This is a genomic window from Cedecea sp. P7760 (assembly GCF_013386425.1).
Classification (GTDB): Bacteria; Pseudomonadota; Gammaproteobacteria; order Enterobacterales; family Enterobacteriaceae; genus Cedecea; species Cedecea selenatireducens.
Genome location: NZ_JACARU010000063.1, coordinates 1 through 57,671, shown reverse-complemented (window position 1 = coordinate 57,671; position 57,671 = coordinate 1). Strand labels below are relative to the sequence as shown.

The 57,671-nt window shown below is 54.8% G+C and carries 47 protein-coding genes (1 of these 47 running past the window's edge); 12 read left to right on the top strand and 35 right to left on the bottom strand.

The genetic code is table 11. The features are described from left to right. The 7 genes in view from rfbG to rfbB are tightly spaced (at most 57 nt apart) and all read right to left on the bottom strand, a layout consistent with a single transcriptional unit that may run on beyond the window. On the bottom strand, positions 1-492 hold the 5' end (the start) of the coding sequence (rfbG, locus tag HX778_RS20090; protein ID WP_176982865.1) for a CDP-glucose 4,6-dehydratase. It extends 588 nt beyond the left edge of the window; the window shows 492 of its 1,080 coding nt (coding positions 1-492); its start codon is at positions 490-492; the stop codon falls past the left edge of the window. Between the two features lie 4 nt (positions 493-496). Continuing rightward, the gene (gene rfbF / locus HX778_RS20085; RefSeq protein ID WP_038481303.1) at positions 497-1,270 is read right to left on the bottom strand and encodes a glucose-1-phosphate cytidylyltransferase; all 774 of its coding nucleotides are present in this window, start codon (positions 1,268-1,270) and stop codon (positions 497-499) included. Between the two features lie 15 nt (positions 1,271-1,285). Further along, positions 1,286-2,260 (bottom strand): CDP-6-deoxy-delta-3,4-glucoseen reductase, encoded by a 975-nt coding sequence (locus HX778_RS20080; RefSeq protein WP_176982864.1) that lies wholly within the window; start codon positions 2,258-2,260, stop codon positions 1,286-1,288. A 5-nt stretch (positions 2,261-2,265) separates the two neighbouring features. Next, positions 2,266-2,814 carry a dTDP-4-dehydrorhamnose 3,5-epimerase gene (gene rfbC, locus HX778_RS20075; protein ID WP_176982863.1) on the bottom strand — a complete coding sequence of 183 codons (549 nt, stop codon included), beginning with the start codon at positions 2,812-2,814 and terminating at the stop codon, positions 2,266-2,268. A gap of 3 nt (positions 2,815-2,817) precedes the next feature. Beyond that, complete coding sequence (rfbA, locus tag HX778_RS20070; protein ID WP_038483367.1) at positions 2,818-3,696, bottom strand: glucose-1-phosphate thymidylyltransferase RfbA; 879 nt, start codon at positions 3,694-3,696, stop codon at positions 2,818-2,820. Positions 3,697-3,753: 57 nt separating this feature from the next. Next, positions 3,754-4,650 carry a dTDP-4-dehydrorhamnose reductase gene (gene rfbD / locus HX778_RS20065; protein WP_176982862.1) on the bottom strand — a complete coding sequence of 299 codons (897 nt, stop codon included), beginning with the start codon at positions 4,648-4,650 and terminating at the stop codon, positions 3,754-3,756. Then, the gene (rfbB, locus tag HX778_RS20060; protein WP_176982861.1) at positions 4,647-5,732 is read right to left on the bottom strand and encodes a dTDP-glucose 4,6-dehydratase; all 1,086 of its coding nucleotides are present in this window, start codon (positions 5,730-5,732) and stop codon (positions 4,647-4,649) included. The genes rfbD and rfbB overlap by 4 nt, the downstream gene beginning before the upstream one ends. A gap of 89 nt (positions 5,733-5,821) precedes the next feature. Here rfbB and HX778_RS20055 point away from each other — a divergent pair, with 89 nt between their 5' ends. Then, the gene (locus HX778_RS20055) at positions 5,822-6,037 is read left to right on the top strand and encodes a hypothetical protein (protein ID WP_144244070.1); all 216 of its coding nucleotides are present in this window, start codon (positions 5,822-5,824) and stop codon (positions 6,035-6,037) included. 99 nt (positions 6,038-6,136) lie between these two features. Here HX778_RS20055 and galF read toward each other — a convergent pair whose 3' ends face one another. From galF to HX778_RS19945, 22 genes are all read right to left on the bottom strand, one after another. Continuing rightward, a complete protein-coding gene (gene galF, locus HX778_RS20050; RefSeq protein ID WP_038481289.1) occupies positions 6,137-7,036 on the bottom strand; it encodes a UTP--glucose-1-phosphate uridylyltransferase GalF in 900 nt (299 codons plus the stop codon). Positions 7,037-7,258: 222 nt separating this feature from the next. Then, positions 7,259-8,254 (bottom strand): NAD-dependent epimerase/dehydratase family protein, encoded by a 996-nt coding sequence (locus tag HX778_RS20045; RefSeq protein ID WP_038481286.1) that lies wholly within the window; start codon positions 8,252-8,254, stop codon positions 7,259-7,261. Positions 8,255-8,509: 255 nt separating this feature from the next. After that, entirely contained in the window at positions 8,510-9,934 is a 1,425-nt protein-coding gene (gene wcaM, locus HX778_RS20040; RefSeq protein WP_038481283.1) for a colanic acid biosynthesis protein WcaM, read from the bottom strand. A gap of 26 nt (positions 9,935-9,960) precedes the next feature. Next, positions 9,961-11,181 (bottom strand): colanic acid biosynthesis glycosyltransferase WcaL, encoded by a 1,221-nt coding sequence (gene wcaL, locus HX778_RS20035; RefSeq protein WP_176982860.1) that lies wholly within the window; start codon positions 11,179-11,181, stop codon positions 9,961-9,963. Further along, positions 11,178-12,458: a colanic acid biosynthesis pyruvyl transferase WcaK gene (wcaK, locus tag HX778_RS20030; RefSeq protein WP_038481277.1), complete on the bottom strand. Its 1,281-nt coding sequence runs from the start codon at positions 12,456-12,458 to the stop codon at positions 11,178-11,180. Before wcaK ends, wcaL begins: the two co-directional genes overlap by 4 nt. A gap of 21 nt (positions 12,459-12,479) precedes the next feature. After that, positions 12,480-13,958, bottom strand: coding sequence for an MOP flippase family protein (locus HX778_RS20025; RefSeq protein WP_038481274.1), 1,479 nt, complete (start codon positions 13,956-13,958; stop codon positions 12,480-12,482). 12 nt (positions 13,959-13,970) lie between these two features. Further along, on the bottom strand, positions 13,971-15,365 hold the full coding sequence (gene wcaJ, locus HX778_RS20020) for an undecaprenyl-phosphate glucose phosphotransferase (protein WP_176982859.1): 1,395 nt from the start codon (positions 15,363-15,365) through the stop codon (positions 13,971-13,973). Positions 15,366-15,611: 246 nt separating this feature from the next. Beyond that, positions 15,612-16,982, bottom strand: coding sequence for a phosphomannomutase CpsG (gene cpsG, locus HX778_RS20015; protein WP_176982858.1), 1,371 nt, complete (start codon positions 16,980-16,982; stop codon positions 15,612-15,614). Between the two features lie 73 nt (positions 16,983-17,055). Continuing rightward, positions 17,056-18,498, bottom strand: a complete 1,443-nt coding sequence (cpsB, locus tag HX778_RS20010; protein WP_176982857.1) for a mannose-1-phosphate guanyltransferase — start codon at positions 18,496-18,498, stop codon at positions 17,056-17,058. A 17-nt stretch (positions 18,499-18,515) separates the two neighbouring features. Beyond that, a complete protein-coding gene (gene wcaI / locus HX778_RS20005) occupies positions 18,516-19,736 on the bottom strand; it encodes a colanic acid biosynthesis fucosyltransferase WcaI (RefSeq protein WP_176982856.1) in 1,221 nt (406 codons plus the stop codon). After that, positions 19,733-20,212 carry a GDP-mannose mannosyl hydrolase gene (locus HX778_RS20000; protein ID WP_176982855.1) on the bottom strand — a complete coding sequence of 160 codons (480 nt, stop codon included), beginning with the start codon at positions 20,210-20,212 and terminating at the stop codon, positions 19,733-19,735. The genes wcaI and HX778_RS20000 overlap by 4 nt, the downstream gene beginning before the upstream one ends. A 2-nt stretch (positions 20,213-20,214) precedes the next feature. Continuing rightward, entirely contained in the window at positions 20,215-21,180 is a 966-nt protein-coding gene (locus tag HX778_RS19995) for a GDP-L-fucose synthase (protein WP_038481257.1), read from the bottom strand. 2 nt (positions 21,181-21,182) lie between these two features. Then, entirely contained in the window at positions 21,183-22,304 is a 1,122-nt protein-coding gene (gene gmd / locus HX778_RS19990; RefSeq protein WP_038481254.1) for a GDP-mannose 4,6-dehydratase, read from the bottom strand. Between the two features lie 55 nt (positions 22,305-22,359). Then, on the bottom strand, positions 22,360-22,899 hold the full coding sequence (wcaF, locus tag HX778_RS19985) for a colanic acid biosynthesis acetyltransferase WcaF (protein WP_038481250.1): 540 nt from the start codon (positions 22,897-22,899) through the stop codon (positions 22,360-22,362). 17 nt (positions 22,900-22,916) lie between these two features. Next, a complete protein-coding gene (gene wcaE / locus HX778_RS19980; protein WP_038481247.1) occupies positions 22,917-23,669 on the bottom strand; it encodes a colanic acid biosynthesis glycosyltransferase WcaE in 753 nt (250 codons plus the stop codon). Continuing rightward, a complete protein-coding gene (gene wcaD, locus HX778_RS19975; RefSeq protein WP_176982854.1) occupies positions 23,669-24,901 on the bottom strand; it encodes a colanic acid polymerase WcaD in 1,233 nt (410 codons plus the stop codon). The genes wcaE and wcaD overlap by 1 nt, the downstream gene beginning before the upstream one ends. Continuing rightward, the gene (locus HX778_RS19970; protein ID WP_176982853.1) at positions 24,876-26,093 is read right to left on the bottom strand and encodes a glycosyltransferase; all 1,218 of its coding nucleotides are present in this window, start codon (positions 26,091-26,093) and stop codon (positions 24,876-24,878) included. The genes wcaD and HX778_RS19970 overlap by 26 nt, the downstream gene beginning before the upstream one ends. Continuing rightward, positions 26,090-26,575 (bottom strand): colanic acid biosynthesis acetyltransferase WcaB, encoded by a 486-nt coding sequence (gene wcaB, locus HX778_RS19965; RefSeq protein WP_038481239.1) that lies wholly within the window; start codon positions 26,573-26,575, stop codon positions 26,090-26,092. The genes HX778_RS19970 and wcaB overlap by 4 nt, the downstream gene beginning before the upstream one ends. A 2-nt stretch (positions 26,576-26,577) precedes the next feature. Then, positions 26,578-27,429, bottom strand: coding sequence for a colanic acid biosynthesis glycosyltransferase WcaA (wcaA, locus tag HX778_RS19960; protein ID WP_038483364.1), 852 nt, complete (start codon positions 27,427-27,429; stop codon positions 26,578-26,580). A 10-nt stretch (positions 27,430-27,439) separates the two neighbouring features. After that, entirely contained in the window at positions 27,440-29,608 is a 2,169-nt protein-coding gene (gene wzc, locus HX778_RS19955; protein ID WP_038481236.1) for a tyrosine-protein kinase Wzc, read from the bottom strand. 2 nt (positions 29,609-29,610) lie between these two features. Continuing rightward, positions 29,611-30,054 (bottom strand): low molecular weight protein-tyrosine-phosphatase Wzb, encoded by a 444-nt coding sequence (gene wzb, locus HX778_RS19950; protein ID WP_038481233.1) that lies wholly within the window; start codon positions 30,052-30,054, stop codon positions 29,611-29,613. 6 nt (positions 30,055-30,060) lie between these two features. Beyond that, on the bottom strand, positions 30,061-31,200 hold the full coding sequence (locus tag HX778_RS19945; protein ID WP_176982852.1) for a polysaccharide export protein: 1,140 nt from the start codon (positions 31,198-31,200) through the stop codon (positions 30,061-30,063). A gap of 730 nt (positions 31,201-31,930) precedes the next feature. On the opposite strand from HX778_RS19945, the gene HX778_RS19940 reads away from it, so the two are divergent. After that, on the top strand, positions 31,931-33,514 hold the full coding sequence (locus HX778_RS19940; RefSeq protein ID WP_038481226.1) for a TerC family protein: 1,584 nt from the start codon (positions 31,931-31,933) through the stop codon (positions 33,512-33,514). Between the two features lie 54 nt (positions 33,515-33,568). Here the strand turns inward: HX778_RS19940 and asmA are convergent, their stop codons facing one another. The 3 genes from asmA to udk all read right to left on the bottom strand — a co-directional run bounded on the left by asmA (position 33,569) and on the right by udk (position 36,816). After that, positions 33,569-35,422, bottom strand: coding sequence for an outer membrane assembly protein AsmA (gene asmA / locus HX778_RS19935; protein ID WP_176982851.1), 1,854 nt, complete (start codon positions 35,420-35,422; stop codon positions 33,569-33,571). 46 nt (positions 35,423-35,468) lie between these two features. After that, the gene (dcd, locus tag HX778_RS19930; RefSeq protein WP_038481220.1) at positions 35,469-36,050 is read right to left on the bottom strand and encodes a dCTP deaminase; all 582 of its coding nucleotides are present in this window, start codon (positions 36,048-36,050) and stop codon (positions 35,469-35,471) included. A gap of 124 nt (positions 36,051-36,174) precedes the next feature. After that, entirely contained in the window at positions 36,175-36,816 is a 642-nt protein-coding gene (gene udk / locus HX778_RS19925; RefSeq protein ID WP_038483361.1) for a uridine kinase, read from the bottom strand. Positions 36,817-37,172: 356 nt separating this feature from the next. On the opposite strand from udk, the gene HX778_RS19920 reads away from it, so the two are divergent. Further along, positions 37,173-40,505 (top strand): diguanylate cyclase, encoded by a 3,333-nt coding sequence (locus tag HX778_RS19920; protein WP_176982850.1) that lies wholly within the window; start codon positions 37,173-37,175, stop codon positions 40,503-40,505. Here the strand turns inward: HX778_RS19920 and alkA are convergent. Beyond that, a complete protein-coding gene (alkA, locus tag HX778_RS19915; RefSeq protein WP_176982849.1) occupies positions 40,498-41,343 on the bottom strand; it encodes a DNA-3-methyladenine glycosylase 2 in 846 nt (281 codons plus the stop codon). The two genes, HX778_RS19920 and alkA, sit on opposite strands and share 8 nt — an antisense overlap. A 161-nt stretch (positions 41,344-41,504) precedes the next feature. Between alkA and yegD the strand changes: the two genes are divergently transcribed. Beyond that, positions 41,505-42,857 carry a molecular chaperone gene (yegD, locus tag HX778_RS19910; RefSeq protein ID WP_176982848.1) on the top strand — a complete coding sequence of 451 codons (1,353 nt, stop codon included), beginning with the start codon at positions 41,505-41,507 and terminating at the stop codon, positions 42,855-42,857. A 51-nt stretch (positions 42,858-42,908) separates the two neighbouring features. On the opposite strand, the gene HX778_RS19905 is transcribed toward yegD, so the two are convergent. Both HX778_RS19905 and HX778_RS19900 read right to left on the bottom strand, forming a co-directional pair. Beyond that, on the bottom strand, positions 42,909-43,205 hold the full coding sequence (locus tag HX778_RS19905; RefSeq protein WP_038483358.1) for a helix-turn-helix domain-containing protein: 297 nt from the start codon (positions 43,203-43,205) through the stop codon (positions 42,909-42,911). Next, positions 43,189-43,554 (bottom strand): type II toxin-antitoxin system RelE/ParE family toxin, encoded by a 366-nt coding sequence (locus tag HX778_RS19900; RefSeq protein ID WP_176982847.1) that lies wholly within the window; start codon positions 43,552-43,554, stop codon positions 43,189-43,191. The genes HX778_RS19905 and HX778_RS19900 overlap by 17 nt, the downstream gene beginning before the upstream one ends. Before the next feature lie 270 nt (positions 43,555-43,824). On the opposite strand from HX778_RS19900, the gene HX778_RS19895 reads away from it, so the two are divergent. The 8 genes from HX778_RS19895 (at position 43,825) to yegS (ending at position 57,487) form a co-directional block, all read left to right on the top strand. After that, positions 43,825-45,078: an MdtA/MuxA family multidrug efflux RND transporter periplasmic adaptor subunit gene (locus tag HX778_RS19895; RefSeq protein WP_176982846.1), complete on the top strand. Its 1,254-nt coding sequence runs from the start codon at positions 43,825-43,827 to the stop codon at positions 45,076-45,078. After that, positions 45,078-48,200, top strand: coding sequence for an MdtB/MuxB family multidrug efflux RND transporter permease subunit (locus tag HX778_RS19890; protein WP_176982845.1), 3,123 nt, complete (start codon positions 45,078-45,080; stop codon positions 48,198-48,200). The genes HX778_RS19895 and HX778_RS19890 overlap by 1 nt, the downstream gene beginning before the upstream one ends. Further along, positions 48,201-51,284: a multidrug efflux RND transporter permease subunit MdtC gene (gene mdtC / locus HX778_RS19885; protein ID WP_038481199.1), complete on the top strand. Its 3,084-nt coding sequence runs from the start codon at positions 48,201-48,203 to the stop codon at positions 51,282-51,284. Continuing rightward, positions 51,281-52,696 (top strand): MFS transporter, encoded by a 1,416-nt coding sequence (locus HX778_RS19880; protein ID WP_176982844.1) that lies wholly within the window; start codon positions 51,281-51,283, stop codon positions 52,694-52,696. The genes mdtC and HX778_RS19880 overlap by 4 nt, the downstream gene beginning before the upstream one ends. Further along, positions 52,693-54,087 carry a two-component system sensor histidine kinase BaeS gene (gene baeS / locus HX778_RS19875; RefSeq protein ID WP_038481194.1) on the top strand — a complete coding sequence of 465 codons (1,395 nt, stop codon included), beginning with the start codon at positions 52,693-52,695 and terminating at the stop codon, positions 54,085-54,087. The genes HX778_RS19880 and baeS overlap by 4 nt, the downstream gene beginning before the upstream one ends. Next, positions 54,084-54,806, top strand: coding sequence for a two-component system response regulator BaeR (baeR, locus tag HX778_RS19870; protein WP_038481191.1), 723 nt, complete (start codon positions 54,084-54,086; stop codon positions 54,804-54,806). The genes baeS and baeR overlap by 4 nt, the downstream gene beginning before the upstream one ends. Positions 54,807-54,974: 168 nt before the next feature. Then, positions 54,975-56,336, top strand: coding sequence for a tRNA 5-hydroxyuridine modification protein YegQ (gene yegQ, locus HX778_RS19865; RefSeq protein ID WP_038481188.1), 1,362 nt, complete (start codon positions 54,975-54,977; stop codon positions 56,334-56,336). Positions 56,337-56,587: 251 nt separating this feature from the next. Further along, a complete protein-coding gene (gene yegS, locus HX778_RS19860; RefSeq protein WP_038481185.1) occupies positions 56,588-57,487 on the top strand; it encodes a lipid kinase YegS in 900 nt (299 codons plus the stop codon). The last annotated feature ends 184 nt before the right edge of the window (positions 57,488-57,671 follow it).

Genomic DNA, 57,671 nt, shown 5'->3' with positions numbered 1-57,671 from the left:
AGCACAACCTTTACTGTTCGAGTAAGGGTCATACCCGCCCATCGCTTCATTTTCACGATAGCCCCATACCCACTCGCGATTCTCATAGCATTTATCGCTCGTGATATTAACCACGGCCTTGACTCCCCCAACCTGTTTAACCGCTTCGAGCAGATGAACGGTGCCCATCACATTGGTCGAATAGGTTTCAATCGGTTGTTCGTAAGAGAGACGGACCAGCGGCTGAGCCGCCATATGGAAAATGATTTCGGGCTTAAACGCCGCAATAGATCCACGTAGCTTTTCAAAATCACGGATGTCGCCAATTTCTGACTCCATGAAGTCATCAAGGTGTGCGATATCAAAAAGACTTGGATCGGTTGGGGCCGCTAATGAGTAACCCTTTACCACGGCCCCCATTTCAGTCAGCCACAGTGAAAGCCAGCTTCCTTTAAAACCTGTATGACCGGTAACGAATACCCGTTTCCCCTGCCAAAAGCTCTGATTAATCATTCAACTATTCCCAGGTTTTCCACGGAGCTTTACCTTTTTCCCACAGGCCTTCCAGGTAAGTCTTATCACGCAGCGTATCCATTGGCTGCCAGAAGCCGGTGTGCTCATAGGCCATCAGTTCACCCTGTTTTGCCAGGGCCATCAAAGGCTCCTGCTCCCAGGTCGTCGCATCGTTGTCGATGAGATCGATGACGGAAGGGTTCAGAACAAAGAAGCCGCCGTTGATCATCGCGCCGTCGCCTTTCGGCTTTTCCTGGAACGAACGAACCTGACCCGCGTTAATATCCAACGCGCCGAAACGGCCCGGTGGGAAGGTCGCCGTTAACGTGGCTTTTTTACCGTGTGACTTATGGAAATCAATGGTCGCTTTGATATCCAGATCGGCGACACCATCTCCGTAGGTGAACAGGAAAGCCTCATCATCTTTTACATACTCAGCGACGCGTTTCAGGCGGCCACCGGTCATTGAAGCGTCGCCGGTATCTACTAAAGTGACGTTCCATGGTTCAACGCGCTTGTGATGAACTTCCATGCGGTTTTCTGCCATATGGAATGTGACATCGGACATATGCAGGAAGTAGTTCGCAAAATACTCTTTAATCACATAGCCTTTATAACCACAGCAGATAATGAAATCTTTAATACCGTGGGCGGAATACATTTTCATAATGTGCCAGAGAATTGGCTTGCCACCGATTTCAACCATCGGTTTTGGCTTTACAATTGTCTCTTCACTTAATCTGGTTCCAAGTCCACCAGCCAGAATCACCGCTTTCATGTCGTGCCCTCAATTTTATTTCGATGCGGTAAAGGCATCAGAATAGAAGTTCTCTACGGAGAGATGTTTAGTCATAAAGTCCTTTTTACTGGCATCGATCATGACAGGCGATCCGCATGCATAAATGTCGAAGGACTCAAGGGAATCAAAATCATCCATTACGGCGTGATGGACAAATCCTTTACGCCCGTTCCAGTTTGCATCTTCGCCTGATACCACCGGAACAAAATGAATGTTGTCGTGCTGTTCACACCATTGCTGTGGCAACGGTGAATAGAAGTCATTTCCCTGCGGCATGCCCCAGTAGATATGAATCTCGCGCGTACTGTTATTCTGCACAAGATGTTCAACCATTGATTTTACCGGTGCAAACCCAGTACCACCGGCCAGGAAAATAAGCGGCCGCTCATTCTCTCTGATGAAGAATGTCCCGCAAGGCCCTTCAATTCGCATCAGCGTATTTTCTTGCAGATCGCTGAAAATAAGCGTGCTCATCTGGCCATTGGGCACATTTCTGATATGAAGCTCAACGCCGTCGGCCTCATTGCTATTAGCAATTGAATAGCTGCGGGTCACGCCTTTATATTGCAAATTAATATACTGCCCTGGCAGGAAGCCCATTTTCGCAGTAGGCGGCATGCGCAGCTTCAGGCTGATAACATCTGCAGAAACCAATTCGGCGCTATTCACTTTGCAAGGAACGATTTTCTTTACTTGCCCAGCCAGTTCCGGGAAGTAGTTCGCCTTAAGCTCCAACGCTGTTTTGGGCTTACAGCAGCAAGTCAGTATTTTTTCCCCGTGGCCGAATACTCTGCCACTGGCATCGATAGCCTCCCCGGCAAGCAGGTCAGATTCGCAAATACCACAATCGCCGTTTTTACAGCTGTGCTCAAGGTGAATACCTGCTGAAAGCGCCGCATCGAGGATGGATTCATCCTCTTTGCCAGGAAATTCAATGTTTGAAGGAAATATTTTTATAATGTGAGACACGTTATTTACTCTGAGAATGAAACCTGATGCAGCAACGGCGCTACAGCATCTTTGGCTGATAGCTCTGGCGCTTGAGAGATGGGCCAATCGATACCAATACTTTCGTCATTCCACAAAATGCTGCCTTCAGAGGAAGGGGCATAGTACTGGGTTGCTTTATATAAAAACTCAGCCGTATCGCTCAGCGTGACGAAGCCATGAGCAAAACCTTCAGGGATCCACAGCTGGCGTTTATTTTCCGCAGACAAATGAACGCCAACCCACTGGCCGAACGTTGCTGAGCCTTGACGAATATCAACCGCAACGTCAAACACTTCACCGGCAGTGCAGCGGACTAATTTACCCTGCGCGTGCTCGCCTCTTTGGAAATGCAAACCTCTCAGTACACCTTGCCTGGACTTCGAATGGTTATCCTGCACAAAAGCCACCGGGCGTCCGACAGCCTCTTCGAAAATACGCTGACTAAAGCTTTCAAAAAAGAAACCGCGTTCGTCGCCGAACACTTTAGGTTCAAAGATCAGAACTTCTGGTATTGCCGTTTTTATTACGTTCATGACTTATAAACCTTTGACCATCTTCAGGAGATATTTACCGTAATCATTTTTGGACAGCGGTTCAGCCAGTTTTCTAACCTGCTGAGCGTCAATAAATCCTTTACGGAACGCAATCTCTTCCGGACAGGCGACTTTGAGCCCCTGACGCACCTCAATGGTCTGGATAAAATTACTGGCCTCAATCAAGCTCTGGTGAGTCCCGGTATCAAGCCAGGCATAGCCCCGTCCCATCATGGCAACCGATAATTCCTCTTGTTCCAGATACAATCGGTTAATATCGGTAATCTCGAGTTCACCGCGTGGGGATGGCTTCAAGCTTTTCGCCATTTCGACAACGTTTTTGTCGTAGAAATATAATCCGGTCACCGCATAGTTACTTTTTGGTTCAAGCGGCTTCTCTTCAAGCGAGACGGCTTTACCACTTTTATCAAACTCCACCACACCGTAACGTTCCGGGTCATGGACATGGTAGGCAAAGACGGTGGCACCGGATGTTTTAACCGTTGCATTTTCCAGCTGTTTTTGCAGGTCGTGACCATAGAAAATATTGTCACCCAGCACTAACGCACAATCGCTATCGCCAATAAACTCTTCGCCGATAATAAAAGCCTGCGCCAGCCCGTCCGGGCTTGGCTGCACTTTGTATTGCAGGTTAAGCCCCCACTGTGTGCCATCACCCAGTAGTTGCTCAAAGCGCGGCGTATCCTGCGGCGTACTGATGATTAAGATGTCACGGATACCGGCCAGCATCAGCGTGCTGAGCGGGTAGTAGATCATCGGTTTATCGTAAATAGGTAACAGTTGCTTGCTGACAGCCATCGTTACTGGATAAAGACGAGTGCCGGAACCCCCGGCCAGAATGATGCCTTTACGTGAAGTCATGTTCATTTCTCTACTCATGTGTTTCACCCATCCCGGGTCAAACATGTTACTGAAAAACTATGCGTTAGCCGTAAACAGCTCAGTAAGCATGCGTTTTACACCGTGTTCCCAGGACGGTAACACCAGACCAAATGTCTGCTGGAACCGGGTATTGTCTAATCGAGAGTTCGACGGTCGGCGGGCGGGTGTTGGGTAAGCAGATGTTGGCAACGGATTTGTTCTCGTCACAGCCAAATCAACACCTGCATTTTTAGCTTCAGCAAACACTAATCGAGCGTAGTCGTACCACGTTGTCGAGCCGGAAGCTACCAGATGGTATAACCCTGCAACATCGGGTTGTTGTCGCGCAATTCGAATGGCGTGGGCCGTGCAATCAGCCAGCAATTCAGCGCCTGTTGGGGCACCTGTTTGATCGTTGATAATAGACAGTTCTTCACGATCTTTTGCCAGACGCAGCATGGTTTTTGCGAAATTGTTGCCTTTTGCGGCATAAACCCAGCTGGTTCTGAAAATCAGATGGTTAGGGCAATGTGTCTGTAACGCTATCTCACCGGCACGCTTCGTTTCACCGTAGACATTCAGCGGTGCAGTCTCATCGGTTTCTTTCCAGGGTGTTTCACCATCCCCTGGGAAAACATAATCGGTAGAGTAATGCACAACCCACGCACCGATTTTTGCGGCCTCTTTAGCGATGGCTTCAACGCTGATGGCGTTTAGAAGCTGCGCCAGCTCAGGTTCGGATTCTGCTTTATCCACCGCCGTATGCGCCGCTGCATTAACGATGACGTCAGGCTTAACGCGGCGTACCGTTTCAGCAATGCCTTCCGGATGGCTGAAATCACCGCAAAATTCTTCTGAACGAACATCCAGAGCAGTAACGTTACCTAATGGTGCCAGCGCGCGCTGTAGTTCCCAACCTACCTGCCCCGTCTTACCGAAGAGTAAGATATTCATTTACGCTCACCGTAATTTTGCTCAATCCAGCTTTTATAGGCACCGCTCTTAATGTTTTCTACCCATTGCTGGTTGTCTAAATACCACTGAACCGTTTTACGAATACCCGACTCAAACGTCTCCTGCGGCTTCCAGCCCAGCTCGCGAGAGATTTTATCTGCATCAATCGCGTAACGACGGTCATGCCCAGGGCGGTCAGTGACATAGGTAATTTGGTCGCGGTACGAGCCCTCTTTAGGCACAATCTCGTCCAACAAATCACAGATAGTATGCACAACCTCGAGGTTCTTCTTCTCGTTGTGACCACCGATGTTGTAGGTCTCACCTACCTGCCCTTGAGTAACAACCGTATAAAGCGCACGCGCGTGGTCTGCAACATACAGCCAGTCACGGATCTGATCGCCCTTACCGTAAATCGGCAGCGGTTTTCCTTCCAGAGCATTCAGAATAACGAGTGGGATCAATTTCTCAGGGAAATGGAACGGCCCGTAGTTATTTGAGCAATTGGTGACGACCGTCGGCAAACCATAGGTGCGGAGCCAGGCGCGAACGAGATGATCGCTGGAAGCTTTCGATGCAGAGTATGGGCTGCTTGGCGCGTACGCCGTCGTTTCTGTAAACAGGGGCAATGCTTCGCCCTGTGCAACTTCATCCGGGTGCGGAAGATCGCCATACACTTCATCAGTAGAGATGTGATGGAAACGGAAGTTCGTCTTCTTCTCCGCGGCTAATCCGGACCAATAGTGACGGGCTGCCTCAAGCAAAACGTAGGTGCCAACAATATTGGTCTCAACAAAAGCTGCCGGGCCGGTGATGGAGCGATCGACATGGCTCTCTGCGGCCAGATGCATGACGGCATCCGGCTGGTGTTGTTCAAAAATCTGCTCGATTGCTGCAGCATCGCAAATATCCGCCTGAACGAAATGATAGCGCTCATTAGCGGAGACATCGGCTAAAGACTCCAGATTACCGGCATAGGTTAACTTATCTACGTTAACCACACTATCCTGAGTATTATCAATGATATGACGAACAACGGCTGAGCCAATAAACCCGGCACCGCCGGTAACAAGGATTTTCACTGTGCAGTCTCTCTATAATCTTGTTATTACATTCAAGGGAGCAGCACCCTGAATATAATATATTTGAGATATCTCTTAAGGATAGATGCATGCTGAACCTGAATTTTAGCCATGCTACCGCCCCTGGCTCAACAGCTACCAGTGCACTGTACAACATAGGCCATAGCGTACCTTCAGGTACCGCATGCAAGAAATCGCCACGATTTTATATTTCATACGGCAATTCTCAAGGAAAAACTTTGGTCTATACACAACGGCCAAAAAATGATAAGCCCATGAAAAACTTAGACTTCACTGTCGATTAATAAAGCAAAACGGCGGCTCATCGTTCAACGCCTGGCTCAGACTGAACGTTATGCCACCGTTTACCGCACCCTCATCCATGAAAGCGACTTAAAGCAGGACTATGCGTCAGCAAGAAGCTTTTGAATACGCTCGCGAAACTTCTGCCCTTCTTTATGGTTGCGTAGCCCGTACTGGACGAACGCCTGCATATAGCCCATTTTCTTACCGCAGTCGTAGCTCTCGCCGGTCATCTGCATCACTTCAACTGGCTGAGTTTCGTTCAGTACCGCTATGGCGTCGGTTAACTGAATACGCCCCCATGCACCTGGTTCCGTTTTTTCCAGCAGCGGCCAGATATCGGCCGAAAGCACATAGCGCCCCACCGCCGCGAGATCGGAGTCCAGCGTTTGCGGCTGATCCGGTTTTTCAACAAACTCAACTACGCGGCTCACCTGCCCTTCATTCAGCAAAGGTTCCTGAGTGGTAATCACCGAGTAGGCAGCCAGATCTTCATTTGGCATATGCTTAGCCAGCACCTGGGTGCGGCCGGTTTCATTGAAGCGAGCCACCATGGCGGCCAGGTTATAGCGCAGCGGATCGGCACTCGCGCCATCAAGCACCACATCTGGCAAAACCACCACAAATGGATTGTTACCAACGATCGGCTGTGCGCAAAGGATAGAGTGCCCCAGCCCAAGCGGCTGAGCCTGGCGAACGTTCATGATGGTGACGCCCGGAGGGCAGATAGACTGGACTTCAGCCAGCAGTTGGCGCTTAACGCGCTGCTCAAGCAGGGCTTCCAGCTCGTAAGAGGTGTCGAAGTGGTTTTCAACGGCATTCTTGGAAGAGTGAGTCACCAGCACGATTTCTTTGATACCCGCGGCAACAATTTCGTCGACGATATACTGGATCATCGGTTTATCAACAATTGGCAGCATCTCTTTAGGGATAGCTTTTGTTGCTGGCAGCATATGCATGCCCAAACCGGCTACCGGGATAACTGCTTTAAAATTAGTCATTTCGCTCCTACCTCATAACAGCTGAGAAAATGCATATTCACGCTTAACTTGAACAGTCTTTGATGACTTAACATCAATTGAACAATCTGAGAGCACTGTTGAGTTAAGATACTCTTTCGCTGCCATAAGCTTTACTCAGAATAATCGGAAAGCAATCGCGAATACTAACTAATTGATATATTTCCGAATTTTCGTAGTTCGCAAGTCATCTTCAGCAATGTGTTACTCAGTCACAAACGTAATATCGTCTTTCTTATCATGCACAAATTCATACTGCAGAGTACGATCCAATCCCTGAGAGAGCGAGTAAGGAGCAAAAAAACCACAGCTATGCACTTTTGACGCATCAAACTGAGTAGTTGCACAGAATTTCTTCACCCGAACAGCGCTAATAGCGTATTTTTTACCGGTAACTTTACTTAAAATATCGAAGCAAAGGCCACCCAACATGCCAAGGCTGTATGGAAGATGTACAGAAGGAATCTTTTTATTGAGACTTTTTTCTACTTCAGAAACCAACTGATTCATATTGAGATCGGGTTTGTCGACGTAGTTGTAAACCTCATAACCGACATGTACGTTAGCTAATTTGTACTTAATAAATTCAACAATATTACCAACATAAGCCATTGACTTATAGTTATTGCCGGCCCCAACCATCGCAAATTTCCCGCTCGCAATCTGCTTGAGCAAGTTGTATACATTGCCTCGGTTACGCTCCCCAAAAATAACGGTAGGACGAATGATAGTCAGTGAACGATCGCCTGGAGAGTTCTGATGCCATTCACGCAATACCTCCTCTGCCTGCCACTTGCTCTTGCCGTAATGATTGAAGGGATCATGGGGATGACTTTCATCAGGGTTTGTTTTATTCAATCCATAGACCGCCACTGAACTTGTGAAAATGATGTTTTTGACACCATTTTTTTCCATTGCAGCCAGTACGTTACGTGTACCTTGAACATTTACGTCGTAGTAAAGCGATGTTGGACTAACATCATCACGGTGTTCAGCAGCTAAAAGAACGATTGTGTTATAACCGTTAAGTGCCTTGTCGAGGGTTTCCTGATCACGCACATCTCCCAGCGTAGTGATTTCAGGATAGAAATGGCTTTGCTGCTTATCCAGGTTATGGATAGCAAAGTCGGGAAGGGTTGTCTCCAGAAGTCTGGTGCCTACGAAGCCAGATGCGCCGATTAACAAAACTTTTTCGTTCATAAATCACTTATTCTGTTTGTATTGAACAAAATTTGAGATAAAGCTGGATGCTTAGCTTGGATTGTAACCACCAACAATCCAGACCCTAACTTTAACTAGCGGATCCTCAGATTATAGTCTTTTCGTGCTTTGATGCCAGCATGAATTCGCTAAACAAATAACGCATGCTAGCGCTCTGGCGCGGCGAGCAAAATAGGCAAACACCTCTAATTAAGCGTCCGTTGACTGAGAATTGTCCCAAAGGGAGTTGCAATATTACTTATTCACTTCCGGCAGCCTGAAATTGAGATTCTCACTATTGACATGTAGCTGGTCTACCCGGTCTATATCAACCGAGCTTTGCCCCTTTTCATTGACAGCATGAATATTTGACAGCGACAGTAAGGTGTCATTTTTAGCCATAAACTTCCCACGTACGTCTTTGCGAAGATCAAAGTTCATCTTCAGCGCAGGTCCGTTAGTTGAAAGCTGCATAACATTGATATTTCTCATAAAAAGATGCTGAGGTTTGTTATGAAACTCTAGCGTCGCGCGCTTCATTGTAACGTTGGTCATCGCCACAAAGGAGGTCGCATTGCCGGATGAAATCTGGATCCCGCGCAGCGGGCTGGTCAGCTCGCTGTTATCGAGTTTTATATCGCTCAGCTTAAAGTTTTGCGGAATAGACAGGTAATTACCTTTGATTACACCGTAACCAATCAGCATTCCCGCACTGTTAACCATATCCACATCATCAATCACAAAGTTATCGCAGCCATATATCGCGACGGTGGCATTATCGATCCCGGCGGTGCGGCTAAAGGTCGGATTAATATTACGCGCTTTTACGTTACGAATAAGGAAATGCTTCCCATTCTCAACATGAACTAACTGGCGACAGTTACTGCCGGTGATATTGGCCACCACGAAGTTTTTTACCGCCTGATCTTCTGGATAATTATTGTTATACGTACTGCCCGCCAGCCCGATGCCTATTCCCCAGTTAATCTTTCCGTTAGTACAGTTAATGTTGTCAATAACATGGTCAGAAATCAGCAGATCGCTATCGTTTATCGCCACGTTCCACTCAATGGCATCCCCTTGCAGATGGCTGAAATGGCCGTTAGTGATGCGAACGTTCTCCATGCGGTTATGAAAGCCCTGGCGCAGTATCGCGTAGTTGGCATCGTGTACGGTGATGTTGTCGATGGTGAAGTTACGCATCGTACGGTTATCTTTCCCGCCAATGTAAATCTGCGCCACATTGACAAACCCGCTCATATCAATGCCTTTGATCGTACAGTCGGAACCCCGCACATCCAGCGTGATGTTGTTAAACCGCCCCTTTCCCTCGCCGACAATCTGGCAGCCATCCTGCAGCACAAAGCGCCCTTTGCCGTTGCCTTTCAGCCCGCCGGCCACCTGTAGCGTTTTACCCTGCGGCATGAAAATAGCGGTATTGATGCTGTCGCAGACTAAATCCACCGGCACCTGAACGACGTCTGCCTCGGCAAACGCCTGCTTAAAGGCGGCTATCCAGTCGTTTTGATAGAAATCTTTGACGTTGACCTCTGTTCCCCGGCCGATAGCTTTTACCGTGCCGGGAATAAGGGATGCAGCCGCTAGTGCAGAACCCGCGGCCAGCAGCTTACGGCGAGATGCGGAGAAAGGAATGCGCTTCAGTGGATTGCTTTTCGACATAAGTCCTCATCATAGGATTCGGTGATTTACAGCGTCTGAAGCTGACGGGCAAGCTGCTGGTTGATAACCTGCTGATTGAACTGGCTGGTAACTTTTTCCCTGGCGCGCGACAGCATCAGCTGCAGGTCACTTTCCGACACGGAAGCCGAGGCCTGCAGCTTATCGGCAAGGGCAAAAGCGTCCTTTTCCGGTACCAGCCAGCCCGACTTATCGGCGTCGATAAGCTCAGGGATGCCGCTATGAACGGTCGACACGACGGGGATCCCAACGGCCATCGCCTCCATCAGCGCGACGGGGATCCCTTCCATGTCGCCATCTTCACCGGTGACAGAAGGCAGCAAGAAGAGGTCGGCCCTGTCGAGCATCGCTTTCACCTCATGACTCGGCTTGAAGCCGGGCATAAAGACCACGTCCTCCAGCTGCAGTTGCTCAATCAGCGTCTTCAGACGGCGCTCCCAGGGGCCAATGCCAAGAATGTTGTAGCGAAATGCCACGCCGCGAGCCTTCAACAGGCGGCAGGCTTCAATGGCAATATGTAAGCCTTTTTTTTCCGTCAGGCGCGCAACGGAGACAATCTCCAGCGGCGTGCCCGGCGTTTTCATAGGCCTCAAAGAAAACTTGTCCATATCCACGCCCATTCTGGATACCGCAATTTTGCTCTCCGGGCAGCCCATCTGCTTCAGGCGATTTGCCCAGAGATTGCTTATCGGCAGCATCAAATCTCCGCGCTCAAACAGCTGCCTGTATTCAGGCGTGTAATGAGCCAGCGCATCCCGGTGCGAAATATCTATGCCGTGGAATACGGTGGCAATTTTGCCTTTTAGCACACCAAGCTCCTTGAGCTTGGCTGCCGTGACGCCTGCCGGGCCAAAATGCGCGATAAAAACGTCGGCCTCCAGCGGCTGCTTCTGCCGCCCGCAAATAGATGACAGGATCAGATTACGGGCCTCATCGCCGTAGCGAGCACGACTCAAGGCTCGCCAGGTTCTGCCCCGCAGGCCGCCACGGAGCGTATTCAACGCACGGCTTTGCAGCTTGCCGACTTTACCCTCTGGTTCATCAAGCAACCAGACGGTTTTCTCCGAAAGCCCGTAGCTTTTAAACGTCGCGTGGGTATTGGTCAGATCCCCTTTTTGCAGGGCAACAATCTCAACCTCATGGCCCATGTCGATAAAAGCGGTGATCTGGTTCAGCACAAAGGTTTCCGACGCCAGCGGAAACTTCAGCAGGAAGAAACCTACCTTCATTTCCCCTCCTTGACTCGCTCAAGCACCGATTCCACCATTTTCATGCCGTTTGCGCGCTCGGCGCTTACCGCCAACGCAAGCCGCTGGTTAATTGACGGCAACTGCCCAAGCACGTCAGCGACTACGCCCTGCAGAGAACCGTCCAGCAGTTGGCGAATATCGATGGCCATTTCAGGCATACCGAGCTGCTGCATAATGCCTGCGGATTTGTGTTCGTAGTTGATCGCCACGGCCGGCGTGCCAAAGTTCATCGAGATAATCGCCGAGTGCAGGCGAGTCCCCACCGTCAGCTCGCAGGCGGCGAAGATTTTGCCCATCTCCAGATCGTTAAGCTCATCCATCACGACGTGATAGTCATCGGGCTGCCTGATGTACTGGCGAATGTTGAGCGCCACCATGCGATCGTCTTTGTTATAGCTGTCGATACCGGTACAGGTGGAAAGCGCCAGAACCTGGTAACCCTGCTCAATGGTGCGGTTCACCACTTCGGCAAAGGCCCGCTCGTAAGCTTCCTGGGTGGTACCCAGCCGCTTATCGAACGGCGCAAGTTCCCGTAGCGTAATCGCCACGGTTTTCTTACCTTCAATTACGCCAAGCCAGTGCTTAACCGCATAGCTCGGTACAAAATCCTCTTCATGCTGTGCCACCAGCCATGCCGTATCGACCCCCTGCTCGACCTTGCTGGTATCTATCTGACTTTTCTTCATCAGATCCAGGCTCACGGTTTCGCGCAGGATAAGTGACTTCGCGTGGCCGAAAACGTAGTTCGCCAGCTGGTTAAACTGCGGATCCTGGAACGGCCCCACGCTATGGCCGACCATATAGACGGGTTTACGCGCCATAAAACTGCACAGCGCATGTTCAAACTGGCTCACGCCATACAGGTCAACAAAGAACGAGCCGCCGACCTGAATAATCGCATCGTACTCCTGCAGCGATTTCACAAAATCGATGAACCCCTGCGGGATAGCAATATTACGCAGTCGCCCGGTGTTGGTCGCCTTCGCCAGCAGCACCTGGTGCTGATATTTACGGCGCAGCACTTTTTTTACCCGGCCTACGAGCCCGGCCGCATTGTTGTACTGCTTCATTTGCTTATACAGCCCATCGCCCAGGACCGGGCGCCCCAGCAGCCAGGCTGAACTCACCGGGTAACGGCTCATAACATCTACATGTATGCCGTCGTCAAGCGTGGTAATGGCATCGATCAACCCGCGCAAAATGGCGCTATCACCGCGATTGCCGCAAGTATGGTTGCCAAGAATAAGTAATTTCATATCGACCTCTTAATAGGGTTCTTAGCCAGCGCGAAGCAGCGCTTTCAGGCGTTCGCTGCGGCAAAACTGTTGCTTCATTTCGACGATCAGCGCATTGCGGGACAAAATAATCATCACCATAAAAGCCGCAGCCCCGGCCGCTACCTGTATACAAAGCAACGCCGCCAGGGGCAGATGCCCGTTAAGCGCCACGCCAAGTCCGGCGCTGACAATCAGCGTCGGTAGCGACAGATAAAAAGGCAGCCAGATGCTGAGGATGTACTCCCGGTAGCTGGAGCCCAGCACCGGTTTGATCATGATGAAATAGCTGAGGACGGTGTTAACCACCTGAACAAGCAGGAAACCGAGCGTGACGCCGAGCGCGCCGCCCAGCTGGCCGCCGACGATAATGGCCGGGATAAACAGGAAGGTTTTAAAAACGTTGAATTTAAAACTGATGTCCACCCGCGCCTTCGCCATCAGCAGCGACCCGATCGGGTTCCCGATGGAGCGCAGCAAGCCGACGACGCACAGCAGCTGCAGGATTGGCGTAATGAACTGCCATTTTTCCCCAAACACCAGCGGAACGAAGTTATTTGAGACCACCATCAGCCCCAGCAGCGCCGGGAAGTTGATGATGCCGACAATCGACAGCAGCTTGTAGAAGTTCACCCGCAGCTTCGCGGTGTCATCCTGAATCTTGGCAAACGCCGGGAACAGCACGCGGGTAATGATCGGGTTGAGCTTCATCGGCGGGACAACCGCGACGTTATAAGCCAGGTTATAACCACCGGCGACGCCGGCGCCGAGAATACGCGCCAGTACCAGCGTGGAAAGGTTGGTATTGACGTAGTTGATCACGCTATCGGCGGTCAGCCACGCGCCAAACTTCAGGTTGGAATTAACCGACTTCAGGGAAAAATGGAAACCTGGGCGGTAAATCTTGCGCCCGAAGAAGCCAAACAGTGAGGTACGAACGACGGTATTCACCAGGTAACCGATGATTGCCGTAATAGCAAACGGGTAGTACATCGCCGCCGTGACGGTCACGCTAAAGCCCACCAGCACGGACACCGTCTCAATGGAACCGATTTTTGAGAACTCGAGTTCCTTTTGCATCAGGGCGCGAAACTGCTGCCCGTGCGGAATGACGATAAAAGCAAAGGACAGCGTTTTAATCAGCGGCGACAGGTCCGGGTTATGCAGCACGCCGGCAATCACATCGCTCAGTAAAAAGACCACGATGCATACCAGCACGCCCAGCCCGACGTTTAGCCAGTACAGCGTGGTCAGCTCCAGCTGGCTTATCTCTTTGCGCTGAATAATGGAGTTGGCAATACCAAAATCAGACAGCGTATCGGCCAGGGCGATAATCACCAGCGACACGGTAAGCAGGCCAAACTGGTGGTTATCAATGGTTCTGGCCAGAATAGTCATCTGCGCCAGCCCCAGGCCAATAATAATGACCGTGGCAATCGCGGACCACTTTGCGCCGCTGATGGTTTTTTCTCTCAGGCTCATGTTGGGTTCCGGTCAGTATGCCGCTTTGTTAACAAAGCCTTTGAAAACGGTAAGGAAAACAATCTTGATGTCGAACCACAGGCTCCATTCGCGAATGTATTCCAGGTCAAATTCGACGCGCTTCTCCATCTTGTCGAGCGTGTCGGTTTCGCCGCGCCAGCCGTTAATTTGCGCCCAGCCGGTAATACCTGGCTTGACCTTATGGCGCAGCATGTAGCCTTCGATTAACGCGCGGTATTCTTCGTTGTGGGCAACGGCATGGGGACGAGGGCCGACAATTGACATGCCCCCAAGCAAGACGTTAATAAACTGCGGCAGCTCGTCCAGCGAAGTGCGGCGCAGAAAGCTCCCGATAGGCGTAATACGCTTGTCGCCTTTCGTGGCCTGCACCACCACCGCGTCGTTCTCCATCACTTTCATGGAGCGGAATTTCCACACTTTGATGGGCTTGCCGTCCATCCCGTAGCGGGTCTGACGGAAGATAACCGGCCCAGGCGAAGTCAGCTTCACCGCGAGGCTGATGCACAGCAGAACGGGGGAAATCAGCAGCAGGATAAAAGAGGACAGCACGATATCTTCCAGCCGCTTAAGCACGCTGTTAAAGCCGCTCAGCGGGGTTTCAAACAGCGGCACGACGGGCACGCCGTTTACCTCTTCAGTGCGGGCATTAAGAATATTGAAGGTAAAAACATCGGGGATCAGCAGCACGGAACAGGTGGTATCCGCCAGTTCGCTCACCAGCTTTTTAATGCGCGACTCGTGGCTCATTTCCATCGCAATGTAGATTTTATCAATCTGGCCGTTGCGGGCGTCGGTCACGAGCGTATTGAAGTTGCCCATATAGTTGATCAGCGCGCCTGCCGGCGGTTCATCGTCGTAAACACCCAGCACGTTAAAGCCCAGCCAGGGCTCATTTTTAAAGCTTTGCGCCAGCACCTGACCGACCGGCAGAGAGCCTGCAATGGCAACACGACGCGTATTAAAGCCTTTGTTACGCAGCCAGCCTGCGGCAAATCGAATCCACGATCGGCAAACAACCAGCCCCACGCCGGTCAATACATACCAGGCCAGATAAACCCAGAACGAGCCGTCAAAGTCGCTATTAAAAGCCAGCAGTCCGGCGCTGAAAATCACGCTCAGCGTCCAGTTCTGCAGCAGCAGGAATAACTCGCTGGAGATTTTTACCCCACGCCACGAACGATAAAAATCCGTCATCCCACCGATCATCTGAAACACAACGAGGGTCAATAAAGCCATCAGCAGATGCATATAGAGAAACGGCAAAGCGTTAGCCTTACAGACCATCCACAGCCCGGCAAACATGATGCTGATGTCGGAAAAACGTTGCACCATAGAGATCAACGATGCGTTGGTTTTTGGCAGCTCGCGCTTTTTTAGATTTGTCATCGTTTTACCTTTGAAAGAAGTCGCATCGGTGTTTTCCCCCTCACCCCAACCCTCTCCCCAAGGGGAGAGGGGGTAATAACTGGAACCAGGAGCATTCCCTCTCCCTTCAGGGGGGAGTAGGAAGTTCTGGCTCCTGACTTTCCCCTCTCCCTTCAGGAGAGAGTAGGAAGTTCTGGTTCATGACTTTCCCCTCTCCCTTCCAGGGAGAGGGCCAGGGTGAGGGTTAAAACACACAGATGCGGCAGATTACTGGTTCAGCAAAGCCATAATTTCCTGCGTTCGCGCCTGCATCAGCGTCTCATCACCGCGAGACTCCACGTTCAGGCGCACCACCGGCTCGGTGTTAGAACTGCGCAGGTTGAACCGCCAGTCGCCAAACGCCATGCTGATCCCGTCCGTGTGGTCGATCTCTTCCGCGTGCGGGCCAAAATGCGCACGCACACGCTCAATCGCCGCGGCAGGGGCTTCCAGCTTGCTGTTGATCTCCCCGCTGGCCGGCCACGCCGCCATGCGGTCCTGCACCAGTTCACCCAGCGTTTTTCCCTTCAGGCAAAGCAGTTCGGTCACCAGCAGCCACGGGATCATCCCGCTGTCGCAGTAGGCAAAGTCGCGGAAGTAATGGTGCGCACTCATCTCGCCGCCGTAAATTGCATCCTCTTCACGCATACGTTCTTTGATAAAAGCGTGCCCGGTTTTCGACATCACCGGTTTGCCCCCCGCGCGCTCGACGATATCTACCGTGTTCCACGCCAGACGCGGGTCGTGAATGATTTTGGACCCCGGCTGTTTTTCGAGGAACGCCGCCGCCAGCAGGCCCACGATGTAGTACCCCTCGATAAACTGCCCTTTCTCGTCGAACAGGAAGCAGCGGTCAAAGTCCCCGTCAAAGGCGATGCCCATATCGGCTCCGTGCTCAATCACCGCATCGCGGGTATCGGCACGGCACTCCGGCAGCAGCGGGTTAGGAATCCCGTTGGGGAAATTGCCGTCCGGCGTGTTGTGCACTTTCACGAAGGTCAGCGGCACGTTGAGTGCCTTAAAGCGGGCTTCAATGGCGTCCACAATCGGGCCCGCCGCACCGTTGCCGGAGTTGATCACCAGCTTCAGCGGTTTGATGTGGCTGACGTTGATGTAGGAGAAAAGATGGTCGAGGTAGGCTTCCACCACCGACACTTTCCGGTAGCTGCCGCGCGCCGCCTCATTCACCGGCGGGAAGTCGTTGGCTTCCGCCAGGCGCTGCACGTCGCGCAGGCCGGTGTCGCCGCTGATCGGTCGGGCGCCCTGGCGCACCAGCTTCATGCCGTTGTAGTCCATCGGGTTATGGCTGGCGGTCACTTCGATCCCGCCGTCCACGTCCAGATGCCAGGTGGCAAAATAGATTTCTTCGGTGCCGGACAGGCCGATATCGAGCACGTCCACGCCCGCGTCCTGCAGGCCACGCGCCAGCGCCTGCTTCAGCGATTCGCTGGTCAGGCGCACGTCGCCGCCCAGCACGATAGTTTTTGGCTGCAGGTACTCACCGTAGGCACGGCCGATGCGCCAGGCGATGTCTTCGTTCAGCTCGTCGCCCAGGCGGCCGCGGATGTCGTAGGCTTTAAAACAGGTCAGTTGCTGCATGATTTCGCTCCTTCGGGCAACAGTTACCCAACCCACGGGTTCGTGGCCCGTGGAGAATGTTTACAATCAGGGATTAAATGCGCCCGTAGCGGTCCTGGAAACGGACGATGTCGTCTTCTTCCAGGTAGGTACCGGAGCGAACCTCAATCAGGTCGAGAGGAATTTTGCCGGGATTTTCCAGGCAGTGGGTCATGCCGAGCGGGATATAAATAGACTCGTTTTCACCCAGCAGTTTGACCTCCTCGCCCAGCGTGACCTTCGCGGTGCCCGCCACCACAATCCAGTGCTCAGCACGATGATGGTGCATTTGCAGCGAAAGCCCCTCGCCCGGCTTGACGGTGATGCGCTTCACCTGGTAACGATCCCCGGAATCAATGGAGTCATATTTTCCCCACGGACGGTAAACTTCCCGGTGATTGTGGTGTTCGTGGCGGCCATCGCCTTTGATTCTCTCCACCACTTTCTTCACGTTCTGGACGTGATCGCGGTCAGCAATCAGCACCGCGTCTTTGGTCTGCACCACCACCAAATCCTTCACGCCAACGGTGGTGACCAGGCCGGACTCGGCATAGATGTAGCTGTTTTCGGTTTCATGGCTGATAACGTCCCCGTGGTGCACATTGCCTTCCGGGGTCTTGGCGCTGATTTCCCATAGCGAAGACCAGGAGCCTACGTCGCTCCAGCCCGCATCCATCGGTACCACAACCGCATCGGCGGTTTTTTCCATCACCGCGTAGTCGATGGACTCATCCGGGCAGGCCAGGAATGCCTGCTCGTCCACGCGAACAAAATCCAGATCCGGATCGACGCTCGCCATCGCTTTTTCACAGGCTGCCAGAATATCCGGGCGGAACTTCGCCAGCTCTTCCAGGTAACGGCCAGCGCGGAACAGGAACATACCGCTGTTCCAGTAGTACTCGCCGCTGGCAACATAGGCCTGCGCGGTAGAAAGATCAGGTTTTTCGACGAACTGCGCCACGCCAAAGGCCAGCGCATCAACGCCGTTTTCCGGGTTAGACACGGCGCCACGGCGAATATAGCCGTAGCCCGTTTCAGGCAAGTCCGGAACAATACCAAAGGTCACCAGCTTACCGGCCTCGGCGTAAGGCATCGCGCTGCGCACTGCGTTACGGAAGGCTTCTTCATTCTGGATGACGTGATCGGCGGCCAGAATCAGCATCAGCGGATCCTGCTGCGGCTGGTTACGCAGCGCCGCAAGCGCCGCCAGCGCGATGGCCGGAGCCGTGTTGCGCCCGGCGGGTTCCAGCACGATATTTTCGGTCAGTTTATTCAGCTGGCGCAGCTGCTCGGCGACGATAAAACGGTGTTCCTCATTGCAAATCACCACCGGGCTTTCGCACTCTACCCCGTTCAGGCGATTGATGGTGGTTTGCAGCATGGTCAGATCCCCTTTCAGGCAGAGGAACTGCTTGGGGTACAGCACGCGGGACAGCGGCCAAAGGCGACTGCCGTTTCCGCCCGCCATGATCACCGGATAGAGTTGTGACTGACTCATAATTTATCCCCGACTTTTTATGAAGAGATGGCCGCAATAAATTGGCTTAACACGTTCTCTTTTTCGAGCGTGCGTTCGGCATATTCACGTGCCACCGTGTTGTTTTGAGGAAGCTGCAGGCACCGTTCTATGCCCGCCGCCAGCGCATCGGCGGACTCGGGCACCACGCAAACCGCTATGCCCGGATAAGCTTCGCAAAGCTGGCCCAGCTCGGTTTCCGGCTCGGCGGTAATCACCGCATTACCGCCTACGGCCAGGATATTGGTCAGTTTTGAAGGCAGTACGGCATCCGCCGCCCCACGACGTTGGATAACCAGATGACAGTCGGCCAGGCCAAGCAGCGCCGGGAGCGCTTCGTAAGACTGTAGCGGGTGGAAAACCACATTATTCAGCCCGTGAACATGCACCAGTTTTTCGAGCCGCTCTTTGCCGCCGCCCTGGCCAACAATCACAAACAGGTACGGGCTCCCGGCGAACCGGCCCGCCACTTCAATCACCGTTTCCAGCCCTTGTTTTTCACCAATATTGCCGGAGTACAGCACGATTTTTTTATCTGCCGGCAGGTTGAGCGCATGGCGAACGGCTTCGATTTGCCCGGGCGCGACATCGCGAAAACGAGCCACTTCCGACCAGTTAGGGAAGAAAATCACCCGCTGCGGATCTACGCCTTTCTCGGTGGCTTTATTCATCATTGAGCGGGAAATAGTGGAGACGTTATCGACGTTGTGCAGGCCGCTCTTTTCAAAGCGCTGCGCAAGGCGAGCAATTTTGCCCGGCGTCTTACCTGCCATACCCAGGCCAAGCATCGCGTCCACTTCATAATCCTGGATATGCAGCAGCGTGCGTGCCCCGCTCAATTTTGCGAGCAGGCGCATCCCCGGCACGCAAAACAGCGTTGGCACCACGCCAATCACGCGATCTGGCTTCCAGCCGCGCTGGGCGAGAAGCGGGAAAAATGAGCTCAGCGCGAAACTGCCTAAATGCAGCAGGCGCTTGAGCGTAGAAGGTTGCTTTGGCACATACAGCGGGCAGCGCCAGACGGTAGCCTTACCCTGCTCTTTTTTGTATTTCCATGCCGAGTAGTCCGGGTGAACTTTCCACACCGGATAGTAAGGAGGCGCGGTGATCACCCGCACCTCATGGCCCTGGCTGGTCATCCACTCCACCATTTCACCGGTGTACTTGCCGATGCCGGTCAGCTCCGGTGAATAGTTAATGCCGTAGACCAGTATTTTCATAAGCCCGGTACCTTCCCTTTGCCCTGCTTAATGAAGTAAGCGCGGCTGTTATCGTGCACGTCCTCACGCTTGAGCAGCGCTTCCGGCGTCAGCCAGCAGTACGCTTTATGCTGCTCGGCCGGCAGATTTAGCTGCTTGTCGTCCACCCGCAGGCGGAAGCCGAGCACCACATAATGCGTCGAGAAATCTTTCCCGGAGAAGTTATCGCCGTAAAAATGCTGCCAGACGCCGTAAAACTCACCCTCTGCAAGGGTGAAGGCCGAGCCCAGCTCCGCCTCCGTCAGGCGCATAAACGCATTAGCCAGGGTTTCATCCTTCTGCACGCGGCCGCCCGGCACAAACCAAAAGCCCTTTGCAGGGCGATTGGTTCGCAAACCCAGCAGGAACTCGCCCGCCAGGTTTTCGACGATAAGATCGATTGAGATAAGCGGAGTCGCGCTCACTACGGTGGCAAAATCTTCAGCGCTAAGAAACATGCCTACCCCCGGAACCGCTGCTGGTTTTCGAGGAACCACTGGTAGGTGCTGGCGAGACCAGCTTCCAGGGTAATCTCGTGATACCAGCCGAGGCGATGCAGGCGGGAAACGTCCAGCAGCTTACGCGGCGTGCCGTCCGGCTTCGTGGCGTCAAACACCACGCGACCACGGTAGCCGGTCACTTTCGCCAGCGTCTGCGCCAGCTCGCGGATCGTGCAGTCCACACCGGTGCCGACGTTAATGTGCGACAGCATCGGGTCGGTGTTCTCCTGCCACACTTCCTGGGCCAGCTCCATCACGTGAATGCTGGCCGCAGCCATGTCATCGACGTGCAAGAACTCGCGCATCGGCGTGCCGCTGCCCCACACCACCACGTCAGGCGCGTTCTCCTGCGTGGCTTCATGGAAGCGGCGCAGCAGGGCCGGAATGACGTGCGAGTTGCTCGGGTGGAAGTTGTCGTTTGGCCCGTACAGGTTGGTCGGCATCACCGAACGGTAATCCCGCCCGTACTGGCGATTGTAGGACTCGCACAGCTTGATACCGGCAATCTTGGCAATGGCATACGGCTCGTTCGTGGCTTCAAGCGTGCCCTGCAACAGCTCGCTTTCGGCCATCGGCTGCTGCGCCATCTTCGGATAAATACAGGATGAGCCGAGGAACAACAGTTTGTTCACGCCGTGCGTGTGCGCGGCATGAATAATGTTGCTTTCGATCATCATGTTCTCGTAGATGAACTCCGCCGGGAACGTGTTATTGGCAACGATGCCGCCCACTTTTGCCGCCGCCAGGTAAACCTGATCGATTTTCTCACTGGCGAAAAAGGCATTCACCTCGCCGCTGTCCAGCAGGTTCAGCTCATCGCGCCCGCGCAGCACCAGCTCAACGTCATCACGCTGCCCGAGCTGGCGGACAATGGCCGAGCCGACCATGCCACGGTGACCGGCAACAAAGATACGTTTCTTATTCATACTCAGGACTCCAGCGCGATGGCAACCTCATAACCATGGGACTTCAGCAGGGAGTGTTTCTTCGCCGCTTCCAGGTCTTTGGCAACCATCTCACCGACCATTTCCTGCAGGGTAATTTCCGGCTTCCAGCCCAGCGTTTCGTGCGCTTTGGTTGGGTCGCCCAGCAGGGTTTCTACTTCGGCAGGACGGAAGTAGCGCGGGTCAACGGAGACGATAACGTCGCCTGGTTTCACGCCCGGCGCGTCGTGGCCCGTGACGGATACCACAATGCCCTTCTCTTCCACGCCCTGGCCTTCAAAGCGCAGCTTGATGCCGAGCTGCGCGGCAGCCATTTCCACGAACTGACGCACGGAGTACTGCACGCCGGTGGCGATGACGAAGTCTTCCGGTTTTTCCTGCTGCAGCATCATCCACTGCATTTTCACGTAGTCTTTGGCATGGCCCCAGTCGCGCAGGGAGTCCATGTTGCCGAGGTACAGGCATTTCTCCAGGCCCTGAGCAATGTTGGCAATCGCGCGGGTAATCTTACGGGTCACGAACGTCTCGCCACGGCGTGGAGATTCGTGGTTGAACAGAATGCCGTTACAGGCGTACATGCCGTAGGATTCACGGTAGTTAACGGTTATCCAGTAGGCGTAAAGCTTGGCTACCGCGTATGGGGAACGAGGGTAGAAAGGCGTGGTCTCTTTCTGTGGAATTTCCTGCACCAGGCCGTACAGTTCTGAAGTGGATGCCTGGTAGAAGCGAGTTTTCTTTTCCAGACCCAGGAAGCGAATGGCTTCCAGCAGGCGTAGGGTGCCCATCGCGTCCACGTCCGCGGTGTATTCCGGGGACTCAAAAGAAACCGCTACGTGGCTCATCGCCCCGAGGTTGTACACTTCATCTGGCTTCACCTCAGACAGAATACGGGTCAGGTTTGAGGTGTCGGTCAGGTCGCCGTAGTGCAGATGGAATTTCGGGTTGCCCGCGTGCGGATCCTGATAAATATGGTCCACGCGCTCGGTGTTGAAAGAAGAGGCGCGACGCTTGATACCGTGAACTTCATAGCCTTTTTCCAGCAGGAATTCCGCCAGGTAAGAGCCGTCTTGTCCGGTGACACCCGTAATGAGAGCTACTTTAGTCATGATATTTCCTATGATTGAAGATAAAAATAAGAGCTTTTCTTTAAATAAAGAGCGCTCACGCGCGTTCGCGTATTTTTACTGCCGGGTTACCCCGGCAAACGGCGTTCGCCGGTAATGATTTATAAACGCTGCTCCTTGCCCCCACGACGCAGCCATCGCCTATCGTGACGCCAGGGGAAACAAACACATCCGTTGCCAGCCAGCATTTTTCGCCGATAACAATCGGTGACTGGGTAATATCAAAATGCTGGCTCATATAATCGTGGCTGCCGGTGCACAAATAACACTTTTGCGACACCACGGAGTTTGCGCCGATGGTAATTTCGCCGAGGGTATAAAGCACCGCGTCATCGCCAACCCAGGCATAATCCCCAAGCGTTAATTTCCACGGGTAGGTAATTTTCACCGAGGGACGAATAACAACTTTTTTGCCTACCTTCGCCCCGAACATGCGTAATAAAAAGGCACGCCATGGATATAAAATCTGTGGTGACCAGGCGAACAGCGTGGCCTGTACCGCCCACCACAATTGCACTTTAATGCCGCTCGCGCCGCGAAACCCCCTCGGTACACTGAAGCCGCTTAAATCCTGCATAATATTTCCCGTGTGCTTTAGGTTTTGTTATAAAGCGCTTTGGCTTTGCCGGTTGTTTTTAACCGCAGTTGAAAAGAGAGTTCTGCAATGAATCCCGGCACGCGTAAAATTTTACGCTGCACGTTTTTTGCATCCCGGCACAGCTCAACGTTATTAGAGGTAGAGACGCCGCCCATTGAGAATTCCGACACCAGGCCTTTGATACGTTTGAAGGCATAGCCGCTTTTATACATTTTTGCCGCCAGCGCATAATCGGATGAGACTTTATATTGCAGATCGTAAGGGTATTTACGCAGGCCGGATAACGGGAAAAAGATAGCCTGATGGCTTGCCGGCAGGCTGTGATAGATATACCAGCCACGTTTAGCGCTGCGGCGAATTTTATTGCCGTCGCCAAAGTCCAGAAGCGCATCGCCGATCACCATCGCATTGTCACGTTCGCCTTCGGCTGCCAGCTGATGAATCACCCCGGCAATTTCAGGGTGAAAGGCATCGCCGGAGTTCAGAAAGAGCGCGTAACGCCCCTGCGCCATGGCGATCCCTTTGTTCATCGCATCGTAAATGCCGTTGTCTTTCTCGCTGACAAAGCGCAGGTTGTACTGGCCCTGCAGGCCAGCAAGAAACTCGGCCGTGCCGTCCGGAGAATTGCCGTCAACGACAATCCATTCAAACTCAATGCCTTTGGCCTGTGCCAGATGCGCCAGTGATTGCCAGGTTTTCACTACCCCGTCATAATTACGCCATGCGACTGTAATAACACTTAATAACATTATTGCGCACCTCCTGGCAGCGAACCCTTAATTGCTTTACGCAAAATAAATGGGCAAACAATTAAAAATGCATATTCCGGACTGAAAATTGAACCGGTAAAAAACAAGGATACAGGCATAAACAACCAAAGCTGAACACGATAATTCTCATTATTGCCAAATGCATTGCGCATCATTTTCATGACTCGCCACATATAGCCAACGGTCATTAATACAGCAAACCATGAGAAATAAATAATCAGCAGATACAGTCCATTGTCCACGGTTTTCCCTACGTCCGCACCGTTGAATATTCCGAATGATGCGACATATTCATAGAGTGAACCAAAACGCACAACGCCATCAACGTTCGCCAGAGAATAACCGACCATGGCTAACGGACCAATTATGCGGTAATACGATGAAGATCCTTCCGTGCCTAAATCACCGATTCGGGTTGCAATATAAGGAAATGCAAACACCAGACCGATCAGAAACACCGCCAAAGAAATAATCGCTAACGGCAACTTCTTTTTAATGGCACTTTTATTAAGGTATTGGAACGCCCACTCCAGCAGGTAAAACAAAATAAACGTCATCACCCCGGAGAAAGATCCTGAAAGGATTATCCCTAAAAGAATCATAACATCAGTTTTCGGCGTTTTGATACCAAACTGTTTGATGCTGAGCCAAATTGAGATTAATGCCAGGGCGAAGAACGCGGGTTCGAAATAGAGCGCCGTGGTGCGTCGCCCGCCGAAGCTAATAAAGTTGAGCACGTAGCTGTTACTGTAAATGAGAAATTTCGAAATTTTCTCAATCAGACTGCTGCCGCCGGTCAGGATAATCTGGGCCATTTCCGCCGCGGCAAGCACCACGATAATCCCCACCACGCCATAGAAAAAGCGCAGTATCTTACGGTGATTTCGCTGTGAAATAGTCTTGAAGCGGCAGCTCCAGGTCATCCCGAGAATCAGCACAATATAGACAAACAGCATCATTGAGGTGACGTATTTGCCGGGGTCCAGCGACTGGCCAAAAATGTAGTTAAACGCCGTGAGTCCGGCCCCTACCCCAAGCGCAATCATCAGCTTTTTAAGGTTGATGCGCTCAATATACAAAAACAAGATAGCCGGCAGGAACGTCACAATGGTTATCGGAAAACTTTCCCCGAGGGAGGCCAGCTTGACGTTCACCACCAGATAGATAAACGGCAGCAGCAGATAGCTACAGACCCTGATAGAACGAGACATACTCCTCCAGCATCTGTTTGCCGCTGTAGGCCTGACGGCTGGCTGCGCGGAAGGTCGCTAAATCGGTGGCGAACACCTGCTCCGCCAGCTGCGCTTTTTTGAGTTGCACCAGCGCCAGAACCTGCTCAGGCGTGAAAGTCTTGCCGCCTACCTTGCGCAGAACTTCGTCTGCCGCTTCGCTGCTCGTCGCTACCACCGGCACGCCGATAGAAAGCGCTTCACAAAGGATTAGCGGGTAGTTATCCACCCGGGAACTGAACACCAGGCTGTCCATGGTATTCAGCTCGCTCATCAGCGCGCGTTTGTCGGTCATGTAGCCGTGGTTCACCACGTTAGCGCCTTCAAACGGCGAGAACTTGCCGAAGGTATGCAGCTCAATGCTGTCCCCCAGCGCCATCATCGCCTGCACCAGCTTCTGGTTGGTTTTGCCGTCATAGCGCAGGTCATGGGCCACAATCGCCACGCGGGGTTTTGCCGTTGCCACGCCGCTTTCAGGCAGCTCGGCCAGAATCGCCTCGGTTGCCACGTCGATACCGTTATTGATGATTTTGCAGCGCCCTGCCCCATAGAGCTGGTTAAAGGCTTCCGCCACGTGCTGGCTGGGAGAAATAAACCTGCAGCCAAGTGCCAGCATTTCGCGGAACAGCTGGCGTTTGCCCTCCACCTGCTGATGGGCCTTATCGACCTTCACCGGCGGATAGTTGTTCAGCGTCGGGCATTTGACGCAGCCCGTTTTCCAGCCTTCGCAGCCGTCGAGGAAAGCGCAGCGGCCGGTAATGCTCCAGTGGTCATGCAGCGTCCAGACGAAGGTCACGTCCGGTTTATGCGCCTTCACCCGCTGGCAAAACGACACCATTTCTTCCAGGTTCAGCCAGTAGCTATGCACCACGTGAAAATGCAGCACCACGGGCTGCTGGCTACGGGTGACGCAGCGGTAAAGCTTGTTCAGGTTGCCAAACGGATCGCGATTCAGGAAACGGAACAGGGCGATATTGGCGACGGACACCAGGCGCGGCGTATGCTTTTCAACGTCCTGGTAGAGATCGTGGCTGGCGCTTTTCTTTCCGCCCTTGCCGTAACCGTAGATAAAACGTGAAGATAATCCGGCCAGGCGAGCACGTTGATGAAGGTCAAGCGCCACGCCTGCCGCGCCGCCTTCAGCAAGGCGCACATTAAACTGCATGATGTTCATTTGATCACCTTCACCCGCGCTTTTTCACCCACCACCAGCGCGTTGTCCGGCACGCTGTCCAGCACCACGCTGCCCGCGCCCACCGCCACGTTATTGCCGATGGTGATGTCGCCCACGATAATCACGTTGGCGCCCAGCTCAACGCCGTTGCCGATCACCGGGCAGGCCAGGCTGTTGCCACGGTTGCCGATGGTGACGCCGTGGCGGATGGTGAAATCATCCCCCGCGACGACAAACTTATTGATAACCACCGCGTAGCCGTGGTGAATAGTGAAGCGGCGACCAATGGTGGCGGCCGCCTGGATTTCATAGCCAAACAGGCATTCGGTAATGAAGCGGTAGGCCAGAAGCACCGGCGCCGCCCAGAGATTGTTGATAACGCTTTTCTTGCGCCACACCGAGCAGAAGTGGGCAACGCGGTAGGCCAGCACCATGCAGCACGGGCGCAGGCTCCAGCTATTCGCTCGTAAATCTTCCAGCACGCTTATTTCCCCCGCAGGCTATCGGCGAGGCGCTTGCCGTTGCGCACCGTCAGCAGGGCTAACAGCGTGCGCAAAGACATGCGCTTGTTGCGGATCTGGTAGAGCGTATACAGCTGGTATTTCTTGCTGCCCCGGTCGAACTTGTCTTTGTGCTTGCGGTAGAAATGGAAATAACCGGCAAATTTCTTCGGCGATTTGGTTATCTGCATTTCACCGTGATTCACGTGCAGAATTTGCGTTGCCTCTTCTACCTTCCACGGCTGGCCGTATTCCACCACCATGCGCAGGAAGATGTCGTAGTCCTGCGCGGCTTTCAGCTCGGTATCAAACAGGCTGCTCTTAAAGCGCCCGGCGTAGGTGAACACCTGGTTGCCGATGATGTTGCGCTTATAGAACAGCTTGAGCGAATACGGCGACTTCGGGTACAGCGGCAGGCTGGTCGGCTGCGAGTAGACCTGCCCTTCGCACAGATAGTCGTTAGCGTATAAAAACGCGTGGGTGACCAGCTGATGCTGATGGGACAGGAACACCGATAGCCGGTTCGGCGTCCATTCATCGTCATCATCAATGCCGGTGATAAATCTTCCCTGCGCCAGCTGAATCGCCTGATTGCGTACCGCGCAGGCGCCGCTGTTCACGTCGTTGTGAATGTAACGCACCCGGGGATCGCCGAGATCCTCAACAAACTGCTGCAGCTGCTGGAAGCTGGCCGAGCAGTCATCGACGATAATCATTTCCCAGTGGTCATAATCCTGACGCAGCACCGAGTTTATGGCCCGAATAGCCAGCTGCTGGCGGTTCCACGTAGGCATATAAATAGAGATAAGCGGGCGAGTTACTGCGCTGCTGTTCATGGCCATCACCTTATTTAGCATCCGACTTATATTCGTATTCGTAGTAGCCGTAATCCTGGTAGCCGGTAGCCCGGCGGAAGATCGAGTTAAGGATAACGCCGCGCACCGCAATGCCGTTTTGCTCGAAGCGGCTCAGGCTGGTCTCCACCTCTTTCAGCGTGTTCACCGCATAACGTGCCACCATCAGCGTGGTGCCAGCATGCCGGCCAACAATCGCCGCGTCCGTGACGGCAAGGATTGGCGGGGTATCAATCAGCACCAGGTCATAATTTTCGCTGGCCCACTTCACCAACTGGGCGAAGCGTTCGTTCATCAGCAGCTCTGACGGGTTGGCCGGAACCTGCCCACGCGGGATAAGGTCAAAATTCGGCACGGAGGTTTTCTGCGCACAACGGGTGATGTCTCCCTGCCCTGAAAGCACGTCGGACAGGCCGTTCACGTTGGTCGTCCCCAGCAGTTCGTGGGTATAACCTTTGCGCATATCGCAGTCCATCAGCAGCACGCGCTTGTTGGTCTGGCTAATCACCGCCGCCAGGTTGGCACATACAAAAGTTTTACCGATTGACGGGCTAACCCCGGTGAGCATCAGGACGTTGTTGGAGGCCTGCATCATGGCGAAGTGCAGGCTGGTGCGCAGGCTGCGGATGGCCTCAATAGCCAGGTCAGTTGGGTTCCCGACCGCCAGCAGCTGACTTTGCTTAAAGCGTTTGGTGCCTTTCGCATTCCGCAGGTTGGCCTGGTCGCGGGTTTTCTGCCACTCGGAAAGAGGAATGCTGGCGTAGACGCTAAGCCCCGCCTCTTCCAGCGCCGCCGGGCTTTCAATCCCGCCCTTAAACAGCGAACGAAGCAGCACGCCAATAATCGAAACGATAAGGCCCAGAATGATGCTGCCCAGTACCACCAGAGCGCGCTGTGGCTTCACCATGCCCGGCTGCGTAATCGCCGGGTCAACGATGCGGACGTCACCCACCGTGCTGGCCTCGGTAATTTTCAGCTCCTGCTGCTTGTTTAACAGCTGCATGTAAACCTGCTGCCCGGATTCCACGTCGCGGGTCAGGCGCACAATTTCCTGCTGGGTTTTTGGCATCGCAGCGATGCTGTTGGTCAGGCGAGCTTTCTGGTCTTCAAGCGTTCTGCGCTGCTCCAGCAGCGTGCGATATGATGGGTGAACTTTGGTATACAGCTTGGAAATTTCCGCTTCTTTGAAGGTCAGCTGATTCAGCTGAGAGTCAATATTCACCACGGAGTCCAGCAGCGATTTCGCCTCGAGGGACAAGTCCACCGAATCCTGGCGCTGGCGATAAGCGTTGAGTTTGTTTTCAGCCGAATCCAGATTGTGGCGAACTTCCGGCAGCTGCTCGGCCAGGAATTTCAGGCTTCTGGAAGCTTCTTCAGATTTACGCTGCACGTTCTGAGCAAGATAGTTACGGGTGATGCTGTCCAGAATCGCGCGGATCTGATCTTTATCTTCCCCGGTATAAGACAGGCTAAGCACGCCGGTATCTTTCCCGTTTTCGGTCACCGTCAGGTTGCCCAGAAGCTGGTTGATCATACCGAGCGTGGAGTACTTCACCACGGTGAAATTATCACCCGGCTGGGCCTTGATGCCGTCAACCTGCATCGTGACGCCGCCTTTGCTCAGCGGCTTGCCCACTTCACCTTTGGCGCTAAAACCATTGTCGCTGGTTAGCTGATACTGTTTGTCGTTCAGGACTTCAACGGTAAAGGTGTCTTTGTTCATTCCCGCCGGGAGGGTGAAAGTGGTGACGTTAACCGTGTCGTTCTGATGCCCCTGCAGCCGGTCCCAGCCGGCCCCGAACAGCCAGAAGGTGTTCTTGCTCACCGAAATATCCAGGTTCAGATCGTCCACGGTTTTACCCAGCACCAGGCGAGACTGAATCAGCTGAATTTCTGCGGCAGACGCCGGGGGCTTATTGCTCAGCGCGGAGCTGATGTCATTCACCAGCGTGTTACCGGCATTTTGTTCGATTTGCACCAGCGCGTCGGCCTTATACACCGGCGTCGCGAACAGCGCATAGACCACGGCCAGCGCCGCGAACAGGCCGGTGATACCGATAACCCACCAGCGAGCCTCCAGCACGGTGCCAAACAAACGGCCGATATCAATTTCGTCATTGCCCTCGGTCGGGGCGCTCGAACGGCGTACTTTCTCTGTCATTGTTATCCCTGATGAGCGTTAAGTGCGTTAGCCCACTTTTGGGCAGAAAGGTCGAGCATGCTGTAGACCGCTTCGAAGGCATCGCGGCTTTTGCGGTAGGGATCGGGAATTTCTCTCTCTGCATCCCAATGGCCAAACAGCATCACTTTGCCGCGCATCTCTGGCGCCATTTCGCAAAGCGTGGTGATGTGGCGTTTTTCCATCGCCAGAATCAGGTCATGCTCCCGGCACAGGCGCCCGGAAACCTGCCGGGCTAAATGCCCTTCCAGAGAAAGGTCGTGCCGCCCGGCGACTTCAACGGCACCGGCATCGGCGCCCTTCCCTACCAACGCACCCAGCCCCGCAGAGCTGACGCTAAGTTCCGGATGGTAGCGTTTGAGCAGACGTTCAGCCGTGGGGGAACGGCAGATGTTCCCCACGCAAACCACAAGTATTTTGTTGAACATAGCGCGTTACCAGGTGTGGATATCTTTGGCGGTATCGGTCATGTAGCGAACGCCGCTGATGGTTGGCAGAAGCTGGTTGATCAGGCGATTCCAGCGGGAAACTGGTGCGGTGGTCACGTACACCACGTCATAAGGCTGCAGCTGGAACTCGGTGCCCATCACCAGCGAAGTCGCGTCGGACATATCAAGCTGATAAATATTGGCAATCTTGCCGTTTTGCTGAGTCTGACCTTTGAGCGGACGAATAACGAAGATGCCGCTGGCGTTCGAAGACGTGAGATCGATACCTTCGGCCTGGCCCAACGCTTCGGTCAGCGTCATGCCGCTGAAGTCCATTTTGAGCGTGGCCTGTTTCTTCACTTCGCCCATGACAAACACTTTCAGATCGTCATTTCGCGGAACAAAGAGGATGTCGCCGGGGTAAAGCAGATGGTTTTGGCTCAGGTCGCCGTTTTGCATCAGCGCCTGCAGGGAAATACGTTTTTCCTGCCCTTTGTGGGTCAGCACGACGTTGCGCCAGTCTGCCGCATCGGTTAAACCGCCCGCCGCGTTGATGGCGTCAAGAATAGTCAGCGGGACGTTGGTGATGGGCTGCTGTCCGGACTTATTGACCTGCCCGGAAACATAGGCCTTTTGCGAACGGAAGGCAGCGATATTCACGTCCACCTGCGGCTGGGCAATGTACTGCGCAAGGCGACTGGTAATATCGCCGCGAATTTCTGCCAGCGTTTTGCCGGTTACGCTGACCTTTCCTACGTAGGGGTAGAACATGGTGCCATCAGGCTGCACCCAGTTACCGGCGTCGCTCGAGCTACGATACTGGCCCGCCGGCGTGGTTAATTCCGGATGGTCCCAGACCGTGACGTTTAAAACATCCCCCGGCCCGACGCGATACTCGTAATTAGCGATATCTTTGTCCAGCCCGGCATTCGGCTGGGCGACGACCGGACGCGGCCGCAGCTGTTCCACCAGACGAGGCGTTAATGGATAGACATTGACCATTCTATCGAGGTCGAAATCGGCATCCTGTTGTTTGATGACGTCCTTTCCCGATGTCGACATATTGCTGCCGGGAAATACCGTGCAGCCGCTCATCAGGGTGACTGACACCAATAAAGGCATCAACTTAAGTTTGTATTTTATCATTGAATATTTATCACTATGGCAGAGTAATTATCCTGAGCGAATAAAACAAGCAAGCAATTAGCCGTGAGGATGAAGTACAGAATTGAACATATTCAGAGAGCGAGATAATTGGCATTATTCCTAAAATAAGCTTATTTCCCGACATTCTGATGACTCCATGACTTGCTGTTGTCTGGCCGCATCCGGGCACGCTACCGCCCCTGGCTCACAGTCACCAACCTACTGAAAATGGTAAACAATACTCATGGTCGGGCGAATTCAAATATCCATTAAGATATTGAAATCAGACCATCAGATTTATGAAAATGCTGGGGCGAACTATTAACCAATGTATAAAAAACACATTCATTGCTAATCATCGATAAGGATTGTTGCAGCTTAAAACTCAGCAGGCAAGGAGACAAAAGGCAGTAACCGGACTTTTAAGAATAATATGAACCACGCAATAATAATATTTTAGGAATTTCTTTATATTGACAGCAAAATTAATCAGACAATCGCCCTAAGAATATGCAGAACTATCTCATAGTGGTTGATTCATTAATAAAATACAAAATCAAAGCACCTCTTTAATTATTAACCACAATAACCAATGGGATATTTCGCTTCATGCTGACAAGAATATAAGCCATTACGGATTAATCTCAGGCAAACGTTGCTTTTTTTTAGACAATTATCCATCATTTCAGTGTGGCATTTGCCCGCAAGTTAAAAAGGCTGTAAACCCCGTATGGAATGGATTGCCGACCCCTCAATCTGGGCCGGGTTAGTTACCCTGGTCGTTCTCGAACTGGTTCTGGGCATTGATAACCTCGTTTTCATTGCTATCCTCGCCGAAAAACTGCCCCCCAAACTTCGCGACCGCGCTCGCGTAACGGGACTGCTGCTGGCGATGATCATGCGCTTGCTGCTGCTGGCCTCGATTTCATGGCTGGTGACCCTCACCCGGCCACTCTTTACTCTCCACGAGTTCAGCTTCAGCGCCAGGGACCTGATTATGCTGTTGGGCGGCCTGTTCCTGCTGTTTAAGGCCACCATGGAGCTGAATGAGCGGCTGGAAGGTAAGGACAGCGAACAACACACGCAAAAGCGAGGCGCCAGATTCTGGCCCGTGGTGGCGCAAATTGTTATCCTGGATGCCGTGTTTTCCCTGGATTCGGTCGTCACCGCCGTCGGCATGGTCGACCATCTTGCGGTCATGATGACCGCGGTCATTATTGCCATCGGGCTGATGGTGCTGGCCAGCAAGTCGCTGACGAAGTTTGTCAACAGCCACCCGACCATCGTCATTTTGTGCCTGAGTTTCCTGCTAATGATTGGTTTTAGCCTGGTGGCCGACGGCTTTGGCTATCAGATTCCAAAGGGTTATCTCTACGCGGCTATCGGTTTCTCGGTAATGATTGAATCGCTGAATCAGCTGGCTATTTTTAACCGTCGACGCTTTCTTTCTGCCAATCAGTCGCTGCGCGAGCGCACCGCCGAGGCCGTACTGCGGCTGCTGAACGGTAAAAAAGAAGAAGCCGAGCTGGACGCCCAAACCGCGTCACTGATAGCCGACAGCGGCATAGACAGCGATATTTTCAACCCGCAGGAGACGCGCATGATCGAACGCGTGCTGCACCTGAATCAGCGCAGCGTCAGCAGCATCATGACTTCCCGTCACGATGTGGAGCACCTGAACATCGCCGCGCCGGAAGAGCAGATTCGGGAGCTGCTGGACAAAAACAAGCACACACGCATTGTGGTGACCGATGACGGGGAAGAGATCCTCGGCGTGGTACACGTCATCGATTTGCTGCAGCAGTCTCTGCACGGTGAAGCCCTGGACATTGCGCCGCTGATTCGCCAGCCGCTGGTCTTCCCCGAAGCCTTGCAGCTGCTGCAGGCGCTGGAACAGTTCCGCAACGCGCGCACCCATTTTGCCTTTGTAGTGGACGAATTTGGCTCGGTAGAAGGGATCGTGACGCTCAGCGACGTGATGGAAACCATTGCCGGCAATCTACCAAATGAAGTGGAAGAGATTGATGCCCGCCATGATATCCAGAAAAATGCGGACGGCAGCTGGACGGCGAACGGCCACATGCCGCTGGACGATCTGGTGCAGTATATCGCCCTGCCCCTGGACGATAAGCGTGAATACCACACCATTGCCGGGCTGCTGATGGAGCATTTACAGCACGTGCCTGCCGAGGGTGAAACCGTTGAGGTGGGCAATTATTTGCTTAAGACGCTCGAGGTGGTAAACCACAGGGTGAATAAAGTACAGATAGTGCCGCGTCTGCAGGAAGAGAGCCTGCTGGATTACGAGGTATAAAACAGAGGTATAAAAAAACCGGCAAATGCCGGTTTTTTTATTGCAGCCTGCTCGTTAGAGTTTATTCATCAGCTGCTTAGCGTCTTTCGCTTTGTCACTGTCTTTATTCTTATCCAGCCAGTCGTTGAGTCGGCGCTTAGCTTCATCCTGCAGCTGCTTACGCAGAGCCTGATCGACCTGCAGCGTGTAATTTAGCTCCTGCCAGGGCCCATAAACGCGCAGCGGAACGGCCGTTGTTTTCAGCGCTTCAATCAGCTTGCTGTTGCTACCCTGCCAGCCGTCTCTGACTTTAATCGCAAAGTGGGTATCACAGATTTCTTTCACCAGATCCATCGTGCCGTTGCCGGTCAGGGACAATACGCTGGACTCACCGACCATATTGTTCAAGGTCAGAAGCCCGTTATCCAGCGATGCCGAGGTCGAGAAATGATCCAGTGGGGTGGAGTTATCGAGGTTTTGCTGCCCGTCGACACCTTCGCTGCTGCGGCTGACCGCCTGTTGGATCAGCTGCTGGAAGTTCATGCCCTGCAGCCGCGAGTGCGCCAGTTCAAGCTGAGCGTCGCCTTGCCAGCCGCTGCGGAAATCTTCCGCATCCAGGCGTTCACCGCTGAAGTTACCGCTCATCGACAGTTTTCCGGTCAGCGCGATCGGGTAATCAAAGGCGGTTAGAATATCGCCTATTTCAATATTTTTTACCTGCGGCTGGAAAGCAAGCTCTGGCGTATCGCCGCTGGCATCCAGAGAGCCCGGCAGCGACAGCGTGCCCTGCCCCAGCTTGCCGCTGAGCTGGTTAATACTGAGCTTGCCGTCCTGGTTCAGCAGCGCTGACTGAACGTCGGTGAAGCCCAGGCCACGCCAGCGGACTTCACCGGCCTTGATATTCACCGCGGCATTAAAATCACGCAGGCTGTGATAGTTTTTCTCACCCTGCTCTTCGGCTATCACCGGGCCAGGGCGGCTTGGCTGCTGGGCCTGCTGTGCCTGTTGATTAATACCGCTATCTGCGGCCGAAGAATTCGCCACCAGCTTGTCGAGGTTCAGCAGGTGAGACTGTAATTCTACCGTCCACTGCGGCTTATTCTGCAGCTTCACGCTGAGATTGCCCTGCAGATCGCTGTCGTTGGCGGTGACCTGTATCTGGCTCAGAGACAGTTGGTTATCGGCATTTCGCCAGCCGAGCTGCAGCGCACCCGTGCCGCTGATGCCGGTCGCGGGGAGACTCGCCCCGTGAAGCTGGTAATCAATCTGGCTCAGCGTGGCGTTTATCTGCTGTGGGTAGTCGCTCAGGTCCACATCGGCGGTTAACGAAAGTGCTAAATCACGCTGATCGCGGTTAACGCGGCTGCTAAATTCAATATGCGCCTGACGCTTATCGTCCTGTTCCATCTGCAGATTAATATTGCGGACGGTGATTTGCTCATCGTTGATATGCTGGAAGACCAGCACGCTATCGACCACTTTGAGCTTCGAAACGTCAAAGGACCAACCGCGGTCGGCGTCGGGTTCGCTCACGGTACCTTTCGGGCCTACCGGAGCATTTTTCGAACGCTGTGCTTCGGCCTCCGGCGTCAGCTGAATTACCGCGCCTTTCAGCATCACCTGGCGAACCTGGAGCTGATGAGACAGCAGTGGGATCAGCGCCACGTCAAGGCGCATATTTTCCGCGCTCACCATCGGCTGGCTGGCGCCCGGCGCGGTCAATGACATACGGCCGGAAAGAATACTCAGCTGCGGCCAGACGTGCCAGCGCAGCGGCCCTTCGAGCTCAAGGCTATAGCCGCTACGGGCCTCAACCTGACGAACCATATAACCACGGAAGTCGTTAGGGTTAACCAACAACACAAGTGAGGTCAGGCCGGCTATCAGCACAACCAGCAGAATCATCAACGTGGTTAAAAGTCGTCTCATAGCATTCTCCATGTCGCTCGCCGCAGGGCGAGCAATGCACAACGATTTAGTCTTTATCGATACGGCTTGCTACCGCACCCTGCTGATCGCGGTACTTTGCGTCCTGCCGACGGTTATATGGCCGCGCGGCTGGCCCGGAAAGCGGCTCAAAGCTTAACGCCCCAATCATCATGCCCGGACGCAGCGCCAGCGGCAGCTTACCTGAATTGTAGAACTCAAGGACGATACAGCCATGCCAGCCCGGATCGATTCGATGGGCGGTCACGTGCACCATCAGGCCAAGACGGGCTAACGACGAACGGCCATCGAGCCAGCCGACCAGATCGTCCGGCAGCGTGACGGACTCCAGCGTCACCGCCAGCGCCAGCTCACCCGGGTGTAAGAAGAAGGCTTCTCCTTCATCCAGCACGATCTCGTCGCTCATGACGCGTTCAAGCGCTTCGGAAACTTCATCCTTAGGGCCGCTGAGATCGATAAAAGCCGCGGTATGGCCGCTAAAGGTGCGGAATTTATTGCCAAGGCGGACGTCTACGGTTGCGCCGTTGATGCGTTCAACCGGAGGGCGAGGGGTAATCGCTAAACGGCCGTCATCCAGCCAGGCTTCGATATCACGATCGCAAAGGCGCATCGCAGATTCTCCTTATCAATCTCAATTTTACACACACTGCCACAGAGCGCCGACGATAGCCAATGAGCAATGGATGAGGGATTCAACGTAAAAGCGAGCGGCTTACGCGCGCTCGCAAAGAGTGTTATTCAAAGAACTGGCTGATTTTGGCTTTCAGGATATCGATGGCAATGCGGTTTTTCCCGCCGCGCGGCACGATAATGTCGGCATACTGCTTGGAAGGTTCAATAAACTGCAGGAACATCGGGCGTACCGTTTTCTGGTACTGTGCCATCACGGAATCCATTGAACGCCCGCGCTCGTTAACGTCGCGCTTCATGCGGCGCATCAGGCAGATGTCCAGCGGCGTATCAACGAAGATAGAAAAGTTCATTTCCTGGCGCAGGCGCGCATCGGTCAGCAGCAGAATGCCTTCCAGAATGATAACTTTCTTCGGCACCAGATGAACCGTCTGGCCGGTACGGGTATGCTCAACGTAGCTGTACACCGGCAGCTCAATAGCGTTCCCTGATTTCAGCGTTTGTAGATGCTGGAAAAGCAGGTTGTGATCCATTGCGCTCGGGTGATCGTAGTTGGTTTTTACACGCTCTTCCATCGACAGATGGCTTTGATCTTTGTAATAACTGTCTTCTGGAATGACACCAATGTGTTCATCGCCGACTTGCTCGCGCAGTTCACGATACAACGTGCTGGCAATGAGGCTTTTCCCTGAAGCCGATGCGCCGGCTATCCCGATGATGACGCATTGATGAGACTGATCGGTCATATTATTTACGGCCTGAATACGAAAAGTGTTGGAAGGACGACGCGGAGGCGTCAAACGCCGCAATTATAGGGACAACCGCCGTTTGATTCCAGCCTCTTACCCGCTGCAATCGCGAAATTGCGCTGCGGGTGCGTGATAAAGTGGCAACGGCATGACCGAGCGTTATCCCCTGAAGCCCCGTTAAAGTGGAATTATTTAATTACGTGATTTGACTACGCAATTTCTGACGCTCTGTAGGTAAATTCTGACAAGCGAGCATAGGAATTGTAAATTGTTTGTACTAGCATAAACCGATTCTTTATTTATATGCATCCGGGCATTGCTCCTGGCGGCAGTGTCTAAGCGGATTTGCGGTAATGATTATAAAAAACAGACAAACAGAAACCGCCTTCCATTCGCTGATACTGCTGGTGGGCTTAGGGTTACTCAGCTTTATTTTTACCCTCTATTCCATGGAGTTGACGCTAAAAGGTACCGATTTGGTGCCTATCTGGTTTACCACCGCGTTAATCATGGCGGCGTTTTTCCGTACTCCCATTCGCCAATGGCCGTTAATTGCCGCAGCCTGTGCGCTGGGCAGCATTGCGGCAAGTTCCGCCCTTTTTCCCTTTAACTGGCTGAACGTCACGCTAACTGCGATAAACCTGGTTGAAGCGCTGCTGGGCGCGGTGCTTTTGCGCCGTTTTTTACCGCGAAAGAACCCCTTACAAAACCTCAATAACTGGGCAAAGCTGGCTATTTGCAGCGCAATCGTCCCGCCACTTGCCGGCGGCCTGCTGGTCACGATGTTGCCGGTACCGGTGGACGCGTCGGCGCTGAAAACCTTCTTAATATGGATGCTCTCGGAGTCCATCGGTGCGCTGGCGCTGATGCCGGCAGGGCTGTTGTTCAAGCCTTATTATTTGCTGCGCCACCGTAAAGCGTCCCTGCTGTTTGAAACCATCGCCACGTTTGCCGTAACCCTGGCGCTGAGCTATTTCTCATTAATTTATCTGCCGTGGCCGTTCACCTTTATCATCGTCATTCTGATGTGGAGCGCTATCAGGCTGCCGCGCCTGGAAGCCTTTATTATCTTCCTGGCCACGCTAATGATGGTGTCCGCGATGATAGCCATCGGTAAGTTCCCGATGGTGACCCCGCACCCGCGCGTGCTGGAATATGCGCCGTGGCTGCCGTTCCTGCTGATTCTGCTGCCGGCCAACGTGATTACGATGGTCATGTACTCCTCTCGTAAAGAGCGCAAGCACATCACCGAGAGCGAAACGCGTTTTCGTAACGCCATGGAATACTCGGCTATCGGGATGGCGCTGGTGTCAACCGAAGGCAACTGGCTGCAGGTGAATAAGTCCCTGTGTAAATTCCTGGGCTATTCCGGCGAAGAGTTGCGCAACCTCACCTTCCAGCAAATCACCTGGCCCGAGGATTTAAACCTTGATCTCCAGCACCTGAGCAAGCTGGCATCAGGCCGCATTAATAGCTATTCGATGGAAAAGCGCTACTACACCAGCGCGGGGAATGTCGTGTGGGCCATGCTCACCGTTTCCGTCGTGCGCCATACGGACGGTAGCCCGCTCTATTACATCGCCCAGATTGAAGACATTAACGACCTGAAACACACCGAGTGGATTAACAAGCGGCTGATGGAACGCATTACGCTTGCCAATGAGGCCGGCGGCATCGGTATCTGGGAGTGGGATCTGACCAACGATGTCATTAGCTGGGATAAGCGAATGTTCGAGCTTTATGACGTTCCGCCGCACACCAAACCCACCTACCAGCTGTGGCTGGACAGCCTGCTGAAAGAAGATCTGGCGCACTCGGAAGCGGTCATTCGCGAGTCGTTAAAAAATCGCCTCCCCTTCAAGCTTGAATTCCGTATCCACGTTAAGGACGGCATACGCCATATTCGCTCCCTGGCCAACCGCGTGCTGAATAAGAACGGCGACGTGGAAAGGCTGCTCGGCATTAATATGGACATGACCGAGGTCAAGCAGCTAAACGAAGCGCTGTACCAAGAGAAAGAGCGGCTGCACATCACGCTGGACTCTATCGGTGAAGCGGTTATCTGTACCGATGTCGACATGAACGTCAGCTTTATGAACCCGATTGCCGAGAAACTTAGCGGCTGGGCGCAGGAGGCGGCCATTGGGCAGCACATCCTGTCGATTCTGCGCATTACTTTCGGCGATAACGGCCCGGTAATGGAAAACATTCACAGCGGCGATTTCTCCCGCAGCGCCATTGAGCAAGATGTTGTACTGCACTGCCGCAACGGCGGCAGCTACGACATCCATTACACCATTACGCCGCTCACCACGCTCGACGGCCAGAGTATTGGCTCGGTGCTGGTTATTCAGGACGTAACTGAATCGCGGAAAATGCTCAAGCAGCTGAGCTACAGCGCCTCGCACGATAGCCTGACGCATCTGGCGAACCGGGTAAGCTTTGAAAATCACCTTAAGCGTCTGCTGCAGGGCGCGATTGAGCACCGTCAGCATCACGCGCTGGTGTTTATCGATCTCGATCGTTTTAAGGCCGTGAATGACTCTGCTGGCCATGCCGCAGGCGATGCTCTGCTGCGGGAGCTGGCGGCCATGATGCTGAGCATGCTGCGAACCGGTGATTTCCTTGCCCGCCTCGGCGGGGACGAGTTTGGCCTGCTGCTGCCGGATTGCTCCACCGAAAACGCGCGCTATATCTCTGAGCGAATCATTCGCAGCATCAACGACTATCATTTCATGTGGGACGGCCGCCTGCACCGCATCGGCGCGAGCGCGGGGATCACGCATATTGACGGCGATAATGCCATTGCCTCTGAAGTGCTCTCACAGGCCGATATTGCCTGCTACGCCTCTAAAAATAACGGCCGCGGCCAGGTCACCGTGTATGAACCGCACCGCCATTATATGGAACAAGGGCGCGATACCATGCCGCTCGACGAGCAGTGGCAGGTTATCAAAGACAACCCGATCCTGATGATAGCGATGGCCATTGCGCCGCCGCGTATCCCTGAGTCCACCTGTTTCTATCTGCTCACCCTGCGCTTCTGGGGCAGCGAAGGTGACGTCATCAACGAACCGGCGTTCCGTGCAGGCCTGGCCGACCCGTCGCTGCACCACGCGCTGGATCGCCGCGTATTTAGCGAGTTCTTTGATAAATTTGCCGGGCAAGTGGCGAGGAAAGGCTTTGGCGTGGCGCTGCCGGTGTCCGGCGCCGGGCTGGTCAGCGATACTTTTGTTAATGAGCTGCTAGACCAGCTTTCCACCAGCAGAATGCCGCCTCGCCTGCTGCATCTGACCATTCAAAGCAGCGACCTGCTGGCTGAACCACAACGTGTTTATGCCAACCTGAAGCGGCTGCGTAAAGCCGGTTGCCGCATGGTGCTGAGCCACGTGGGGCGCGATCTGGAACTGTTTAACACCCTGAGCCACCATCTGTTTGACTACGTGATGCTGGACCCTGACCTGATCCTCAACGTGCACTGCAATCTGATGGACGAAATGATGGTGACAATTGTTCACGGTCACGCCCAGCGTATGGCGCTGCAAACCATCGCTGGCCCGGCAGATATGCCGCTGGTCATGGATACGCTGTCGGGCATCGGGCTGGATCTTATCTATGGTGAAACTATCGTCCAGCCGCAGCCGCTGGAGCTGCTGCTGAACAACAGCTATTTCGGGATTAACTGACCGGAGTCCAGCCGTCGCTATACCAGATATGCAGCAGCGCATAAGACCGCCACGGCTGCCAGCGTTCGGCATAACGGCGGATTTCTGCGGTAGTCATATCGGGAAAGCGTCGTTTAATCAGGTAGTCATCAGGCAGGAAAACATCGCTGGCCTGCCAGCCGCGCAGGGCGAAGTAGTTCGCCGTCCAGCGCCCGATTCCCGGTAACATAATTAAGGTTTTCACCCCCAGCTCAACGTCCTCCGGCAGGAGTAGCGGGAACTGTCCCTTCGTCACCTCTCCAGCCAGATGCACGATGGCCTCTGCCCGTTTGAGCGACATCCCCAGAGACTTCAGCCGTTGAATATCTCCATTCGCCAACGTCCCGGCATCCGGGAACAGATACCAGCCGTCCTGCCCCTCAAGCTTCGTGCCGTAGGCTCTGGCCACTTTGCCCGTAAGCTTTGCCGCCATCGCCACGCTCACCAGTTGCCCGAGGATCGCCCGGATAGCCTGCTCAAAGGGATCCATACATCCCGGCAGGCGCAAGCCCGGACGCGCAGCCGCCAGCTCCCCGAGGCTGCTCAGAACCTGCTGCGGGTCTCTGTCCAGGTCCAGTAAGTTTCTCACGCGCTGCAAAACCGCCTCTGCCACAGGCAGCAGCCCGTCGCTCAGCGTCACGTTGAGGCAAAGATTTTCTTCATCTGGCTCAAGCGTAACCAGCCCGGCATGCTCACCCAGCGCGAAGCTGCGCTGATAGCAATTCCCGGTGACAATTTCCACGCCCTCAACGGCACGCCCCTGTAAAAAACCGAGGATCCAGGGCCAGTCATAAGGCGGTTGATAGCTAAGGGTGTACATAAATAATCCTGAAGAGAATGAGGGCATTAGGCGAACAACGCTGCACATTTAGCATACCGCTAAATACAGATTTCTGCCTTGCTTTGATATTCAGTTGCCCGCGGCTCGTCATTGGGCTAAAGTCGCCCCCCTTCTCACTGGCATGGGGATAATTAAAGAAAATGAAAATCGGTTTTGACTACGGGACGGCGAACTGTTCTGTCGCCATTATGCGCGACGGTAAGCCACAGTTGTTAGAGATGGAAAACGGTTCATCGCTGCTGCCTTCTATGCTTTGCGCGCCTACGCGTGAAGCGGTAAGCGAGTGGCTTTTCCGCCACCATGAAGTCCCGGCCACGGGCAGTGAAACCCAGGCGCTGCTGCGCCGGGCGGTGAGCTTTAACCGCGAAGAAGATATCGACGTGCTGCCCGGCAGCGTGAAGTTCGGTCTGAATTCGCTTAGCCAGTACATGGAAGATCCGGAAGAGGTCTACTTCGTTAAATCGCCGAAGTCCTTCCTGGGCGCCACCGGCCTGAAGCCGCAGCAGGTCGCGCTGTTTGAAGACCTGGTCTGCGCCATGATGCTGCACATTCGCAAGCAGGCAGAAAGCCAGCTTACCGGGACTATCGATCAGGCGGTGATTGGCCGGCCGATTAACTTCCAGGGGCTCGGCGGCGAAGAGGCCAACCAGCAGGCTCAGGGTATTCTGGAGCGCGCCGCGCACCGCGCTGGCTTCCGCGACGTTGTGTTCCAGTTTGAACCTGTTGCCGCAGGGCTTGATTTTGAAGCCACGCTGCAGGAAGAAAAACAGGTGCTGGTAGTCGATATCGGCGGCGGTACCACCGACTGCTCGGTGCTGCTGATGGGGCCAGAATGGCACCAGCGCCGTGACCGGGAGCAAAGCCTGCTCGGCCACAGCGGCTGCCGCGTGGGCGGTAACGACCTGGATATTATGCTGGCCTTCAAACAGCTGGCGCCGCTGCTCGGTATGGGCGGCCAGACGGAGAAAGGCATCGCGCTGCCGGTATTGCCCTGGTGGAACGCGGTGGCGATTAACGATGTTCCGGCGCAGAACGACTTCTACAGCACGGCTAACGGGCGCTCTCTTAACGAGCTTGTGCGCGACGCGCGTGAGCCGGAGAAAGTAGCTTACCTGCAAAAAGTCTGGCGTCAGCGCCTGAGCTATCGTCTCGTCCGTGCGGCAGAAGAGAGCAAAATTGCGCTGTCCAATAGCCAACAGGTTGCCACCATGCTGCCGTTTATTGCCCATGAAGTGGGCTGCGACATCAGCCAGCAGGCGCTGGAAACCGCCATCAGCCAGCCGCTGCATCGCATCATGGAGCAGGTCACGCTGGCAATGGAAAACAGCAACGCCAGGCCCGAGGTTATCTACCTGACCGGCGGCAGCGCACGTTCTCCGCTGCTGCGCCATGCTCTGGCCCAACAGTTGCCGAATATCCCGATTGCCGGAGGCGATGACTTCGGCTCGGTAACCCAGGGGCTTGCCCGCTGGGCAGACGTCGTCTTCAGATAATCATCTCAAAACTCGACTCATCAACTAAACCGCAGGCCTTCTGCGGTTTTTTTATATCTGAAAACGCCTGTCCTTTTCCGGAAATTCCAGATGCAGCGAAAGTTTGCCGCCCAGGGCCTCAACGTAGCGCTTGAGGGTAAGAACCTTAAGATCGTTACCGCGTTGTTCGATGGCGGCTATCGCCGGCTGCGAAATACCCATTTTTTGCGCCACTTGCTTTTGAGAAAGTCCCTGCTCTTCACGCACCAGCTGCAGGCCAGTTTCCAGAATTAGGACTTCGGTCATTTTTCGGATCTCTGCCTGGTCTTCCGGCGAGAACCCGGCAATCACTTCAGTTAAGGTTTTCATATTCACTCTCCAGTTCTGCCAGGTGGTGCGCCAACTGCGTATCAGCCACTTTTATCAAAGTCTCATAAAACCGTTTGTTACCTGATTTATCTCCACCGCACAGCACAACGGCCCTGCGCCTTGGATCAAAAGCAAAAAATATTCGATACGGCTTCCCCCGCCACAGCAGGCGCAGCTCCTTCATATTGGGATAGCGGGAGCCTTTTACTGTATCAGCCTGCGGACGGCTCAACTCAGGCCCCCAGAACTCAAGATTTCCGAAGGCTGCCGCGAGCCGTTTGCGGAGATCCAAAGGCTGCGCCTGATACCAAAAATAGAAATAGTCGGTAAAAATTACGGTCCATGTCATCACTCACCTCATAAACTATAGGTTATATTTAATGCATAAACCACAGTTTATTTTTCATTTCGTGAGGCGGCTATCTTTTACGCAAGACTATGCGCAACACCCCGGAAAAAGCATCGAGGTGAACGAATTTATTTGGCCACGAAAACAGCACTTACCCGCGATATGTTGCTAATCTGACAGTACTTCATATTTCCTCCATCATTACGGGGCTATTGATTACTAAACTAGTAACATTAAGCCTAATCGTTTCAGGAAGAGAACACGTCATTTATGAAAGGCACACAGACTTCTCGCTGGTTGTGGATTGCAGCATTTATTTTGGTGGTAATTGCCGCCGCCTGGTTCTGGCGAAGCCATAATTCCGCCCCGGAGAACCAGCCACAGGCGAAAGCTGGCCAGACGCAAGCCCAGGGCGGCCGTCGCGGGATGCGAGGCGGTGCGCTGGCCCCGGTTCAGGCCGCAACTGCAACCAGTGAAGCCGTGCCGCATTACTTAACCGGCCTTGGTACCATCACCGCGGCCAATACCGTGACCGTGCGCAGCCGCGTTGACGGGCAGCTGCTTGCTATTCATTTCCAGGAAGGTCAGCAGGTAAAAGCCGGTGACCTGCTGGCTGAAATCGACCCTAGCCAGTTTAAAGTTGCCCTGGCGCAGGCGCAGGGGCAGCTCGCTAAGGATCAGGCCACGCTTGCTAACGCTCGTCGCGACCTGGCCCGTTATCAGCAGTTGGTGAAAACTAACCTGGTTTCCCGCCAGGATCTGGACACTCAGCAGTCGCTGGTTGAATCCTCGCTTGGCACGGTTAAGGCCGATGAAGCAAGCGTTGCCAGCGCCCAGTTGCAGCTAAACTGGAGCCGCGTTACCGCGCCAATAGACGGTCGCGTTGGCCTGAAGCAGGTTGATATCGGGAACCAGATTTCCACCGGCGACACCAACGGGATTGTCGTGCTGACGCAAACGCACCCGATAGACCTTATATTCACCCTGCCGGAAAACGACATTGCCACGGTGATTAAAGCGCAGAAGGCCGGTGAAACGCTGAGCGTTGAAGCCTGGGACCGCACCAACACCACAAAACTTAGCGCCGGCAAACTGCTGAGCCTTGATAACCAAATCGATACCACCACCGGCACCATCAAGCTCAAAGCCCGTTTTGATAATCAGGATGATGCCCTGTTCCCGAATCAGTTTGTGAACGCACGTATGCTGGTGGATACGCAGCAAAATGCGGTCGTGATCCCTGCTGGCGCGCTGCAAATGGGTAACGAAGGCCACTTCGTCTGGGTGTTGAACGCCGAGAACAAGGTCAGCAAACATCTGGTTACGCCGGGGATTCAGGACAGCCAGAAAGTGGTCATTACCGCCGGGGTTTCCGCTGGCGATCGCGTAGTTACCGACGGCATCGACCGCCTGACCGAAGGTGCGCAGGTTGAAGTGGTGGAACCACACAACGCGGCTGCCGACGAGGTGAAACCGGAGGCGCAGGCGAAGTCCGGGCACAAACGTAATGGAGCAAGCTCCTGATGCAGGTGTTACCTCCTGGTTCAACGGGCGGCCCTTCCCGCCTGTTTATTCTCCGTCCGGTTGCCACCACGCTATTGATGGTGGCTATCCTGCTGGCGGGGATCATTGGCTATCGCTTTCTGCCTGTTTCGGCGCTGCCAGAAGTAGACTATCCGACTATTCAGGTCGTCACTCTCTACCCTGGTGCGAGCCCGGATGTGATTACGTCGGCCATCACGGCGCCGCTCGAGCGCCAGTTTGGGCAAATGTCCGGCCTGAAGCAGATGTCATCGCAAAGCGCCGGTGGCGCGTCTGTCATCACCCTGCAATTCCAGCTCACGCTGGCGCTCGACGTTGCCGAACAGGAAGTGCAGGCGGCAATTAACGCCGCCACAAACCTTCTGCCAACCGACCTGCCAAACCCGCCGGTTTACAGCAAAGTTAATCCGGCAGATCCGCCGATCATGACGCTCGCCGTGACTTCCAGCGCCCTGCCGATGACGCAGGTTGAAGATATGGTGGAAACGCGCGTGGCGCAGAAAATTTCCCAAGTGTCCGGCGTGGGTCTGGTCACGCTTGCGGGCGGCCAGCGTCCTGCCGTTCGCGTTAAGCTGAATGCGCCTGCAATTGCCGCGCTTGGCCTGACCAGCGAAACCATTCGCACCGCCATCACCAGCGCCAACGTCAACTCGGCTAAAGGCAGCCTTGACGGCCCGGAACGCGCGGTCACGCTCTCCGCCAACGATCAGATGAAGTCGGCCCAGGAGTACCGCGATTTAATCATCGCTTACCAGAACGGCGCGCCTATCCGCCTGGGCGATATCGCCACCGTCGAACAAGGCGCAGAAAACAGCTGGCTTGGCGCATGGGCTAACAAGCAGCAGGCCATCGTGATGAACGTTCAGCGCCAGCCTGGCGCGAACATCATCGACACGGCGGACAGTATCCGCCAGATGCTGCCGACGCTGACCCAGAGCCTGCCGAAGTCGGTTGAAGTGAAGCTGCTGAGCGACCGCACCACCAACATTCGTGCCTCCGTGACGGACACCCAGCATGAGCTAATGCTGGCCATCGCGCTGGTGGTGATGATCATTTATCTGTTCCTGCGTAATGTCCCGGCAACCATCATTCCTGCCGTCGCCGTGCCGCTGTCGCTGGTCGGCACCTTTGCGGTGATGGTCTTTCTCGATTTCTCCATCAACAACCTGACGCTGATGGCGCTAACCATCGCCACCGGGTTCGTGGTGGATGACGCCATCGTGGTTATCGAGAATATCTCGCGCTACATCGAAAAAGGCGAGAAGCCGCTGGCCGCCGCGCTAAAAGGCGCAGGGGAAATAGGCTTTACCATTATCTCCCTCACCTTCTCGCTGATTGCCGTGCTCATCCCGCTGCTGTTTATGGGCGATATCGTGGGGCGTCTGTTCCGCGAGTTTGCGATCACGCTGGCGATTTCCATTTTGATCTCCGCCGTAGTTTCGCTGACGCTCACCCCGATGATGTGCGCCAGGATGCTGAGCCACGAGTCGCTGCGTAAGCAAAACCGCTTCTCACGCGCCAGCGAAAAGATGTTCGATAACATTATTGCCGCCTACGGTCGCCTGCTGAGCAAAGTGCTGAACCATCCGTGGCTGACGCTTGGCGTGGCGTTTGGCACGCTGGCGCTGACCGTTGTGCTGTGGGTGTTCATTCCCAAAGGCTTCTTCCCTGTTCAGGATAACGGCATTATTCAGGGCACCCTGCAGGCGCCGCAGTCCGTCTCCTTCGCCAGCATGGCCCAGCGCCAGCAGCAGGTGGCAGACGTGATCCTGAAGGATCCGGCGGTGGAAAGCCTGACCTCGTTTGTCGGCGTTGACGGCACCAACCCATCGCTGAACAGCGCCCGCCTGCAAATTAACCTTAAGCCGCTGAGCGAGCGTGACGACCGAATCCCGGTGGTTATCGACCGCCTGCAGCAAAATGTCGCCAGCGTACCGGGCGTGCAGCTCTATCTGCAGCCGATTCAGGATCTGACCATCGACACCACGGTGAGCCGCACCCAGTATCAGTTCACCTTACAGGCTACCTCGCTGGACGAGCTCAGCACCTGGGTGCCGCAATTAGAGAACAAGCTCAAAGAACTGCCGCAGCTCTCCGACATCAGCAGCGACTGGCAGGACCAGGGGCTGATGGCCTATGTCAACGTCGACCGCGACAGCGCCAGCCGCCTCGGCATCACCATGTCAGCGGTGGACAGCGCGCTGTATAACGCCTTCGGCCAGCGCCTGATTTCGACCATATACACCCAGGCAAACCAGTACCGCGTAGTGCTCGAGCATGACACCAGCACCACGCCGGGGCTGAGCGCGCTCGACAACATTCGCCTGACCAGCAGCGACGGCGGCAGCATTCCGCTCAGCTCAATCGCAAAGGTGGAGCAACGGTTCGCCCCGCTGTCCATCAACCATCTTGATCAGTTCCCGTCCACCACGTTCTCCTTTAACGTGCCGGAAGGGCAGTCGCTGGGCGACGCCGTGAACGCCATTACCTCGGCGGAAAAAGCGCTGGAGATGCCGTCTGATATCACTACTCAGTTCCAGGGCAGCACCCTCGCCTTCCAGGCCGCGTTGGGCAGCACCATCTGGCTGATTATTGCCTCAGTCGTGGCGATGTACATCGTACTTGGCGTGCTGTATGAGAGCTTTATTCACCCGGTGACGATCCTGTCAACGCTGCCCACGGCGGGCGTTGGGGCGTTGCTCGCGCTGATGCTGGCGGGTGCGGAGCTGGACGTTATCGCGATAATCGGCATCATTTTGCTTATCGGTATCGTGAAGAAGAACGCGATCATGATGATCGACTTTGCGCTGGCCGCCGAGCGCGAACAGGGTATGGCACCTTACGAAGCCATTTATCAGGCCTGCCTGCTGCGCTTCCGCCCGATTCTGATGACCACGCTAGCCGCGCTGCTCGGCGCGCTGCCGCTGATGCTTTCAACCGGGGTTGGCGCAGAACTTCGCCGCCCGCTGGGCATCGGCATGGTCGGCGGCCTGCTGGTCAGCCAGGTGTTAACGCTGTTTACCACGCCGGTGATTTACCTGCTGTTCGACCGCCTGTCTCATTACACGCGACGTCGTTTTGGCCGACAGCATGAGGAGGCGTAAGTGAAGTTCTTTGCCCTCTTCATTTATCGCCCGGTAGCGACGATTTTATTGACCGTTGCCATTACGCTGTGCGGCGTGCTGGGCTTTCGTTTGCTGCCGGTCGCACCGCTGCCGCAGGTGGATTTCCCGGTCATTATGGTCAGCGCCTCGCTGCCCGGTGCTTCGCCGGAAACCATGGCGTCGTCCGTGGCTACGCCGCTGGAACGCTCGCTGAGCCGCATTGCCGGGGTCAACGAAATGACCTCGTCCAGCTCGCTGGGCAGCACCCGCATTATTCTGGAGTTTAATTTTGACCGCGACATCAACGGGGCCGCGCGTGACGTACAGGCGGCAATAAATGCCGCCCAAAGCCTGCTGCCAAGCGGTATGCCGGGGCGCCCCACCTACCGCAAAGCCAACCCTTCCGATGCGCCAATCATGATCCTGACGCTCACCTCCGACACGCTGTCGCAGGGTGAGCTGTACGATTTCGCCTCTACCCAGCTGGCGCAAACCGTGTCGCAGATTGACGGCGTGGGCGATGTTGACGTCGGCGGGAGTTCGCTCCCGGCGGTACGCGTTGACCTCAATCCGCAGGCGCTGTTTAACCAGGGCGTGTCGCTTGACGCCGTCCGCACCGCCATCAGCAACGCCAACGTTCGCCGCCCTCAGGGCGCGGTAGAAGACGACACGCGCCGCTGGCAAATTCAGACCAACGATGAGCTGAAAAAAGCGGCGGAATATATGCCGCTCATCGTGCACTACAACAACGGGTCGGCGGTGCGGCTGAAGGATGTCGCTAACGTCACCGACAGCGTGCAGGACGTGCGTAACGCCGGGATGACCAACGCTAAACCGGCCATTTTGCTGATGATCCGCAAATCGCAGGAAGCGAACATCATCGAAACCGTCGACCGCATTCGCGCCAAAATTCCAGAATTAAGAGAGACCATTCCGGCCTCCATTGACCTCCAGGTGGCTCAGGACCGTTCACCGACCATTCGCGCCTCGCTGGAAGAAGTTGAGCAGTCGCTGATCATCTCCGTTTCACTGGTTATCCTGGTTGTCTTCCTGTTCCTCCGTTCAGGACGAGCCACCTTTATTCCCGCAGTGGCGGTGCCGGTTTCGCTGATCGGCACCTTTGCCGCCATGTACCTGTGCGGCTTCAGCCTGAATAACCTGTCGCTGATGGCGCTGACCATTGCCACCGGCTTCGTCGTCGATGACGCTATCGTGGTGCTGGAGAACATTTCACGCCATCTTGAAGCGGGCATAAAACCAATGCAGGCGGCGCTGCAGGGCGTGCGCGAGGTCGGCTTTACCGTGCTGTCCATGAGCCTGTCACTGGTCGCGGTCTTCCTGCCGCTGCTGCTGATGGGCGGGCTGCCGGGGCGCTTATTCCGCGAATTTGCGGTCACGCTTTCGGTGGCTATCGGCATTTCGCTGGTGGTGTCGCTCACGTTAACCCCGATGATGTGCGGCTGGCTGCTGAAAAACCGTCCGCCGGAAAAAAGAAACAAAAACCGGGGATTTGGCCGCCTGCTAATCGCCATGCAGGGCGGCTACGCGCGCTCGCTGAAATGGGTGCTAAACCATACGCGGCTGGTGGGCGTGGTGCTTTTAGGCACGATTGCGCTGAGCATTTGGCTCTATATCGCGATTCCAAAAACCTTCTTCCCGGAGCAGGATACCGGCAGGCTGATGGGCAATATTCAGGCCGATCAGAGCATCTCTTTCCAGGCGATGCGCGGCAAGCTGCAGGACTTTATGAAAATTATTCGTGAAGATCCGGCGGTGGACAACGTCACCGGCTTTACCGGCGGCTCCAGGGTTAACAGCGGCATGATGTTCATCTCCCTCAAACCGCTGAGCGAACGCAGCGAAACCGCCCAGCAGGTCATTGACCGGCTGCGGGGCAAGCTCGCGAAAGAGCCGGGGGCCAACCTCTACCTGATGGCGGTGCAGGATATTCGGGTCGGCGGCCGCCAGGCCAACGCCAGCTATCAGTACACCCTGCTTTCGGATGATTTAAGCGCCCTGCGCGAGTGGGAGCCCAAAATTCGTAAGGCGCTGGCGGCGCTGCCCGAGCTGGCGGACGTTAACTCCGACCAGCAGGATAATGGCTCGGAAATGGACCTGATTTACGACCGCGAAACCATGGCCCGGCTGGGCATCAGCGTCTCGGATGCCAATAACCTGCTGAACAACGCCTTTGGTCAGCGCCAGATTTCCACCATCTACCAGCCGCTAAACCAGTACAAAGTGGTGATGGAGGTAGACCCGCGCTACACCCAGGACATCAGTTCGCTTAACCAGATGTTCGTGATTAACGGCGAAGGCAAATCCATTCCCCTGTCCTACTTTGCCAAATGGCAGCCGGCAAACGCGCCGCTGTCGGTCAACCATCAGGGGCTGTCCGCCGCGTCGACCATCTCGTTCAACCTGCCGGACGGGGTTTCGCTTTCCGAAGCCAGTGACGCCATCGACAGGACGATGACCTCGCTGGGCGTGCCGTCCACCGTACGTGGCAGCTACGCCGGGACGGCACAGGTGTTCCAGCAGACCATGAACTCGCAGGTGATCCTGATCCTGGCGGCGATTGCCACGGTGTATATCGTGCTCGGCATGCTGTATGAAAGCTACGTTCATCCGCTGACCATCCTCTCGACGCTGCCTTCCGCAGGCGTTGGGGCACTGCTGGCGCTGGAACTTTTCAGCGCCCCCTTCAGCCTGATTGCGCTAATCGGTATCATGCTGCTGATTGGCATCGTGAAGAAAAACGCCATCATGATGGTGGACTTCGCGATAGAGGCGCAGCGTAAGGGCGAATTAACGCCGGAAGAGGCTATTTTCCAGGCCTGCCTGCTGCGCTTCCGCCCGATTATGATGACCACGCTGGCCGCGCTGTTTGGGGCGTTACCGCTGGTGCTGACCAGCGGCGACGGCGCAGAGTTGCGCCAGCCGTTGGGGATAACCATCGTCGGTGGACTGGTGGTGAGCCAGCTGCTGACGCTCTACACCACGCCGGTGGTTTACCTGTTCTTCGATCGACTGAGATTGCGCTTTAGCCGCAAGCCCCGTGAAAGTAAGGCTCTGTCCGTATGACTGATTTGCCCACCGCCGTCCGCTGGCAGTTATGGATTGTCGCTTTTGGCTTCTTTATGCAGGCGCTGGACACCACGATTGTTAACACCGCCCTCCCCTCGATGGCGCATAGCCTGGGCGTAAGCCCGCTGCATATGCACTCGGTGGTGGTGGCCTACGTTTTAACGGTCGCGGTGATGCTTCCGGCGAGCGGCTGGCTGGCTGACAGGGTGGGCGTGCGCAATATCTTCTTCACCGCGATTATTCTTTTCACCCTGGGCTCCCTGTTTTGCTCTAACGCCTCCACGCTTAACGAGCTGGTGCTGGCGCGCGTGGTTCAGGGGATTGGCGGCGCAATGATGGTGCCGGTGGGGCGGCTGACGGTAATGAAAATCGTGCCTCGTGCGCAGTACATGGCGGCGATGACCTTCGTGACGATTCCGGGCCAGGTTGGCCCGCTGCTCGGCCCCGCGCTCGGCGGCGTGCTGGTGGAGTACGCTTCATGGCACTGGATTTTCCTGATCAATATTCCAGTCGGCATCGTCGGGGCGATTGCCACCCTGTGGCTGATGCCGAACTACACCATGCAAACCCGCCGCTTTGATATCTCCGGCTTCCTTCTGCTGGCGTTCGGCATGGCGGCGCTGACGATTGCCCTCGACGGTCAAAAGGGCCTGGGCATTTCCAGCGAAATGCTCGGGCTGTTGATCCTCGGCGGCGTTATCGCCATTCTGCTTTACCTGTGGCATGCGCGAGGCAACGAAAACGCGCTGTTCAATCTCAATCTGTTTAACACCAAAACGTTTTCACTCGGCCTGCTGGGCAGCCTCTGCGGGCGCATAGGCAGCGGCATGCTGCCCTTTATGACGCCGGTGTTTTTGCAGATAGGATTAGGCTTCTCCCCGTTCCACGCCGGGCTGATGATGGTCCCGATGGTGCTCGGCAGCATGGGCATGAAGCGTATTGTCGTGCAGGTGGTCAACCGCTTCGGCTACCGCAACGTGCTGGTCGCCGCCACGCTCGGCCTGGCGCTGATCACGCTGATGTTTATGGCCACCGCCCTGATGGGCTGGTTCTGGCTACTGCCGGTGGTGCTGTTTGTGCAGGGCATGGTCAACTCTATGCGCTTCTCTTCGATGAATACCCTGACGCTAAAAGATCTGCCGGATGACCTCGCCAGCGGCGGCAACAGCATGCTGTCGATGGTGATGCAGCTCTCAATGAGTATCGGCGTCACCGTGGCCGGGCTGCTGCTGGGCATGTTCGGCCACCAGCAGCTTCCGGTGGGCGGCGAACAGGCCCACGGCATCTTTATGTATACCTATTTCTGTATGGCGCTGGTGATTGCGCTCCCGGCGCTGCTGTTTGCCCGCGTCCCTAATGAACGTTCGGAAAATGCGGTGATTAGCCGTCGCAAAAGGAGCGAAACATGAAACTCTGGCGCTCCGGTATTACCGGTAAGTTATTTTTAGCGATTTTCTCTACCTGCCTGCTGGTGCTGGCCATCATGCATTGGGGCGTGAGGTTAAGCTTTGAACGCGGCTTCATCGACTACATCAAGCGCGGTAATACCCAGCGTATTGAGATGCTGAGTGATGCCCTGGGCGAACAGTATGCGCTGCATGGAAACTGGCGCTTCTTGCGGCACAACGATAGGTTTGTCTTTCAGATTTTACGTTCGTTTGAGCGCGACGGTGATGAAGCACACGGCATGCCGCCCCAGGGTTGGCGCACCAAGTTTTGGGTGGTCGATCAAAACTCTCAGGTACTGGTTGGCCCACGAGAGAAACTCCCCCACGACGGGATGCGCAAAGCGATTAACGTCAACGGCCAGGACGTTGGCTGGGTGATAGCCTCCCCCGTTGAGCGGCTTACGCGCAACACCGATATTAACTTCGATCGCCAGCAGCGGCGCACCAGCTGGATAATCGTCGCGCTGTCCAGCCTGCTTGCCGCAGCGGCAACGTTCCTGCTCGCCCGAGGCCTGCTGGCGCCGGTAAAACGCCTGGTTGAGGGCACGCACAAGCTTGCCGCCGGTGACTTTACTACCCGGGTTACGGTCGGCAGTCAGGACGAGCTGGGGCGGCTGGCACAGGACTTTAACCAGCTCGCCAGCACGCTGGAAAAGAACCATAAAATGCGCCGGGCCTATATGGCGGATATTTCCCACGAGCTGCGAACGCCGCTGGCCGTCCTGCGCGGCGAGCTGGAGGCGATTCAGGACGGCGTGCGACAGTTTACGCCGGACTCCGTGACCTCGCTGCAAATGGAGGTTGCCACCCTGACCAAGCTGGTCGACGACCTGCACCAGCTTTCCATGTCGGACGAAGGCGCGCTGGCCTACCAGAAGAAACCGCTGGATATTATTACGCTGCTGGAGGTCGTTGCCGGAGCATTCCGATCCCGTTTTGATTCGCGCGGGCTGACAATACGCCTCGATTTACCCGACTCGGCCGTGATTTTTGGTGACGGCGACCGCCTGATGCAGCTATTCAACAACCTGCTGGAAAACAGCCTGCGCTACACCGACAGCGGCGGACAGCTGGTCATCAGCGGCAAAGTCGTGAATCAGCAGTTTGTGATGAGCTTTGACGACAGCGGGCCCGGCGTCTCGGACGAGCAGCTAGGCCAGTTGTTTGACAGATTCTACCGCGCCGAAGGCTCCCGCAACCGCGCCAGCGGCGGCTCCGGCCTCGGCCTGTCTATCTGCCAGAATATCGTGACCGCCCACGGCGGAACGCTCACCGCCAATCATTCGCGCTTTGGCGGCGTTAGCATTACAGTTGAAATTCCTCTGGAAACAGAAACGTCGAGGACACTATGACCGAGCTACCGATTGACGAAAACACGCCGCGCATTCTGATCGTGGAAGATGAACCAAAGCTTGGGCAATTGCTCATCGACTACCTCCGCGCGGCAAGCTACGCCCCTATCCTGCTGAGCCACGGCGATGAAGTGCTGCCGTTTGTTCGCCATACGCCGCCAGACATGATTCTGCTGGACCTGATGCTGCCGGGCACCGACGGCCTGACGCTGTGTAAAGAGATTCGCCGCTTCTCCGAAGTCCCGATTGTAATGGTAACGGCGAAGATTGAAGAGATAGACCGCCTGCTGGGGCTGGAAATTGGCGCAGACGACTACATTTGTAAACCCTACAGCCCGCGTGAAGTGGTGGCCCGCGTCAAAACCATTTTGCGCCGCTGTAAACGCCAGGTCGCTATATCCTCAGGCTCGGAACAAAGCTCGCTGGTCATTGATGAAGGCCGTTTTCAGGCTATCTGGCGCGATAAGCTGCTGGATCTCACGCCCGCTGAGTTTCGCCTGCTCAAAACCCTTTCTCATGAGCCGGGAAAAGTGTTTTCACGCGAAATGCTGCTGAATCATCTGTATGACGATTACCGCGTGGTCACCGACCGCACCATCGACAGCCATATCAAAAACCTGCGCCGCAAGCTTGAGGCGCTGGATGCCGATCAGTCATTTATTCGCGCCGTTTACGGGGTGGGTTACCGCTGGGAAGCCGACGCGGGGCGGGTGATTTAACCTGCCGCCACGGAAGAGAAACAGCCGCTCATCGCCTGAATCCGCAAGACGGTTTACTCCCCCGTCTTGCGGCGCTACAATTCCCGCCCTTAAATTGTGGTAATCCACTCGACTTTAGCCGCTTCACCAGGTGGAGCGGTTCTGACCTGATATCAGACCGAGAACTTCATGTTTAAACCAGAACTCCTTTCCCCGGCGGGAACGCTGAAAAACATGCGTTACGCTTTCGCCTATGGCGCGGATGCCGTCTACGCGGGCCAGCCTCGCTACTCGCTGCGCGTGCGCAATAACGAATTCAACCACGAAAACCTCCAGCTCGGGATCAACGAAGCCCACGCGCTGGGTAAAAAATTCTACGTGGTGGTGAACATTGCCCCGCATAACGCCAAGCTGAAGACCTTTATTCGCGACCTCAAGCCGGTCATTGATATGGGCCCGGATGCGCTGATCATGTCCGATCCAGGCCTCATCATGATGGTGCGCGAGGCGTTCCCGGCAATGGACGTTCACCTTTCGGTGCAGGCTAACGCCGTTAACTGGGCGACCGTGAAGTTCTGGAAACAAATGGGGCTGACGCGCGTGATCCTTTCCCGCGAGCTGTCGCTGGAAGAAATCGCCGAAATCCGCGAGCAGGTTCCTGAAATGGAGCTGGAGATCTTCGTCCACGGCGCGCTGTGCATGGCGTATTCCGGCCGCTGCCTGCTGTCCGGCTACATCAACAAGCGCGACCCTAACCAGGGGACCTGCACCAACGCCTGCCGCTGGGAATATAAAGTTCAGGAAGGCAAAGAGGACGACATCGGCAACATCGTTCACGTGCACGAGCCTATTCCGGTGCAAAACCTCGAGCCTACGCTGGGCGTCGGCGCCCCAACGGACAAAGTGTTTATGGTGGAAGAAGCCAAACGTCCGGGCGAATACATGACCGCCTTTGAAGACGAGCACGGCACCTACATCATGAACTCGAAAGATTTGCGCGCCATCGAGCACGTAGAACGCCTGACCAAAATGGGCGTCCACTCGCTGAAAATCGAAGGCCGTACTAAGTCCTACTACTACTGTGCGCGTACCGCCCAGGTCTATCGCCGTGCGATTGACGACGCCGCAGCGGGCAAACCGTTTGACCCAACGCTGCTGCAAACGCTGGAAGGGCTGGCGCACCGTGGCTATACCGAAGGTTTCCTGCGTCGCCATACTCACGACAGCCACCAGAATTATGAATACGGCCACTCCGTTTCCGAGAGCCAGCAGTTTGTGGGTGAGTTTACCGGCGAGCGCCGGGGCGATCTCGCGGCCGTGGCGGTGAAAAACAAATTCCTGCTGGGCGACAGCCTGGAGATGATGACCCCGCAGGGCAACATCACCTTCACGCTGGACACGCTGGAAAACGGTAAGGCCCAGCCGATAGAGGTTGCTCCGGGCGACGGTCATACCGTATGGATGCCTGTCCCTCAGGAGATAGCGCTGGATTATGCTCTGCTAATGCGCAACCTCGCTGGTCAGACAACCCGTAAACCGCACGCAAACTAGTGAATCAGGGTTATTTTTCCGCGCTAAGACCATTCTTAGAAACCGATCACATTCGGTTACACAAGATAGCGTTATTATCCGCGAGCTGAAAAACATAACCCATAAATGCTAGCTGTACCAGGAACCACCTCCTTGGCCTGCGCAATCTCCCTTGCGCAGGCTTTCTTTTTTCTGCTGTTTCAGCCAGTTCTTACTCCCCCGGCCCCGCTTTGCTCTACACTTTGATAATGCTCATTTTTCTGAGGTAAGTCATGGAGACATCCCCGCTTTCATTTTTGATACTCAACGGCAAGGGTGCCGGTCATCCGCTGCTGCGTGAAGCCGTGCATACCCTGCGTGAGGAAGGTTACACGCTGCATATCCGCGTGACCTGGGAAAAAGGAGACGCGGAACGCTACATCAAGGAAGCTCTGAGCCTTGGCGTGGACACCGTAGTTGCCGGAGGTGGAGACGGCACGATCAATGAGATTGCCACCTGCCTGGTAAAACTTGCCCCCGCCAGCCGCCCGGCGTTGGGTATTTTGCCCTTAGGCACGGCCAACGACTTTGCCACCAGCGCGGGTATTCCGGAAGATTTTGAAAAAGCGCTGCGCCTGGCGCTGTTCGGCAAAGCCGCCAACATCGACCTGGTGCAGGTAAACGAAGATGCCTACTTCATCAACATGGCGACCGGTGGATTTGGCACACGCATCACCACCGAGACGCCGGAAAAACTCAAAGCCGCACTCGGCGGCGTCTCTTATTTTATTCATGGGCTGATGCGCATGGACATGCTGAAGCCGGACCGCTGCGATATTCGTGGGGAAGGTTTTAGCTGGCAGGGTGATGCGCTGGTGATAGGCATCGGCAACGGCCGCCAGGCCGGCGGCGGGCAGCAGCTTTGCCCGGAAGCCCTGATTAACGACGGGCTGCTCGAGCTAAGGATTTTTACCGGTGAAGACCTGCTTCCCGCGCTGTTAACTACGCTGACGCGCCCGGATGAAAACCCTAACATCATTGAAGGGAAATCGGCCTGGTTCGAGATTTCCGCCCCGCACGATATTACTTTTAATCTGGACGGAGAACCGCTGAGCGGCCGGCATTTCCGGATTGAAATCCACCCTAATGCGCTGGCCTGTCGTTTGCCGCCTAATTGCCCGCTGCTGGGGTAGCTTATTTCCCCCTCACCCTCCGAGGGGGTAAACAATGTCTGCTACTTTCTCCCCTCTGCGCACTCTAATAGCTACATTTTCCCTTCAAATCTTCCGGGAGATATATATCACTCCGCAGTTATTCCGTTCACCCGTAGATCTGTTTTCCCCTACACGTTCAGAGTACGGTGAACGTGTCCGGGGG

Excerpts from the sequence above, each read along its gene's own strand:
- rfbF (WP_038481303.1), bottom strand. The coding sequence starts at position 1,270 with ATGAAAGCGGTGATTCTGGCTGGTGGACTTGGAACCAGATTAAGTGAA.
- rfbC (WP_176982863.1), bottom strand. The coding sequence starts at position 2,814 with ATGAACGTAATAAAAACGGCAATACCAGAAGTTCTGATCTTTGAACCT.
- rfbA (WP_038483367.1), bottom strand. The coding sequence starts at position 3,696 with ATGACTTCACGTAAAGGCATCATTCTGGCCGGGGGTTCCGGCACTCGT.
- rfbD (WP_176982862.1), bottom strand. The coding sequence starts at position 4,650 with ATGAATATCTTACTCTTCGGTAAGACGGGGCAGGTAGGTTGGGAACTA.
- HX778_RS20055 (WP_144244070.1), top strand. The coding sequence starts at position 5,822 with ATGCTGAACCTGAATTTTAGCCATGCTACCGCCCCTGGCTCAACAGCT.
- galF (WP_038481289.1), bottom strand. The coding sequence starts at position 7,036 with ATGACTAATTTTAAAGCAGTTATCCCGGTAGCCGGTTTGGGCATGCAT.
- HX778_RS20045 (WP_038481286.1), bottom strand. The coding sequence starts at position 8,254 with ATGAACGAAAAAGTTTTGTTAATCGGCGCATCTGGCTTCGTAGGCACC.
- wcaM (WP_038481283.1), bottom strand. The coding sequence starts at position 9,934 with ATGTCGAAAAGCAATCCACTGAAGCGCATTCCTTTCTCCGCATCTCGC.
- wcaL (WP_176982860.1), bottom strand. The coding sequence starts at position 11,181 with ATGAAGGTAGGTTTCTTCCTGCTGAAGTTTCCGCTGGCGTCGGAAACC.
- wcaK (WP_038481277.1), bottom strand. The coding sequence starts at position 12,458 with ATGAAATTACTTATTCTTGGCAACCATACTTGCGGCAATCGCGGTGAT.
- HX778_RS20025 (WP_038481274.1), bottom strand. The coding sequence starts at position 13,958 with ATGAGCCTGAGAGAAAAAACCATCAGCGGCGCAAAGTGGTCCGCGATT.
- wcaJ (WP_176982859.1), bottom strand. The coding sequence starts at position 15,365 with ATGACAAATCTAAAAAAGCGCGAGCTGCCAAAAACCAACGCATCGTTG.
- cpsG (WP_176982858.1), bottom strand. The coding sequence starts at position 16,982 with ATGCAGCAACTGACCTGTTTTAAAGCCTACGACATCCGCGGCCGCCTG.
- cpsB (WP_176982857.1), bottom strand. The coding sequence starts at position 18,498 with ATGAGTCAGTCACAACTCTATCCGGTGATCATGGCGGGCGGAAACGGC.
- wcaI (WP_176982856.1), bottom strand. The coding sequence starts at position 19,736 with ATGAAAATACTGGTCTACGGCATTAACTATTCACCGGAGCTGACCGGC.
- HX778_RS20000 (WP_176982855.1), bottom strand. The coding sequence starts at position 20,212 with ATGTTTCTTAGCGCTGAAGATTTTGCCACCGTAGTGAGCGCGACTCCG.
- HX778_RS19995 (WP_038481257.1), bottom strand. The coding sequence starts at position 21,180 with ATGAATAAGAAACGTATCTTTGTTGCCGGTCACCGTGGCATGGTCGGC.
- gmd (WP_038481254.1), bottom strand. The coding sequence starts at position 22,304 with ATGACTAAAGTAGCTCTCATTACGGGTGTCACCGGACAAGACGGCTCT.
- wcaF (WP_038481250.1), bottom strand. The coding sequence starts at position 22,899 with ATGCAGGATTTAAGCGGCTTCAGTGTACCGAGGGGGTTTCGCGGCGCG.
- wcaE (WP_038481247.1), bottom strand. The coding sequence starts at position 23,669 with ATGTTATTAAGTGTTATTACAGTCGCATGGCGTAATTATGACGGGGTA.
- wcaD (WP_176982854.1), bottom strand. The coding sequence starts at position 24,901 with ATGTCTCGTTCTATCAGGGTCTGTAGCTATCTGCTGCTGCCGTTTATC.
- HX778_RS19970 (WP_176982853.1), bottom strand. The coding sequence starts at position 26,093 with ATGAACATCATGCAGTTTAATGTGCGCCTTGCTGAAGGCGGCGCGGCA.
- wcaA (WP_038483364.1), bottom strand. The coding sequence starts at position 27,429 with ATGAACAGCAGCGCAGTAACTCGCCCGCTTATCTCTATTTATATGCCT.
- wzc (WP_038481236.1), bottom strand. The coding sequence starts at position 29,608 with ATGACAGAGAAAGTACGCCGTTCGAGCGCCCCGACCGAGGGCAATGAC.
- wzb (WP_038481233.1), bottom strand. The coding sequence starts at position 30,054 with ATGTTCAACAAAATACTTGTGGTTTGCGTGGGGAACATCTGCCGTTCC.
- HX778_RS19945 (WP_176982852.1), bottom strand. The coding sequence starts at position 31,200 with ATGATAAAATACAAACTTAAGTTGATGCCTTTATTGGTGTCAGTCACC.
- HX778_RS19940 (WP_038481226.1), top strand. The coding sequence starts at position 31,931 with ATGGAATGGATTGCCGACCCCTCAATCTGGGCCGGGTTAGTTACCCTG.
- asmA (WP_176982851.1), bottom strand. The coding sequence starts at position 35,422 with ATGAGACGACTTTTAACCACGTTGATGATTCTGCTGGTTGTGCTGATA.
- dcd (WP_038481220.1), bottom strand. The coding sequence starts at position 36,050 with ATGCGCCTTTGCGATCGTGATATCGAAGCCTGGCTGGATGACGGCCGT.
- udk (WP_038483361.1), bottom strand. The coding sequence starts at position 36,816 with ATGACCGATCAGTCTCATCAATGCGTCATCATCGGGATAGCCGGCGCA.
- HX778_RS19920 (WP_176982850.1), top strand. The coding sequence starts at position 37,173 with ATGATTATAAAAAACAGACAAACAGAAACCGCCTTCCATTCGCTGATA.
- alkA (WP_176982849.1), bottom strand. The coding sequence starts at position 41,343 with ATGTACACCCTTAGCTATCAACCGCCTTATGACTGGCCCTGGATCCTC.
- yegD (WP_176982848.1), top strand. The coding sequence starts at position 41,505 with ATGAAAATCGGTTTTGACTACGGGACGGCGAACTGTTCTGTCGCCATT.
- HX778_RS19905 (WP_038483358.1), bottom strand. The coding sequence starts at position 43,205 with ATGAAAACCTTAACTGAAGTGATTGCCGGGTTCTCGCCGGAAGACCAG.
- HX778_RS19900 (WP_176982847.1), bottom strand. The coding sequence starts at position 43,554 with ATGACATGGACCGTAATTTTTACCGACTATTTCTATTTTTGGTATCAG.
- HX778_RS19895 (WP_176982846.1), top strand. The coding sequence starts at position 43,825 with ATGAAAGGCACACAGACTTCTCGCTGGTTGTGGATTGCAGCATTTATT.
- HX778_RS19890 (WP_176982845.1), top strand. The coding sequence starts at position 45,078 with ATGCAGGTGTTACCTCCTGGTTCAACGGGCGGCCCTTCCCGCCTGTTT.
- HX778_RS19880 (WP_176982844.1), top strand. The coding sequence starts at position 51,281 with ATGACTGATTTGCCCACCGCCGTCCGCTGGCAGTTATGGATTGTCGCT.
- baeS (WP_038481194.1), top strand. The coding sequence starts at position 52,693 with ATGAAACTCTGGCGCTCCGGTATTACCGGTAAGTTATTTTTAGCGATT.
- baeR (WP_038481191.1), top strand. The coding sequence starts at position 54,084 with ATGACCGAGCTACCGATTGACGAAAACACGCCGCGCATTCTGATCGTG.
- yegQ (WP_038481188.1), top strand. The coding sequence starts at position 54,975 with ATGTTTAAACCAGAACTCCTTTCCCCGGCGGGAACGCTGAAAAACATG.
- yegS (WP_038481185.1), top strand. The coding sequence starts at position 56,588 with ATGGAGACATCCCCGCTTTCATTTTTGATACTCAACGGCAAGGGTGCC.